Source organism: Massilia sp. Root351, assembly GCF_001425045.1.
Lineage (GTDB): Bacteria > Pseudomonadota > Gammaproteobacteria > Burkholderiales > Burkholderiaceae_D > Rugamonas.
Window position 1 is genome coordinate 733,596 of sequence record NZ_LMDJ01000001.1, and the last position, 56,988, is coordinate 790,583.

49 protein-coding genes and 1 other RNA gene (2 of these 50 running past the window's edge) are annotated in these 56,988 nt (G+C 66.1%); 25 read left to right on the top strand and 25 right to left on the bottom strand.

The genetic code is table 11. From position 1 onward, the window contains the following. The 4 genes from ASD15_RS03330 to ASD15_RS03345 all read left to right on the top strand — a co-directional run. Positions 1-539, top strand: the 3' portion of a protein-coding gene (locus ASD15_RS03330) for a FadR/GntR family transcriptional regulator (protein ID WP_057153295.1). It extends 205 nt beyond the left edge of the window; the window shows 539 of its 744 coding nt (coding positions 206-744); its start codon lies beyond the left edge, outside the window; its stop codon occupies positions 537-539. Positions 540-651: 112 nt separating this feature from the next. After that, on the top strand, positions 652-1,563 hold the full coding sequence (gene kdgD, locus ASD15_RS03335) for a 5-dehydro-4-deoxyglucarate dehydratase (RefSeq protein ID WP_057153296.1): 912 nt from the start codon (positions 652-654) through the stop codon (positions 1,561-1,563). A 14-nt stretch (positions 1,564-1,577) separates the two neighbouring features. Further along, positions 1,578-3,152, top strand: coding sequence for an aldehyde dehydrogenase (NADP(+)) (locus tag ASD15_RS03340; protein ID WP_057153297.1), 1,575 nt, complete (start codon positions 1,578-1,580; stop codon positions 3,150-3,152). After that, entirely contained in the window at positions 3,140-4,024 is an 885-nt protein-coding gene (locus tag ASD15_RS03345) for an SMP-30/gluconolactonase/LRE family protein (RefSeq protein ID WP_057153298.1), read from the top strand. Before ASD15_RS03340 ends, ASD15_RS03345 begins: the two co-directional genes overlap by 13 nt. Before the next feature lie 141 nt (positions 4,025-4,165). On the opposite strand, the gene ASD15_RS03350 is transcribed toward ASD15_RS03345, so the two are convergent. The 5 genes from ASD15_RS03350 to ASD15_RS03370 all read right to left on the bottom strand — a co-directional run bounded on the left by ASD15_RS03350 (position 4,166) and on the right by ASD15_RS03370 (position 12,008). Next, a complete protein-coding gene (locus ASD15_RS03350) occupies positions 4,166-6,025 on the bottom strand; it encodes a glycoside hydrolase family 28 protein (RefSeq protein ID WP_157200796.1) in 1,860 nt (619 codons plus the stop codon). Between the two features lie 10 nt (positions 6,026-6,035). Continuing rightward, positions 6,036-7,535, bottom strand: coding sequence for a pectinesterase family protein (locus ASD15_RS03355; protein WP_082551512.1), 1,500 nt, complete (start codon positions 7,533-7,535; stop codon positions 6,036-6,038). Beyond that, a complete protein-coding gene (locus tag ASD15_RS03360) occupies positions 7,532-8,407 on the bottom strand; it encodes a rhamnogalacturonan acetylesterase (RefSeq protein ID WP_057153301.1) in 876 nt (291 codons plus the stop codon). The genes ASD15_RS03355 and ASD15_RS03360 overlap by 4 nt, the downstream gene beginning before the upstream one ends. Positions 8,408-8,423: 16 nt before the next feature. Next, positions 8,424-11,114, bottom strand: a complete 2,691-nt coding sequence (locus ASD15_RS03365) for a TonB-dependent receptor (RefSeq protein WP_057153302.1) — start codon at positions 11,112-11,114, stop codon at positions 8,424-8,426. Positions 11,115-11,303: 189 nt separating this feature from the next. Continuing rightward, entirely contained in the window at positions 11,304-12,008 is a 705-nt protein-coding gene (locus ASD15_RS03370; protein WP_057153303.1) for a FadR/GntR family transcriptional regulator, read from the bottom strand. 132 nt (positions 12,009-12,140) lie between these two features. Here ASD15_RS03370 and garD point away from each other — a divergent pair, with 132 nt between their 5' ends. Then, a complete protein-coding gene (gene garD, locus ASD15_RS03375) occupies positions 12,141-13,703 on the top strand; it encodes a galactarate dehydratase (RefSeq protein WP_057153304.1) in 1,563 nt (520 codons plus the stop codon). 58 nt (positions 13,704-13,761) lie between these two features. Next, a complete protein-coding gene (locus ASD15_RS03380) occupies positions 13,762-14,568 on the top strand; it encodes an NAD(P)-dependent oxidoreductase (protein ID WP_056398725.1) in 807 nt (268 codons plus the stop codon). A gap of 15 nt (positions 14,569-14,583) precedes the next feature. On the opposite strand, the gene ASD15_RS03385 is transcribed toward ASD15_RS03380, so the two are convergent. From ASD15_RS03385 to ASD15_RS03400, 4 genes are read right to left on the bottom strand one after another with little or no spacing between them, the layout of a single operon-like run. Further along, on the bottom strand, positions 14,584-17,073 hold the full coding sequence (locus ASD15_RS03385; RefSeq protein WP_057153305.1) for a CPBP family intramembrane glutamic endopeptidase: 2,490 nt from the start codon (positions 17,071-17,073) through the stop codon (positions 14,584-14,586). Then, the gene (locus ASD15_RS03390) at positions 17,070-17,804 is read right to left on the bottom strand and encodes an ABC transporter ATP-binding protein (protein ID WP_057153306.1); all 735 of its coding nucleotides are present in this window, start codon (positions 17,802-17,804) and stop codon (positions 17,070-17,072) included. The genes ASD15_RS03385 and ASD15_RS03390 overlap by 4 nt, the downstream gene beginning before the upstream one ends. Beyond that, positions 17,801-18,478, bottom strand: coding sequence for a signal peptidase I (gene lepB / locus ASD15_RS03395; RefSeq protein WP_057153307.1), 678 nt, complete (start codon positions 18,476-18,478; stop codon positions 17,801-17,803). The genes ASD15_RS03390 and lepB overlap by 4 nt, the downstream gene beginning before the upstream one ends. 50 nt (positions 18,479-18,528) lie before the next feature. Further along, the gene (locus tag ASD15_RS03400; RefSeq protein ID WP_057153308.1) at positions 18,529-19,227 is read right to left on the bottom strand and encodes a helix-turn-helix transcriptional regulator; all 699 of its coding nucleotides are present in this window, start codon (positions 19,225-19,227) and stop codon (positions 18,529-18,531) included. Positions 19,228-19,304: 77 nt separating this feature from the next. On the opposite strand from ASD15_RS03400, the gene ASD15_RS03405 reads away from it, so the two are divergent. Together ASD15_RS03405 and ASD15_RS03410 are read left to right on the top strand one after the other, a co-directional pair. Beyond that, positions 19,305-20,528 carry a hypothetical protein gene (locus ASD15_RS03405; protein WP_057153309.1) on the top strand — a complete coding sequence of 408 codons (1,224 nt, stop codon included), beginning with the start codon at positions 19,305-19,307 and terminating at the stop codon, positions 20,526-20,528. Further along, positions 20,525-20,869: an antibiotic biosynthesis monooxygenase gene (locus tag ASD15_RS03410; RefSeq protein ID WP_057153310.1), complete on the top strand. Its 345-nt coding sequence runs from the start codon at positions 20,525-20,527 to the stop codon at positions 20,867-20,869. Before ASD15_RS03405 ends, ASD15_RS03410 begins: the two co-directional genes overlap by 4 nt. A 27-nt stretch (positions 20,870-20,896) precedes the next feature. On the opposite strand, the gene ASD15_RS03415 is transcribed toward ASD15_RS03410, so the two are convergent. From ASD15_RS03415 to ASD15_RS03450, 8 genes are all read right to left on the bottom strand, one after another. Further along, positions 20,897-22,981: a TonB-dependent siderophore receptor gene (locus ASD15_RS03415; RefSeq protein WP_057153311.1), complete on the bottom strand. Its 2,085-nt coding sequence runs from the start codon at positions 22,979-22,981 to the stop codon at positions 20,897-20,899. A gap of 92 nt (positions 22,982-23,073) precedes the next feature. Next, entirely contained in the window at positions 23,074-24,828 is a 1,755-nt protein-coding gene (gene ggt, locus ASD15_RS03420) for a gamma-glutamyltransferase (protein ID WP_057153312.1), read from the bottom strand. Positions 24,829-24,859: 31 nt separating this feature from the next. Then, a complete protein-coding gene (locus tag ASD15_RS03425) occupies positions 24,860-25,300 on the bottom strand; it encodes a hypothetical protein (protein ID WP_057153313.1) in 441 nt (146 codons plus the stop codon). 133 nt (positions 25,301-25,433) lie between these two features. Next, positions 25,434-26,333: an RNA polymerase sigma factor RpoH gene (gene rpoH / locus ASD15_RS03430; protein WP_057153314.1), complete on the bottom strand. Its 900-nt coding sequence runs from the start codon at positions 26,331-26,333 to the stop codon at positions 25,434-25,436. Between the two features lie 344 nt (positions 26,334-26,677). Then, a complete protein-coding gene (ftsX, locus tag ASD15_RS03435; protein ID WP_057153315.1) occupies positions 26,678-27,592 on the bottom strand; it encodes a permease-like cell division protein FtsX in 915 nt (304 codons plus the stop codon). Further along, on the bottom strand, positions 27,589-28,272 hold the full coding sequence (locus tag ASD15_RS03440) for a cell division ATP-binding protein FtsE (RefSeq protein WP_057153316.1): 684 nt from the start codon (positions 28,270-28,272) through the stop codon (positions 27,589-27,591). Before ASD15_RS03440 ends, ftsX begins: the two co-directional genes overlap by 4 nt. 24 nt (positions 28,273-28,296) lie before the next feature. Further along, positions 28,297-29,343 carry a signal recognition particle-docking protein FtsY gene (gene ftsY, locus ASD15_RS03445; protein WP_057153317.1) on the bottom strand — a complete coding sequence of 349 codons (1,047 nt, stop codon included), beginning with the start codon at positions 29,341-29,343 and terminating at the stop codon, positions 28,297-28,299. A gap of 146 nt (positions 29,344-29,489) precedes the next feature. Further along, positions 29,490-30,431 (bottom strand): MerR family transcriptional regulator, encoded by a 942-nt coding sequence (locus ASD15_RS03450; RefSeq protein ID WP_307188266.1) that lies wholly within the window; start codon positions 30,429-30,431, stop codon positions 29,490-29,492. Positions 30,432-31,214: 783 nt separating this feature from the next. On the opposite strand from ASD15_RS03450, the gene ASD15_RS03455 reads away from it, so the two are divergent. Together ASD15_RS03455 and ASD15_RS03460 are read left to right on the top strand one after the other, a co-directional pair. Beyond that, on the top strand, positions 31,215-32,291 hold the full coding sequence (locus ASD15_RS03455; RefSeq protein WP_057153319.1) for a porin: 1,077 nt from the start codon (positions 31,215-31,217) through the stop codon (positions 32,289-32,291). 79 nt (positions 32,292-32,370) lie between these two features. Then, positions 32,371-32,946: a hypothetical protein gene (locus ASD15_RS03460; RefSeq protein WP_057153320.1), complete on the top strand. Its 576-nt coding sequence runs from the start codon at positions 32,371-32,373 to the stop codon at positions 32,944-32,946. Here the strand turns inward: ASD15_RS03460 and ASD15_RS03465 are convergent, their stop codons facing one another. Further along, on the bottom strand, positions 32,947-34,650 hold the full coding sequence (locus ASD15_RS03465) for a thiamine pyrophosphate-binding protein (protein ID WP_057153321.1): 1,704 nt from the start codon (positions 34,648-34,650) through the stop codon (positions 32,947-32,949). A gap of 125 nt (positions 34,651-34,775) precedes the next feature. Between ASD15_RS03465 and rnpB the strand changes: the two genes are divergently transcribed. The 5 genes from rnpB (at position 34,776) to ASD15_RS03485 (ending at position 38,076) form a co-directional block, all read left to right on the top strand. Beyond that, an RNA gene (gene rnpB / locus ASD15_RS05115) (RNase P RNA component class A) lies at positions 34,776-35,117 on the top strand. A gap of 27 nt (positions 35,118-35,144) precedes the next feature. Next, a complete protein-coding gene (glpK, locus tag ASD15_RS03470; RefSeq protein ID WP_057153322.1) occupies positions 35,145-36,650 on the top strand; it encodes a glycerol kinase GlpK in 1,506 nt (501 codons plus the stop codon). A gap of 28 nt (positions 36,651-36,678) precedes the next feature. Next, on the top strand, positions 36,679-37,203 hold the full coding sequence (locus tag ASD15_RS03475; RefSeq protein ID WP_057153323.1) for a GNAT family N-acetyltransferase: 525 nt from the start codon (positions 36,679-36,681) through the stop codon (positions 37,201-37,203). Between the two features lie 117 nt (positions 37,204-37,320). Continuing rightward, positions 37,321-37,719, top strand: a complete 399-nt coding sequence (locus ASD15_RS03480) for a VOC family protein (RefSeq protein WP_057153324.1) — start codon at positions 37,321-37,323, stop codon at positions 37,717-37,719. 108 nt (positions 37,720-37,827) lie between these two features. Further along, complete coding sequence (locus ASD15_RS03485; protein ID WP_057153325.1) at positions 37,828-38,076, top strand: hypothetical protein; 249 nt, start codon at positions 37,828-37,830, stop codon at positions 38,074-38,076. Between the two features lie 235 nt (positions 38,077-38,311). Here the strand turns inward: ASD15_RS03485 and ASD15_RS03490 are convergent, their stop codons facing one another. From ASD15_RS03490 to ASD15_RS03515, 6 genes are read right to left on the bottom strand one after another with little or no spacing between them, the layout of a single operon-like run. After that, positions 38,312-38,857, bottom strand: coding sequence for an antibiotic biosynthesis monooxygenase (locus ASD15_RS03490; protein WP_057153326.1), 546 nt, complete (start codon positions 38,855-38,857; stop codon positions 38,312-38,314). Then, positions 38,854-40,311, bottom strand: a complete 1,458-nt coding sequence (locus ASD15_RS03495) for an aldehyde dehydrogenase family protein (protein ID WP_057153327.1) — start codon at positions 40,309-40,311, stop codon at positions 38,854-38,856. Before ASD15_RS03495 ends, ASD15_RS03490 begins: the two co-directional genes overlap by 4 nt. A 17-nt stretch (positions 40,312-40,328) precedes the next feature. Then, complete coding sequence (locus tag ASD15_RS03500) at positions 40,329-41,978, bottom strand: GMC family oxidoreductase (protein ID WP_229418043.1); 1,650 nt, start codon at positions 41,976-41,978, stop codon at positions 40,329-40,331. Between the two features lie 10 nt (positions 41,979-41,988). Then, the gene (locus ASD15_RS03505; protein ID WP_057153329.1) at positions 41,989-42,756 is read right to left on the bottom strand and encodes an alpha/beta fold hydrolase; all 768 of its coding nucleotides are present in this window, start codon (positions 42,754-42,756) and stop codon (positions 41,989-41,991) included. Positions 42,757-42,807: 51 nt separating this feature from the next. Then, a complete protein-coding gene (locus ASD15_RS03510; protein WP_229418044.1) occupies positions 42,808-43,776 on the bottom strand; it encodes a catalase in 969 nt (322 codons plus the stop codon). 8 nt (positions 43,777-43,784) lie between these two features. Then, the gene (locus ASD15_RS03515; protein WP_057153330.1) at positions 43,785-44,273 is read right to left on the bottom strand and encodes a nuclear transport factor 2 family protein; all 489 of its coding nucleotides are present in this window, start codon (positions 44,271-44,273) and stop codon (positions 43,785-43,787) included. 179 nt (positions 44,274-44,452) lie between these two features. Here ASD15_RS03515 and ASD15_RS03520 point away from each other — a divergent pair, with 179 nt between their 5' ends. Further along, the gene (locus tag ASD15_RS03520) at positions 44,453-45,373 is read left to right on the top strand and encodes a LysR substrate-binding domain-containing protein (RefSeq protein WP_057153331.1); all 921 of its coding nucleotides are present in this window, start codon (positions 44,453-44,455) and stop codon (positions 45,371-45,373) included. A gap of 23 nt (positions 45,374-45,396) precedes the next feature. On the opposite strand, the gene ASD15_RS03525 is transcribed toward ASD15_RS03520, so the two are convergent. Next, complete coding sequence (locus ASD15_RS03525) at positions 45,397-46,314, bottom strand: AEC family transporter (protein WP_057153332.1); 918 nt, start codon at positions 46,312-46,314, stop codon at positions 45,397-45,399. A 98-nt stretch (positions 46,315-46,412) separates the two neighbouring features. Between ASD15_RS03525 and ASD15_RS03530 the strand changes: the two genes are divergently transcribed. The 9 genes from ASD15_RS03530 to mraY all read left to right on the top strand — a co-directional run. After that, positions 46,413-47,198 carry an AraC family transcriptional regulator gene (locus ASD15_RS03530; protein WP_082551515.1) on the top strand — a complete coding sequence of 262 codons (786 nt, stop codon included), beginning with the start codon at positions 46,413-46,415 and terminating at the stop codon, positions 47,196-47,198. A gap of 191 nt (positions 47,199-47,389) precedes the next feature. Further along, a complete protein-coding gene (locus ASD15_RS03535; protein ID WP_057153333.1) occupies positions 47,390-49,651 on the top strand; it encodes a M9 family metallopeptidase in 2,262 nt (753 codons plus the stop codon). Between the two features lie 567 nt (positions 49,652-50,218). Then, entirely contained in the window at positions 50,219-50,647 is a 429-nt protein-coding gene (gene mraZ, locus ASD15_RS03540) for a division/cell wall cluster transcriptional repressor MraZ (protein WP_057153334.1), read from the top strand. 12 nt (positions 50,648-50,659) lie between these two features. Beyond that, on the top strand, positions 50,660-51,628 hold the full coding sequence (gene rsmH / locus ASD15_RS03545; RefSeq protein WP_057153335.1) for a 16S rRNA (cytosine(1402)-N(4))-methyltransferase RsmH: 969 nt from the start codon (positions 50,660-50,662) through the stop codon (positions 51,626-51,628). Beyond that, the gene (gene ftsL / locus ASD15_RS03550; protein WP_057153336.1) at positions 51,625-51,897 is read left to right on the top strand and encodes a cell division protein FtsL; all 273 of its coding nucleotides are present in this window, start codon (positions 51,625-51,627) and stop codon (positions 51,895-51,897) included. The genes rsmH and ftsL overlap by 4 nt, the downstream gene beginning before the upstream one ends. Then, entirely contained in the window at positions 51,897-53,678 is a 1,782-nt protein-coding gene (locus ASD15_RS03555) for a penicillin-binding protein 2 (protein ID WP_057153337.1), read from the top strand. The genes ftsL and ASD15_RS03555 overlap by 1 nt, the downstream gene beginning before the upstream one ends. Positions 53,679-53,687: 9 nt before the next feature. Then, positions 53,688-55,220 (top strand): UDP-N-acetylmuramoyl-L-alanyl-D-glutamate--2,6-diaminopimelate ligase, encoded by a 1,533-nt coding sequence (locus ASD15_RS03560; protein WP_057153338.1) that lies wholly within the window; start codon positions 53,688-53,690, stop codon positions 55,218-55,220. After that, positions 55,220-56,650, top strand: coding sequence for a UDP-N-acetylmuramoyl-tripeptide--D-alanyl-D-alanine ligase (murF, locus tag ASD15_RS03565; protein ID WP_057153339.1), 1,431 nt, complete (start codon positions 55,220-55,222; stop codon positions 56,648-56,650). Before ASD15_RS03560 ends, murF begins: the two co-directional genes overlap by 1 nt. Positions 56,651-56,652: 2 nt before the next feature. Continuing rightward, positions 56,653-56,988, top strand: the 5' end (the start) of a protein-coding gene (gene mraY, locus ASD15_RS03570; RefSeq protein WP_057153340.1) for a phospho-N-acetylmuramoyl-pentapeptide-transferase. The gene runs 834 nt beyond the window's last position; the window shows 336 of its 1,170 coding nt (coding positions 1-336); it begins with the start codon at positions 56,653-56,655; the stop codon falls past the right edge of the window.

Below are 56,988 nucleotides of genomic sequence, written 5' to 3' on the forward strand. Positions count from 1 at the left end.
CCGCCGGCCTGGTGCAGACCAAGCACGGTATCGGCACCTTCGTGCTGGAGCCGCAGCCGGCTGCGCTGCGCATCTCGCCGGACACCGTGCGCACCATCGGCGACGTGCTGGCCATCCTCGAGCTGCGCATCAGCCTGGAAACCGAAGCGGCCTGGCTGGCCGCCGCCCGCCGCAGCGAGGCGCAGCTGGCCGCCATGGGCGAGGCGCTGCAGCGCATCCTGGACGGCGGCTCGGTGGAGGCGGACGTGCAGTTCCACCTGCTGATCGCGCAAGCGACCAACAACCGCTATTTCGTCGACATCCTGACCGACCTGGGCACCACCATCATCCCGCGCGCGCGCGTCAATTCGGCCCAGCTGGCGCACGACGACCCGGCCCACTACCTGGAACGCGTGAACCGCGAGCACGAGAACATCTACAACGCCATTGCGCGCCAGGACCAGGAAGGAGCGCGCGCCGCCATGCGTACGCACCTGAGCAATAGCCGCGAACGCCTGCGGCGCGCCCAGCAGGAAGTCAGCCCTGTCAATGTTTCCTAAAGGATAAAGACTAAAAAGCCACACCAAAACGCTTGCCCGACTTCGATTATAGTTGTACGATGTCATACAACAAGTCGGCGCTGTGCCGCTTTTAGTCCACACTGGAGAAGACATGCAACCTAATGACCTTAAAACCATCCTCTCGTCCGGCCTGCTGTCCTTCCCGGTCACCGACTTCGACGCACAGGGCAACTTCCGCGCCGACACCTACGCCAAGCGCCTGGAATGGCTGGCACCGTACGGCGCCAGCGCGCTGTTCGCCGCCGGCGGCACCGGCGAGTTCTTCTCGCTGACCCCGAACGAATACACCGGCGTCATCAAGACCGCCGTCGACACCTGCAAAGGCAAAGTGCCTATCCTGGCCGGCGCCGGCGGCTCCACCCGCGCCGCCATTGGCTACGCGCAGGAAGCCGAGCGCCTGGGCGCGCAAGGCGTGCTGCTGCTGCCGCACTACCTGACCGAAGCGAGCCAGGACGGCCTGATGCGCCACGTGGAAGAAGTGTGCGCCTCGGTGGACTTCGGCGTAGTGGTCTACAATCGCAACGTGTGCCGCCTGAACGCCGACTCGCTGGAAAAGCTGGCCGACCGCTGCCCTAACCTGATCGGCTTCAAGGACGGCCTGGGCGACATCGAACTGATGATGCAAATCTGGCGCCGCATGGGCGACCGCTTCAGCTACCTGGGCGGCCTGCCGACCGCGGAAGTCTACGCCGCTGCCTACAAGGCGCTGGGCGTGCCGGTGTACTCGTCGGCCGTGTTCAACTTCATGCCGAAGCTGGCCATGGACTTCTACCACGCTGTCGCCAACGACGATCACGCTGCGCAGAACAAGATGCTGGACGAGTTCTTCCTGCCATACCTGGAGATCCGCAACCGCAAATCGGGCTACGCAGTCTCGATCGTCAAGGCCGGCGCCAAGATCGCAGGTTACGACGCCGGTCCGGTGCGCGCACCGCTGACCGATCTGACCGAAGAAGAATGTGCAATGCTGGAAAAACTGATGCGCGCACAGGGCGCGCAATAATCTAAGGAGTAGTTATGCAAATATCCGGTGAAATGATTATCGGCCGTAACGTGGTACGCGGCCAGGAAGGCACGGTCAAGGCGATCGACCCTTCCCGCAACGAGCAAATCGAGCCGGCCTTCGGGCTGGGTGGCGAAGCCGAGCTGCAGCAGGCTTGCGCGCTGGCCGAACAGGCGTTCGACCGTTATCGTGAAACCGGATTGGAGCAGCGCGCCCGCTTCCTGGAAACCATCGCCGACCGCATCATGGACATCGGTCCTGCGCTGATCGAACGCGCGATGCAGGAAACCGGCCTGCCGCAAGCCCGCCTGGAAGGCGAGCGCGGCCGCACCTGCAACCAGCTGCGCCTGTTCGCCAAGGTCGTGCGCGACGGCCGCTTCCTGTCCGCCACGCTGGACTCGAAGCTGCCGGAGCGCACCCCGCCGCGCTCGGACATCCGCCTGCGCAAGATTGGCCTGGGCCCGGTCGCCGTGTTCGGCGCCAGCAACTTCCCGCTGGCCTTCTCGGTGGCCGGCGGCGACACCGCCTCCGCACTGGCGGCCGGCTGCCCCGTGGTAGTCAAGGCGCACTCGGCGCACCTGGGCACCTCCGAACTGGTGGCCCGCGCCGTGCAGAAAGCGGCCATCGAATGCGACATGCCTGAAGGCGTGTTCTCGATGCTGATCGGCTCCGGCCAGAGCGTCGGCCAGAACCTGGTCGCGCACCGCGCCATCAAGGCGGTCGGCTTCACCGGTTCCCGCGCCGGCGGCACCTCGCTGATGCGCACCGCCGCGGCGCGCCACGAGCCGATTCCAGTCTATGCTGAAATGAGCAGTATCAACCCGGTGTTCCTGCTGGCAGGCGCACTGGAAAACACCAAGCTGCCGCAAGCCTTCGTCGATTCGCTCACGCTGGGCGCTGGCCAGTTCTGCACCAACCCTGGCCTGCTGATCGGCGTGGACGGTCCGTTGCTGCAAGCCTTCACCGAAGGCGTGGCCACCGCGCTGTCCGCCAAGGCGCAGCAAACCATGCTGACCCCGGGCATCCACCAGGCTTACTCGTCGGGCGTGGCCAAGCTGGCCGCGATTCCCGGCGTGAAGCTGGTCGGCCAGGGCCAGAGCGGCGCGCTGCCGTGCGGCGCGCAGGCTGCGCTGTATGAAGTGGCTGCCGAGACCTTCCTGTCGAACCCTGATCTGGAAGGCGAAATCTTCGGACCTGCCTCGCTGCTGATCCGCTGCCGCAATGAAGACGAAGTGGTGCGCGTGGCAGAACACCTGGAAGGCCAGCTGACCGCAGCCGTGCACGCCACCGCCGCCGACCTGGCCTTTGCCAAGCGCCTGCTGCCTACGCTGGAGCGCAAGGCCGGCCGCGTGCTGTTCAACGGCTTCGGCACCGGCGTGGAAGTGTCGCACGCCATGGTGCATGGCGGCCCGTTCCCGTCCACCTCGGACAGCCGCAGCACCTCCGTTGGCGCCTCCGCCATCGACCGTTTCCTGCGTCCGGTGAGCTACCAGGACGTGCCGGCCGAACTGCTGGCTGCCGAGCTGGCCGACGGCAATCCGCTGGCCATCCCGCGCGTGGAAAACGGCGACCTGGTATGGAACGCGTAAGCGATATCCAATGCAAGGTAGGTGAAAGCCCGGTCTGGGATGCGCACAGCGCGGCCTGGTACTGGGTGGACATCGTCGGCAAGCGCGTGTGGCGTCTGGACGGCGCAGGCGGCGGCAGTGGCGCGCTGCGCAGCTGGACCACCTCCGAGATGGTGGCGTGCATCGCGCCCAAGGAAAGCGGCGGGCTGATAGCGGGCATGGAAACAGGCCTGTTCAGCCTTGAGCTGGGCGAGGGCGAGCAGGCCGGAGAAACCCGGCTGGCGCGTCCCGCCACGCTGGGTGAAGGCATGCGCTGCAACGACGGCCGCACCGACCGCCAGGGGCGTTTCTGGAGCGGCACCATGTTCATGGACATGTCGGCCGCGCGCGCCATCGGCCAGTTGTACAGCTACAGCGCGGAGCAAGGCCTGTCGGCGCCGGTGGTGTCGGAGCTGGTGACGCAGAACGGCCTGGCATGGTCGCCCGACGGGCGCACCATGTACCTGTCCGACTCGCACCCGAGCAGCCGCCTGATCTGGGCGTTCGACTACGACACCGCCAGCGGCGTGCCGTCGAACCGGCGCGTGTTCGCCGATCTGAACCAGCACGTGGGCCGTCCCGACGGCGCTGCGGTGGACGCCGAAGGCGGCTACTGGACCTGTGCCAACGACGCCGGTTGCCTGCTGCGCTTCACGCCGGACGGCAAGTTCGACCGCCGGGTCGACGTCCCGTTCGCCAAGCCCTCCATGTGTGCCTTTGGTGGCGCCGACATGGAAACGCTGCTGGTCACCTCCATCCCCTCTGGCAAGCCGGAAGACGTGGAATGGGGCGGCGCGGTGGTACTGCTGCGGCCCGGAATCAAAGGCGTCGTGGAAACACGGTTCAAAGGATAAACAGAAAGCGCCGAAACATCGGCGCTTTTTTTTTCGCTTCTTGCTTCAGAGTAGCAGCCTGAGCCGCATCCCCCCCAAATCGGGGTCTGACCCCGATTTGGGGGGGATGCGGCTCAGGCTGCTTGTAGGAGAGGCGGTAGGTTAGCCGGATAATTCCGAGTTGTGGACTTTGTCGCCGATGGTGACGTTGTTCAGCTTGAGGCCTTTGACGTTGTAGAGGAACCATGGCGCGTCGGGCGCGGCGGGGGTGCCGAAGTCGCTGTCGCTGATGGTGACGTTGGTGACCGGCACGATGGCCGGCATCGGGCCGCTGCCGTTGTAGTCGGAGGCGACCGGTCCCAATATCACCACGGCCTGGTAGCACGAGGCTTGCTTGCCGCCCTTGGTCATCACATTGCCCACCTTGACGTTCGAGATGTGGATGTTTTCCACCACCGGTGGACGGGTGCGCACCGTGTCGGCGATCGGCGCGTAGTCGCAGTCGAAGGTCACCACCGCGCCGGCCGCCGTGGCGACCGTGCGCGACTGGATCGGCGAACCCGGCAGCGAGGCGTAGAACGCCGGACTGGTCTGCACGCCGTTCGGGATGCTGATGTTGCGCACGTAGAAATTGCGCAGGTAGCCGCCGCGATTGAGGTTGGTCTTCAGGCGGATGGCGGTGTTGAGCGGGTTGGTCTTCCAGTGCGCGTTCTGGAACACCAGGTTTTGCGCGTAGACGTTCTGGATCCCGCCCGCCATTTCGCTGCCCAGCGTGACGGCGCCGTGCCCGCTGTGCATGATGCAGTCCTGGATCACGATGTTCTGCGATGGGCCGAATTGCGTGTCCTGGTTCTTGCCGGCCTTGATGGCGATGCAGTCGTCGCCGGCGTCGAAGGTGCAGCCTTCGATCAGCACGTGGTCGCACGCTTCCGGGTCGAAGCCGTCGCTGTTCGGGCCGTGGCTCACCGCGTGCACTTTGCGGATGACGATGTTGCGGCAGTGGACCGGGTGGTGCTGCCAGAACGGCGTGTGCTGCACCTGGTAGCCCTGCAGCAGCACGTTGGTGCAGCTGACGATGTGCACCATGGATGGACGCAGGTAGTGGCCCATGCCGAACACGCGCTTGGCCAGCGGCACACCCGCTTCGGACAGCGCCGGCAGGTACTGCTCGTCGGCGCGCCATTTTCCGCCCTCGCCCTGGATATGCAGGCGTTCTTCCTCGCTCAGCTTGGGCGCCACTTCGGCCAGCGAGGCAGGGTTGGCGGGGTTTTCGATATTGCCAGCCAGTTTGCCGGGGCCGAAGTTGGGCACCGAGTTTTCCGCCACCGAGTTCTTGGTGCGGGTCTTGCCTTTCCAGGTCCACCAGCAGTCGCCGTTGCTGTTGAAGGGCACGCCTCCTTGGCCGTCGATGATGCTGGTCCAGTCTTCGCCGGTGAGGGCGATGTTGTCCTGGCCGTAGGCGTAGATCGGCGAGGAGAAGTTCAGGCAGTCGTTGCTCTGCCAGCGCGAGATTACCAGCTTGCCGTTCTTGCCGCAGTCGAAGTCGCCGTACTTGGCGTAGTCGGACGGCTGGTTGCTGAAGTAGATGTGGGCGCCGGCTTTCAGGTGCACATTCACGTTCGACAGCAGTACGATGGGACCGGCACAGTACCAGCTGCCGGCCGGGATGACCACGCGGCCGCCGCCGGCCTTGTGGCAGGCGGCGATGGCGGCGGCGAAGGCGGCGTAGCAGTCTTTCGAACCGGGCGCCGGGGTGTTCATGTCGTCCTGTTCTTCGAACGATTTCCATGCCTTGACTTTGACCAGCTTGCAGGTGGCGGCGCCGTATCTGGTGACATCGAAGTCCTGCTTGCGGAACACCGGCGGCTTGGACAGGCGCTTGACGATGTCCGCCGCGCGTTCCCATGGGTCCACCGCGGTGGCGGCGCCGGCCAGTGCCGGTGCGCCGCCTGCCAGCGCGAGGCTGGTGGCGGAGGCGGCCTTCATGATGCTGCGGCGTTGCTGGTTGATGGTCTGGTTCATGCTATCTCCCTTACTCATAAATGTTGTTGTATTCCGCCAGGTAGCTGTCCGCAGGGACAGGCTGCCGGGTGTAGCCGAGCTCTTTCACAGGGTCGATGCCGGCCGCTCTCAGATTGGTCCAGTAGTCGTCCGAGTTGAACTGCGCGGGGCGGTAGGACAGGGTGCCGTTGCGGTTCCAATCGGACCACGGGGTGGTGCGGTTGATGTGCGCGCCGATGCGCGAATTGAGCACGGCCATCTTGCCGACGGTTTCCAGCACGGTGGGCGTGATGGTGCCGGCCGGTGACCGGAACTGGCTGGCCGCGCCCAGCACGCAGGCGTAGCCGGGCAGCGGCACCTTGCCGTAGGGCGTGCAGCGCGAATTGTGGAACCATTGGCGCGCGAGGTAGAACTTGCCGGCCAGCGCGAACGGCGAGCCGTCGTGCGTGAAGCGGCACTGGTCGAACACCAGGCCGTAGCGGGTCTTGTGGTTGGTGTTGGGTGCGCCGACGTAGGAGGTGCTGCGGTCGCCCAGCGATTTGATCTCGCTTTGCAGGAAGAAGGCGGTGCTGTCGCCGAAGATGAAGTCGACGTCGCCTTCGATGTAGGACTTGTTGAAGAAGCTGCGCACCGTCACGCGGGTGTCGGCGGCGCGCAGGAACAGCGTGTCCTGGAAGCCGATCAGGCGGATGTTCTCGAACTGTACCTTGTCGGCGCCTTCCACTTGCAGCGCCACGGCCTGGTGGTGCACCACGTTTTGCTGCGGATTGATATCGGTCTTTCCGCAGGGGCGCTCGCCGCATTCTTCGCGGGCGTTGCCGGTATCCTTGTTGTAGCCGTTTTCGATGGTGAGGTTGCGGGCCTGGAAGCCGTCGCTCTTGACCCACATGGTCATGGAGCCGAAGGTGCCGATGTTGCCGTTGCCTGCTGCCGCGCGTTCTTTCACCAGGGCGTGCATGGCTTGCACGGCCGGATCTGCGGCGGCGAATTGCGCGCCGAACTGGGCGGTGTAGCTGGCGCCGGTGGTTGCGGCGTCCAGCCTGGCGGTGATCTTCGTGGCGGCAGCGCTGGAGCCTTCGCCATACAGCGTGAGCGGCGTGGCGCTGGCCGGAACGTAGACCAGCTCCTGGTACACGCCGGGTCTGACCAGGATGTAGACGCGCTCGCGCTGGCCGGAAGCCGCGGCGCGGCTGACGGCGGCCTGCACGGTGTTGAAAGTCTTGACGCCGTCGGGCTTGGCGGCGGCGTCGACGACGTAGGTGGGTACAAATGAGGCGCCCTTGGCCAGCGGGTCGGCCAGCGGATCCCAGGGATCGGCGCGCTCGCTGCCGGCTGGGCCGGCGTATTTCAGCACCTCGCTGTAGCTGTAGTGCGCCGCCCGGGCGGCGCTCAGTTGCGGGCGGGCGGTGCCGGTGCTGGCCGTGGCGCGCGCGGCGGTGCTGCTGTCGGCGGCGGGGGCCTGGGCCTGGGCCGCCGGGGCGCCAGCCAGCGTGGCGGCCAGCGTGGCGGCCAGCATCGCCCGGCGCATCATTGCTGGCCCTCGGCGCGGAATTCGCGGGCGACTGCCGGGATGACGGCTTTCATCTCGTCCTCCACCATGCGCGCGAAGTAAGCTGCGCCCTTGGCGCCCAGGTGAGTGCGGTCGAAGGCGCTCTTGGGCGCACCTTGCGGCTCGGCGGCGGCAGCGGTGGTGGCGGCGGCCGCACCGGCGGCAGGCGCGGCGCCTGGCAGGATGGCCGGGGCCATGTAGTTGGCCGGACGCGGCACAACAGCCAGCGTGTCGGCTTCATCCTGGCCCATGGCTTGCACTGCGGCGTAGCTGCGGGCATTCAGGTCCAGCAGCGGCACGTTCTCCTGGGCCGCCACCTTGCGGATCACGTCCACCCACGGCTGCAGGGTGTTTTCCAATACCCCTTCCTTGAAGGTGCGCCGCGTCAAAGGGGTTACCAGCACCGGCACGCCGCCCAGCGCCTGCACTTCCTGCGCGTAACGGGCCATGTTGGCGGGGAATTCGGTGGCCAGGTCGGTCGAACGTCCGGGTTTGCCGGGCTGGTCGTTGTGGCCGAACTGGATCAGCACATAGGTGGCGCGATAGGCGGCCGAGCCGCGCAGCAGGCCTTGCACTTCATCCCAGCGGCCTTCGGCGCGGAAGCTGCCGGAACTGCGGCCGCCCCTGGCCAGGTTGATGCAGGTGTCGCTGCGGTTGATGCGCGCGCACAGTGCGTCGCCATAGCCGCTGCTGTTGGCCATGGTGGAGTCGCCCACCAGGATGAAACGCACGGGCTTGTTCTCGGCCGCCATCGCAACTGGCGCCGCCGCCCCAAGGGCGGCAGCGCTCAGCGCCAGGGCCGCTGCGGCCCTGGCGAAGTGGCGACGGGAACCAGTGTAGTGAATACCGGTCATCGTCTGTCTCCTGAAATTAGAAGTTGTAGGTGCCACGCAGGTTGAACGAACGGCCGATCGGGCTGGCCGCGCTGCTCAGGTAACCGTTGGAATAACCGCTGTGGTTCGTCACCGGTGGATTGGTGTCGAGCAGGTTGGTGATGCCGGCGGTGATCTGGATGTTCTTGAACCCTTTGTACGACGTGGTCAAGTTCCACACTTTATAGGATTCGATGTCGCGCCAGTACTGCTGCGCCACCAGATTCTGGTCTTCATAGCTGGAGTTGTAGTTCTGCGTCAGCTGTGCCGACCAGTCGCCCTTGCTCCAGCCCAGTTTAAGCGTGTGCTTCCAGCGGTAGGTGATGATGGGGAAGCTGCTGGTGGTGCCGTTGCTGGCCAGGCCGAAACGGCCCACGTTCGACACGAACGGGCTGTCTTTTTCCAGCTGGTTGTCGAACTGGGTCAGGTAGGTGCCGTCCAGCTGCACCTTGAAGTTGCCGTAGTCGTTGCGCGGGAAGTCGTACGTCGCCGACACGTCGATACCGGCCGCTTTCTGGCCGCCCAGGTTCATCGTCACGTTCTTGATGTAGTTGATGGTGCGGTCGGGATTGCGCACGATCAGCGCGTCGTACTTGACTGGATCGAGGAAGTAGACCTGCTCCGGCAGGTTGGCCAGCATGTCCTTCATGCGGATGTTCCAGTAGTCGAACGACAGCGTCAGCGACTTGACCGGTTCCACCACGAAGCCCAGCGTGTAACCGCGCGATTTTTCAGGCTGCAGGTCGGCGTTCGAGCCCACTTGCTTGGGCAGCGCCACGTTGCACACTTCGGACGCCACGAAGCCCGCCAGCGCGGTGCCGGTGCCGGCCACGCCTGGTTTGCCGCCCGGGCACAGCAGCGGGTCGTCCCACTTGGCGGAGGTCTTGCCGGTGGCGCCGGGCAGGCGGTAGCCGTAGGCGTCGAACAGGGTCGGCGCGCGGAAGCCGGTGTTGGCCGAGCCGCGGAACATCAGCTGTTTCGACGGCTCGTAGCGGAAGCTGGCTTTCGGGTTGAAGGTGTTGCCGAAGTCGCTGAAGTAGTCGTCGCGCACGGCCAGGTTGACGTTCAGTTTCTTGGTCAGCGGCACGTCCAGTTCGGCGAATGCCGCGTACACGTTGCGCGCGCCCTCGCCGTGGGAGGCGGTCGAGTTCAGGTAGGTCACCGAGTTCTGGATGGCCAGCTTGTCGTCGCGCGTGGTGTCGCGGTGGATGTCGGCGCCGATGGCCAGCGCCATCGAGCCGCCCGGCAGTTCCATCAGGGTGCGGCTGGCGTTCACGTCCACGCCGGTGAAGGTGGAACGCGAGTCGCGGTTCTTCTGGCCGTCCACCGAGATCGATTTCAGGTACGTCAGGCCGGCCTGGTCCTGCAGGCCGAACGGATTCAGGGCGCCGGATTTCAGGCCGTCCAGCAGGCCCTGGCCGGTGAAGAAGCCGTTGTCGTAGTAGTTCTCGCGGTCGCTCCAGCCGATCACCAGGCCGCTGCGCACATCCCACTCGCCGAAGCGGTTCTCGTCCGCCACGGCGATGCGCTGGTTGACCTGCTTGTCCTTTTGCACCGCCACGCCGTAGTCGGCCACGGCCCAGGTCACCGTCAGCGGCTCGCCTTTCAGTCCGGCCACCGCAGGCACGCCGCCGGCGCCGCCCGGATACCATTTGCTCGTGGAAGGCAGGATGGCGTTGACGCCGTTGACCGCCACCGCGTTGGTGGGGTTGCGCGCCGAGCGGATGAATTCCTGGCCGCGCATGTAGTCGATGCTCAGCGTGTGGTCTTCGTTGAAGCGCCTGGTGCCGCGCGCGTAGAAGGTGATCTGCTCGTTCTCGTGCAGCGCGGTGCCGTATTCCTGGTTGTTCAGGATGCAGGTGTTCTTGCCGCCGATGATGGAGTAGGGCGCCACGCAGCCGGACGCGAAGTACGGGTTTTGCGCGGTCTTGTTGGTGGCGGTGGTGAAGTTGGCGGGCATGGCGTTGCCGCCGCTGCCCAGGGTCGGCGCGCGGCCGATGCTGGTCAGCAGTTCGGCCGAGCTCAGGTCGGCGCGGTCGCGCTGCGCCAGGCGGCTGCGGCGGTGCGCGTCCACGGTGGCGTAGACGTTCCAGCCGTCCTTGGCCAGGCTGCCTTTGCCGACGGTGAGCGTGAGGCGCTGCTCGTCGCCGCCGCCGTCTTTCTCGGGCTGGATGTATTGCGCGGTGACCGAGGCGCCCTCGAAGTCGCGCTTGGTGATGAAGTTGACCACGCCGCCGATGGCGTCCGAGCCGTAGATGGAGGAGGCGCCGTCGCGCAGCACTTCCACGCGCGACAGGGCGCTCATGGGGATCACGTCCAGGTTGGCGTAGCCGTCGGAGATGGCTTCGTTGGCCAGGCGGCGGCCGTTCAGCAGCACCAGGGTGCGGTTTACGCCCAGGCCGCGCAGGTTGATATTGGTGCCCGAGCCGGCGTTCGACGGCGCCAGCGATGCCGATTGCGGCAATGCCATCATCACGTCGGCCAGGGTGGTCATGCCGCGTTCCGCGAATTCTTCAGCCTTGATGGTCGATACCGGCAACGCCGCTTCCGTGGCCAGGCGCTTGATGCTGGAACCGGTGACTTCCACGCGTTGCATTTCCTGCGCGGTGGCGCTGTTCATCAGCGTCAGCACGGCCAGGGCGATGGACGAGAGCAGCAGGCGCGGCTGCGCTTTGTCGATTGTGTTCATGAAGCTTTGTCTCCTGATAATTCAAATGAAGGTATGCGGTGGAGCACCTCGCGTACTCCGTGCCGCTGCGAGGAGGGCTGCGCGGCGAGGCGCAACCGAGCTCGCAGGCGGTTGATAACTGTATTTGTGGGGGCGCCACCCTCTGCGGGGCGTCTGTGCGGGCCATGCGTGCGTGCTGACTTTCCGGACCTACCCCCTCGAGAAGGTGCGGGTCACGCGCTCGAGGTGCGAGCGCATGGCTTTCCTGGCGCCGGCGGCATCGCCGGCGGCGATCGCTTCCAGGATGCGGCGGTGGTCTTTCAGCGTTTCCTGCCGCAGTTCTTCGGTCTGGAAATGCTCTTTCAGCTTGTGCCACAGGCGGCCGCGCTGGTTCCACAGGTAGTCCAGGCCGCCCACCAGGGCGCTGTTGCCGGTGGCGCGCGCAATGGCCAGGTGGAAGGCGCGGTCGGCCAGTTCGTTGCTGGCCTTGTTGGCGTGGCTGGCTTCCATCTGTTCCACCGCCTTCAGGATCGCGTCGACGTCGGCCGGGGTGGCCACGCGCGCGGCGATGGCGGCAATTTCGGCCTCGATCATGCGGCGCGCGGCCAGCACTTCGAACGGTCCCGGGCCGCCTTCCGGCAGCGTCACCTCAGCCTCGGGCGGCTCGCTCACGTACACGCCGGAACCGCCGCGCACTTCGATCACGCCGCCCAGGTCGAGCGCGATCAGCGCTTCGCGCAGCGAGGCCCGGCTGACATTGAGTTTGGTGGCCAGGTCGCGCTCGGACGGCAGGCGCTGGCCGGCGGCGATGCCCTCGCTGGCGATCAGTTGCTGGATGCGGTCCGCCACAACCCGGTACAGGCGCGGCTCGTGGCTGGCAGCTTCCGGCGTCAAGGCGGTTTTTTTCTGGATCAAGGTGTGTCCCGCTGTGTTCGTTTGGTCAGACCATTCTAAGGTGGTCTGACCAAATAATCAATCTGGACTAGCCAAATTTTTTTTTCTCTGCCATACTGAATTGGACAGCAGGTAACCAACAAGGACGTAGAAATGACGACAGAGCCGAGCGCGAACAGCCCGCGCTACATCCTCATGCATGAGAACGACAATGTAGCGATTGTCGTCAACGACGGCGGCTTGCCGGCAGGCGCGGTGTTCCCGGACGGGCTGACGCTGCGCGAGGCCGTGCCGCAGGGGCACAAAGTGGCGCTGCGCGCCTTCGCCAAGGGCGACCCGATTATCCGGTACAACGTAACTATCGGTTTTGCTGCCCTGGATATCGAAGCGGGCAGCTGGATCGCTGAAGCGCAGGTCGAAATGCCGGCCGCGCGCGAGCTGACCGGCTTGCCGATCGCCACCGTGAAGCCGCCGCCGCAGGAGCCGCTGGAGGGCTTTACCTTCCAGGGCTACCGCAATCCGGACGGCAGCGTGGGCACGCGCAACATCCTGGCCATCACCACCACTGTGCAGTGCGTGGCGGGCGTGGTGGAGCACGCGGTGCGCCGCATCAAGGCCGAGCTGCTGCCGAAATACCCGAACGTGGACGACGTGGTGGGCCTGGAGCATACCTATGGCTGCGGCGTGGCGATCGACGCCCCCAACGCCAACGTGCCGATCCGCACGCTGCGCAATATCAGCCTGAATCCGAACTTCGGCGGTCAGGCCATGGTGGTCAGCCTGGGCTGCGAGAAGCTGCAGCCGGCGCGCCTGTTCCCGAAAGGCTCGATCCCGATCCAGAACGCCGGCGGCGCCGAACCGGCGCAGGTGTGCCTGCAGGACCAGGGCCACGTCGGCTTCCAGTCGATGATAGCCTCCATCATGAACACCGCGGACGCGCAGCTGCAGGTGCTGGACAAGCGCCGCCGCGAAACCGTGCCGGCGTCGGAACTGGTGGTCGGCGTGCAGTGCGGCGGCAGCGATGCCTTCTCCGGCGTGACTGCGAATCCGGCGGTCGGATTCGCCACCGACCTGCTGGTACGCGCCGGCGCCACCGTGATGTTCTCGGAAGTGACCGAAGTGCGCGACGGTATCGACCAGCTGACTTCGCGCGCCGTCAACGAGGAAGTGGCGGCGGCGATGATCCGCGAGATGGACTGGTACGACCAGTACCTGAAGCGGGGCGGCGTCGACCGTAGCGCAAATACCACACCGGGCAACAAGAAGGGCGGCTTGTCCAACATCGTTGAAAAAGCCATGGGCTCCATCGTCAAGAGCGGCAGCGCGCCGATCTCCGGCGTGCTGGCGCCGGGCGAGAAGCTCAAGCAGAAAGGCCTGATCTACGCGGCCACGCCGGCCAGCGATTTCATCTGCGGCACGCTGCAACTGGCCGCCGGCATGAACCTGCACATTTTCACCACCGGCCGCGGCACGCCGTACGGCCTGGCCGAGGTCCCGGTGATCAAGGTCGCCACCCGCAACGAGCTGGCCGCGCGCTGGCACGACCTGATGGACGTGAACGCCGGCCGCATCGCCAGCGGCGACGCCTCCATTGCGGACGTGGGCTGGGAAATGTTCCACCTGATGCTGGAAGTGGCCAGCGGCCGCAAGACCTGGGCCGAGCAGTGGAAGCTGCATAACGCTTTAGTGCTGTTCAATCCTGCACCGGTGACCTGATTTTGCTAGTATCATAGTAATCATACGACATCGTACAACTGCAAGGAACGGACTTTACATGAGCAAACCATTCAAACGCATCCTGCTGACCGGCGCCGCCGGCGGCCTGGGCAAAATCCTGCGCGACCGCATCAAGCCATGGGCCGACGTGGTGCGCCTGAGCGACATCGGCGACATGGGCGAAGCGCGCGAGGGCGAGGAAATCGTCCGCTGCGACCTGTCCGACAAGCCGTCCGTGCTGACGCTGCTGGAAGGCGTGGACGCGGTGCTGCATTTCGGCGGCATCTCCACCGAGAGCAATTTCGAAGCCATCATGGCGGCCAACATCCAGGGCACCTACAACCTGTATGAAGCGGCGCACAAGGCCGGCACCCGCCGCATCATCTTCGCCAGCTCCAACCACACCATCGGCTACCACAAGGTGACCGAGGTGCTGGACGCCGACAGCCCGACCCGCCCGGACAGCATGTACGGCATCAGCAAGGTGTTCGGCGAGCAGCTGGCGCGCTACTACTTTGACCGCACCGGCATTGAAACCGTGTGCCTGCGCATCGGTTCTTCCTTCCCCGAGCCGAAGAACCCGCGCATGATGCGCACCTGGCTGAGCTACGACGACCTGGTGGAAGCGCTGCGCTGCTCGCTGATGGCGCCGCGCGTCGGCCACGCCATCCTGTACGGCCAGTCGAACAATGAAGCCGTATGGTGGGACAACAGCAAGGCGGCCTTTATCGGTTTCAAGCCAAAGGACAGCTCGGAGCAGTTCAAGCACCTGTTCCCGGACACCGGCGTGTATCCGGACAAGGACGATGTGGCCACCACCTACCAGGGCGGCGGCTTCCTCAACGACGGTCCGCAGTACATCTGACGCAGCAGCTCTGACCTACAGCGCCGCCTGCACGCCCAGCACCATGGCGTTGTAGGCGGCGTGCACCAGCATCGGCGCCAGCAGCGACTTGCTGCGTTCGTACGCCCACGCGGTACACAATCCCAGCACGAATACCGGCACCATCGCCAGCGGCGGGTGCACGATGGCGAACAGCGCCGCGCTGCCCAGGGCAGCCGGCAGCGCGCCGGCCATGCGGCGCAGGCCACCGAAGATCAATCCCCTGAAGATGAATTCCTCGAACAGCGGCGCGGCCAGCACGGTCAGCGGCAGCAGCAGGCGCAGGGTGGCGCTGGACGGCGCGTGCCGTGGCCACCAGGGCGTGTCGCGCAGCAGCCACAGGTAAGCGGCGCCAAAGGCGCAGGCGGCTGCGGCCCCTGCCAGGCTGGCGGTGGCCGCATGGCCGGCGGCGCTTGCCATGCCCTGGTGGTGGCGTGCGTTCAGCACTGCCGGGACGCCGGTGGTCTGGTGGCGCCAGTACAGGTAGCGCATCAGCAGGTACACGATGGCGCCGGCGCAGGCGAAGGCGAGTACGCCGCTTTGCAGGCCGCCGCCGCTGCCACCAAGGCTGCCACCAAGGCTGCCGCCGCGCAGCACCAACCCGATCACCAGCTGCAGCACGAAGAACAGCGTGGCGGCGATCAGGCCGTCCGACAGGGCCACCCGCGCGGGCGGCGCAGCGGCCGGGTCGAGCAGGTAGGGCAGTTCGTCGCGCGCTTTCTGCCACAAGGCCAGCGCGAGCGAGGCGGTCAGGATCATGATGGCGACCGTCTGCAGCCAGGTGCTGGCGTACAGGCCGAAGATGTAGAGGCTGGACAGCATCATGTACAGGTAGGCGTAGGTGGGCCGCACGCGCGCCTGGGTTTCCTGGGCATGCGGGTCGCTGGCGAATACGCCCAGCGAGACGGCGATCAGCGCATACACCGGGATACCGGCCATGACGACCGCCACCCACCACAGCAGCCGCCAGTTGAAGTCCGGCGTGAAATACAGGCCGGTGGCGAAGATCAGCAGCGGATACAGCGCGGCCAGCGCGGTCCACAGCTGGGCTTTTTCCTTGAGCATGCTGTCGATCCGGCGCGGGAAGGTGTACAGCATCCACAGCGCGTTGCCCTCGTTGTTGATGGCCTGGAAAGCGGACAGCAGCAGCACGTAGCTGCCGATACCGAAGGCGATCACTGCCATCAGCTGCTGGTTCTGGCCGAGCAGGGTGATGCTCGACAGCTGGCCGCTGACCAGCAGCTGGCTGACAATGATGACCACCGGGATCAGCAGGCTTTGGGCCAGGAAGTTGCGGTCGCGGCCCAGCAGCATCAGTTCGCGCCGCTGCAGGATGGTGCCGATGCGCCAGCGGGAAGCGGGGGAGGGCGCTGGTGCATTGGCATCGGCACCGGCTGTGGCGGCATCTGTGCCGGCGCTTCGCGCGGCGCTCGGTGCATCGGCGGCGGCCGCGCGGGCTTGCGCGCGGCGGCTGGCTGTGGCGCCGGCAGTCGCGGCTTCGCGCGCGCCGCTGGCGACCACGCCGTGGCGCAGCTGGCGGCGCAGCAGCGCCATGCCCGCCATCAGCAGCAACGCCGTCTGCGCCAGCAGCAGCGCTGCGGCCTGCCCGGCGCCGGCGGCGCTGGGCGCGGTCAGCGCCTGGACCGCAAGGCCGGGCGGCGTCCACAATGACCACGCCGGGAAGCTGCGCGCCCAGTCCACCGTGAAGGAATTGTTGGACCACATGGAATACGAAATCCCCACGTACATCAGCGGCATGCTGAGGATGGAGGCCAGCGCCTGCAGGTTGCGCAGCTGCGAGGCCGGCAGCGACAGGCGCAGGCCCGTGTCGGCCAGCGTGCGCATCATCGCCGCCAGCATCAGCAGCGGCAGCGCCATGGCTGCACCCAGCAGCGGCGATGCCCAGCCGTAATTGCCGTACCAGGCCAGCACCACGCACAGCGGCCCGAGCGCCAGCACGCCGACGGGGTTGGCGATACTGCGCTCCAGCACCCTGGCCCACAGCAGCGTGCCGCGCCGGATGGGCAGCGTTACCAGCCATTCCAGGTCCCAGTCCTGCTGCGCCAGTTCTCGGCTGCCCAGCGGCATGAGGAAACCCACGAGCCACATCAGCAGCACCATCAGCGTCATGGCGGCGGCCAGCGCGGGGCTGAAGTGCGCGGCGTGTAGACCGTCGGCTGCGGCCTCGACCATGCTCTCCACCGAGTGCGCCCTGGCCATGGCGGCGCAGGTGGCGGGCGTGTCGATCTTGCAGTGCAGGTTCAGCACCGAGCTGCGGGCGATGTGGGTAAAGCTGAACAGCATGCCCATCCCTACCAGCAAGGCCAGCAGCCAGCGGCTGCTGCGCTTGCCCTGCGATGCGCTGCGGCTCTTGCTGTTGGCGGCTTTGCCGAAGCGTAGCGCGCCAGTCATGTTGATCAGCCGCAGCAGGCGCAGCCGGGCCAGCAGCCAGATGGCGCTGGCGGAGGAGCGCACCGGCGCGGTCATGCGGGCTCGCCGGCTTCGTCGGTAATCTTGAGGAAGACTTCTTCCAGCGAGCTGTCGGCCGAAGCGGCGCCGCGCAGCTCGTCGAGCGTGCCGCTGGCCACCAGCGCGCCGCGATGGATGATGCCGACGCGGCTGCACATGCGCTCGGCCATATCCAGCAAATGGGTGGAGACGAAGATGGTAGTGCCTTGCGCGGCGGCCGCCAGCAGGCGCTCCTGCACATCGCGCGCGGCGCGCGGATCGAGGCCGTTGATCGGCTCGTCCAGCACCAGCACTTTCGGGTTGTGCACCAGCGCGCAGGCCAGGCCGAGCTTCTTCTTCATGCCCAGCGAATAGTTCACCGCGAATTCCTCGGTGGCGTCCTCCAGCCCCAGTTCGCGCAGCAGGCGGTGCGCGCGGCCGGCCGCTTCTGAGCGGGAGTAGCCGTGCATCTCGGCCACGAATTGCAGGATCTCGCGGCCGCGCAGGTAATCGTAGAAAATCGGCGTGTCGGGCAGGTAGCCGACATGGCGCTTGACCTCCGCCGCATCGGCATGGCAATCAAGGCCGTTCACCAGCACCCGGCCGGCGCTGGGCACCAGTATGCCCATCAGCATGCGGATGGTGGTGGTCTTGCCCGCGCCGTTGGGGCCCAGGAAGCCGAACACCTCGCCGCGCGCCACTGTCAGCGACAGCGGCTTGACGGCTTCAAAGCCGCCGTAGGACTTCGACAGTTCCTGGAACGCGATCATTGGCCGCCCAGCGCCATGCCGAAGCGTTCGGTGCGCGGCATCCAGTTGCCGACGATGTCGGCCGATACCAGCACGCGTTCGGCGCGGCCGATCAGCATTTCGCGCGGCACCAGGCCAATGTAGCGCGAGTCCTTGCTGTTGTTGCGGTTATCGCCCAGCATCAGGTAGCTGTCGGCAGGGATGGTCATGGGGCCGAAGTCGCGCATGCTGCTGGTCACTTGCGGCAGCAGCTGGATGCGGCGTTCGCTGGCGCCGGATTTCTCGGTCAGCTGCAGCGCCTGCAGCTTGCCGACATGCTCGATCGCCTCCACGGCTTCGGCCGGCATGCTGTAGCCTGCGGCCTGGCCGTTGATGATGAGCTGGTCCTTCTTCATGGCGATGGTGTCGCCGGGCAGGCCGATGACGCGCTTGATCAGGCGGGTCTTGTCCAGCGGCGAGGAGAAGGTGACAATGTCGCCGCGCCGCGGCTCGCCCAGGTGTGCCACTACCACGTCCGTCAGCGGCACCTTCAGGTCGAACGCGAGGCGGTTGACGAACACCACGTCGCCTTCCAGCAGGTTGGGGTGCATGGATCCGGAGGGGATGGGGTTCCAGTCCGCGACGGCGGTGCGGAACAGGCCAAACAGCATCAGGAAGGCGATGAAGCCCTTGTTCGCGCGCAGCCAGCTTTTCATCTTTGTTCTCCGGAGTGGTTAAGTTGACATCACATCATCCGACGGGAATCTTAAACCTCGCTTAGACCAAAGGCGGCCAGCATCTGCCGCTGTCCCTTGGGCGGCACGGCCAGCGCGCGGCTGTCCAGGTCTTGCGCTACCCAGCCCTTCTTGAGCGCCAGCTGCAGCAGTGCCGCGCCCAGCGCGCCGCCCACGTGGGGCTTGCGTTCGCTCCAGTCCAGGCACGGGCAGGCGAAGCGGCGGCGCAGCTTGCGCAGCGCGGCGGTGTCGATGCCGAGGGCGCGCACGCCTTGCTCGCCGGCCGGCGTGAGCTGGTACTCGTTGCCGACGTTGCCATCGCCGGCTTCGGTGAGCCAGCCTTGCGCTGTCATGTGGTCGTGCAGGCGTACCGCCACCGTGCCGGCCATGTGATCGTAGCAGGTGCGGGCGTTGCGCAGGCGGTCCGGCGTGTTGGGCTTGAAGGCGGGGCGCGGCAGGCCGGCCACCACCAGCAGCGCTTCCAGTGCGGCGGCAACGTTGGCGTCCGCCAACTGGTAGTAGCGGTGCTTGCCTTGCGCGAGCAGTTGCACCAGCTGTTCCTCCTTCAGGCGCGCCAGGTGGGCGCTGGCGGTGGATGGGCTGACTTCGGCCACCACCGACAGCTCGGTGCTGGTGCGGGCGTGGCCGTCCAGCAGGCAGCACAGCATGCGCGCGCGCGCCGGCTCGGCGATGGCGCCGGCGATACGGGCGAGGTGGTTGTCTGCATTCATGGTTCGGTCCTGGGCGAAGTGTGGTGGCGTCTTTTTCAGGATACTGCACTGCATCGACATTTGCAAAAGGGGGAAACATGGACGCTATCGCAGCGGTAACGCACGCCGATCCGTATCCGTATTACGCTGAGCTGGCCGCGCGGCAGGGGCTGTTTTTCGACGCGCGTTTGAAGCTGTGGATCGCTGCCGGCGCGGCCGACGTCGGCGCGGTGCTGGCGCACGCGGCGTTGCGCGCGCGGCCGGTGGCCGAGCCGGTGCCGGCGGCCATCGCGGGAGGCGGTGCGGGGCAGGTGTTCGGTGCGCTGGTGCGCATGAACGATGGCGAGCGCCATGCGGCGCCGAAGGTGGTCTTGCAGCGCGCGCTGGCGGGGCTGGACTTGGCTGCTGTCGGCACCCGTGCGGGCGAGTTGGCGCGTGGGCTGGTCGATGCGGAGCGCATTGCCGCAGCCGTGGGGGCGGACCTGGGTGCGCTTGCAATAGCAGGCGCAGGCGCAGCAGCCGTTGCTGGCGCTGGTGCGCGGCAAGCGCTTGGACCGGCGGCGCTGTCGGCGTGGATGTTTGCGGCGCCGGTGCAGACCGTCGCCAGCCTGCTTGGCTTCCGGGACGCCCAGCTGCCGCAGGTGGCGGCGTGGATGGGCCAGTTCGTGGCTTGCCTGTCGCCGCTCAGCAGCGCGGAGCAGATCGCTGCAGCGCACGGCGCGGCGCTGGCGCTGCTGGGCAGCTTCAAGGCCATGTTGCAGTCGTCGGCGCCGCCGGAAGGCTGCCTGCTCGCGGCAGTGCTGAGCGAAGCCGATGCGGCGGGATGGAACAATGCCAACGCCATCCTGGCGAACCTGGTGGGCCTGCTGTCGCAAACCTGCGAGGCGACGGCTGGGCTGATCGGCAACAGCATCGTGGCGCTGATGCGCGAACCGGCCAAGGCCGCGCTGCCTGCCGCTGCGCTGGTGGCCCGCGTGATGCGCGACGACCCGCCAATCCAGAACACGCGCCGCTTTGCCGCGCAGCACGTCAGCATAGGCGGCGCGCGCATCGAAGCGGGGCAAGCGATACTGGTGCTGCTGGCCGCAGCGTCGCGGCAAAGTATGCAGCAGAACATGCAGCAAGGACGGCAGGACGGCCATGCCTTTGGCTACGGCCAGGGCGCGCACGCTTGTCCCGGCCAGGTGCTGTCGCAAACCATTGCCGCCGCCGCGCTGGAGGCGCTGCTGCAAGCAGGCCCGTTGGCGCCCATGGCATGGCGTTACCGGCCTTCGGTGAACGCCCGCATTCCCGAATTCATTGAAGCAGAGGAGACCGCATGATCGCCGTGATATTCGAAGTCTGGCCCAGGGCCGAACACAAGCAGGAATACCTTGACATCGCCGCCAGCCTGCGCCCGCTGCTGGAGCAGGTGGACGGCTTCATCTCAATCGAGCGCTTCCAGAGCTTGAGTGAGCCGGGCAAGCTGCTGTCGCTGTCGTTCTTCCGTGACCAGGCGGCGATAGCGCAATGGCGCCAGCTGGAAGCGCACCGCGCCGCGCAGTCGGCGGGACGCGCAGGCATCTTTGAAGACTACCGCCTGCGCATCGCCGCCGTGGCGCGCGACTACGGCATGAACGAACGCGCGCAGGCGCCTGCGGACAGCCGCAGCCGCCACGCCTGAAGCCGCGCCGGCGCGCGCGGCGCGCACTTAATACTTCCAGGTCAGCGTGGCGCTCGCGTTGCGCGGCGCCGCGTAGTAGCCCTGGCTCCAGTACAGGCTGGTCAGGTACTTCTTGTCCGCCACGTTGGCAACGTTCAGGCGCAGGCTGAGCTGGTTGCTCAATTCGTACTGCGCCATCAGCCCCAGCACGGCATAGCCGCCCTGGCGGATCACGATGGCGTCCGCCTCGTCGCGGTGGGTGCCGTCCTGCCAGCTGGCGGTGGCGCCCACTTTCAACGCCGGCAGCGCCGGCACCTGGTACGTGGCGGACATGCGCAGGGTGCGGCGCGGCAGGTAGGTTTTGGCCGCCTTGCCGGCCGCATCCTCGATCGACATCACCGTGAAGCCGGCGGTCGCCTGCAGGCCGCGCGCCAGTTCGCCGGACAGGTCGAATTCCACGCCCTGCGATTCGGCGTCCACCCCACGGTGGTAAGCCTTCGGACCGACGTAGCCGGCCTGCTCGGCGGTATTCTGCTGCCTGGTCTTGAAGACCGAAGCGGCGGCGCTCAGGCGTTTGTCGAACCATTCGCTCTTCAAACCCAGTTCCGCCGTCTTGCCGCGCATCGGGTCCAGGGTCTGGCCGTCGATATCGGTCTCGCTTTGTGGATTGAAAATCTCCGTGTAGCTGCCGTAGGCCGACAGATTGGGCGTCAGGTCCACCACCAGGCCCGCGTAGGGCGTGCTCTTGCTGGCCGATTTGAAGCGGCTAAGGCCGTAGGCGGTGCCCGCGCTGTCGGCCTTGGTGCGGCTGATGCCGCCCACCAGCTTCACATTGTCGGCCAGGTTGAAGCGCGCCGCCATGAACACGCCCTTGCGCTTGTCCTGGTACGAGCTGCCGTCGATGGCGGCGTCCCACGACGGTTCGGGATAGGCGCCGTGCCAGTCCGGCAGCGCGGGCAATGCCGTGCCGATGCCTTGGCCGTAGTGCGAGATGTCGTCGATGCTGGACTTGGACCAGTTGCCGCCGACACTCAGCTCGTGCTGGCGGCCGCCGAGACTGAACTGGCCGCCGGCGCTGGCGTTGAGCAGGGTCTGCTTGTTGTCCGAATCGTACAGCGAGGGATAGGCGTACAGGCCGAGGCCGGTGCCGCGCTCGGGCAGGCCGTACACGTAGAACAGTTTGCCGCGCTGGATGGCGGTGTTGCGCGACAGCGTGGCCTGCGCGTGCCAGCCGTTGCCGAACTGGTGCACCAGTTCGGCGAAGCTGCGCTTGTCGCCGGTCTTGTTGCGCGCCCAGCTGGTGGAAGTGCTGGTGCCGCTGCCGAAGTCTACCGGGGTGCCGTCGCTGTAGGTCAGCGGCAGCGCGCCCCACAGGCCGCCGCGTGTTTTCTGGCGCTGGTCCGTGTGGCCGGCAGTGAGCGTGGTGCCGGACGCGAGGCGCGCTTCCACGATCGCGTACAGCACATTGCGGTCCTTGCTGTAGCGGTCCAGGTAGGAGTCGCCCTCGTCGTGCACGGCGATCACGCGCGCGGTCACGGTGCCGGCCGCGTTGAGCGCACCGGACAGGTCGCCCTGCACGCGGCGCTGATTCCACGAGCCGATGGTGGCCGAGGCCGACGCCTGCGTGCTGGCGGTGGGGCGCTTGCGGATGAAGTTGACCGTGGCGGACGGGTTGCCGGTGCCGGACATCAGGCCGTTGGCGCCGCGCACGATGTCGATGCGCTCGTACAGCGCGGTGTCGATGTCGCCGCCCACGTTGCCGAACACGAAGGGGACGCCGACGCCGTCGTACTGGAAATTGGTGATGTCGAAGCCGCGCGCGGTGTAGTAGGTGCGGTCGGTTTCGATCTTCTCCACCGTGACGCCGGGGGTGTTTTGCAGCACGTCGCTGATGGTGTTGAGCTGGAAGTCGTCCATGCGCGCGCGCGTGACTACCGACACCGATTGCGGGGTGTCGCGCAGCGACAGCTCAAGGCCGGTGGAGGACGCGCTCTTGCGGGCGGCATAGCTGTCACTGCTGTCGCTGTCGCCCTTGATGACGACGGTCGGCATGATGGCCTCGTCGGCGGCCTGGGCGTGCAGGCAGGTGAGGGCGGCGGCGATGGCGAGGCAGTGCAGGCGTGGAACGGACATGGCTTCTTTCTATAAATGCAAATGATAATGATTCGCAATTATATCAAGAAAAGGGGAAGCGGACTTCCCAAGTTGTCTGCCCCCTGGCTGGCCTAGTGCCCCTTTTTCTGCACCAGCGCGCTGCCCACGCCGTGGCGCTTGCCCTCGCTGGCGGCGGTCACGGTGCCGTCGGCATTGAACAGCAGCGCGTTGGCCGCGCCGATTTCGTGCGCGGCGGCGCTCCATTGCTGGCCGTATTTTTCCAGCGACCGGGCGGCGTCGCTGCCGCCGAAGCCCGGCTCGATGTCGGTCATGGCGTTGTTGCGCTGGGACAGGCGCGGCGCGTCCAGCGCCTGGTCCATGCCCATGCCCAGGTCGATGTGGTTGACGATGGTTTGCAGCACCGTGGTGATGATGGTGGAGCCGCCCGGGCTGCCGATCGAGAACGCCGGCTTGCCGTTGCGGAACGCCAGCGTGGGCGACATGCTGCTGCGCGGGCGCTTGCCTGCTTCCGGCACGTTGGGATGCGGGCCGCTGAAGTCGAAGTCCGTCATCTCGTTATTGAGCAGGAAGCCGTAGCCCGGCACGGTGATGCCGCTACCGCCCCAGGATTCGATGGTGAAGGTGTAGGAGACGATGTTGCCCTCCTTGTCCGACACGGTCAGGTGCGTGGTGTGCGCGCCCTCGGCCAGCAGCTTGGCGTTGGCCGGGCGCAGCGGCACGCTCTGGTCGTTCTGGAACGGGTAGGGATCGCCCGCGTCGGCGTGCGCCGCGGCCCGCTGGGGATTGATCAGTTCGCGCCGCCGCGCGGCGTAGTCTTTGCTCAGCAGGCCCTGCACCGGCGCCTCCAGGTACTCGGGGTCGGCCAGGTAGGCGTTGCGGTCGGCGAAGGCGAGGCGGCTGGCTTCCAGGTACAAGTGCTCCACCTTGTCGCGCGGCATGGACCTCAGGTCGTAGCCTTCCAGGATATTGAGCGCCTCGGCCACCGCCACGCCACCGCTGCTGGGCAGTGGCATGCCGTAGATGTCGTAGCCGCGATAGGTCGAGCGCAGCGGCTGGCGGATCCGGGCTTCATAGTTGGCCAGGTCGGCCATGGTCATGGCGCCGGCCCGGACCTTGCCGCCAGGCTGGTTGACGGTGTCGACGATGGCGCGTGCGATCTTGCCTTCATAAAACACCTTGATGCCGCCCGCCGCCAGTTCGCGGTAGGCCCTGGCCAGGTCCGGGTTGCGCAGCAGGCTGCCCGCCGGCAGCGCCTTGCCGTCCTTCAAGTAGAGCTTGGCCGTGGCGGGGAACAGCTGGAACTTGCTCTGGTTGGACGCCACCAGGCTGGAGAAATTGGCGTTTACCCGGAAGCCGTCCGCCGCCACCTTGATGGCCGGCTGCAGCACCTTCTTCAGCGGCATGGAGCCGTAGCGCTCCAGCGCCTCGTGCCAGCCGCGCACCGTGCCCGGCACGCCGACCGACATGCCGCTGGCCAGGGTCTGTTCGAAGTCGAGCGGCTTGCCGTCCTGCTGGAATATGGTGGGCTGGAAATTGGCCGGCGCCGTTTCGCGGTGGTCGATGGTGATGACGCGCTTGTCCCTGGCCAGGTAAATCATCATGAAGCCGCCGCCGCCGATGCCGCAGCTGAACGGATCGGTCACGCCCAGCGTGGCCGCCGCCGCAACCGCCGCGTCGACCGCGTTGCCGCCCTGGTTGAGGATGGCCAGGGCCGACTGGCTGGCCTGTTCGCTGATGGTGGCGACGGCGCCGCCGGTGCCGGTGGCGACCGGGCCCTTGGCCCAGACGGGCGGGGCCATGGCGGCGCTGATGATGATGGTGGAAACAAGCAGGGAAGGGAGGGCGCGGCGGGCTGGTGAAGTCATGGGCACTCTTATCGGTAGCAAGGCTTGGGGGCTAGGAAATATCCACCCGCAAGCTTACCCGATAAGTTGGCGCAGGAGCATGGACTGCGGGCGGGTCCGGCGGTTCCAGGCCGGTCAGCGTAAAGCGCAGGCCTTGCTGGGTTGCGGTATTGCTACCGCCCGGCATCTTCTCGGCCAGTACGAAGTTGCTGGCGTTACCATTGTTGGTCAGCACAAAGCTGTAGCTGATATACCCCTCCCACACGCACACGGCGCCGGTCTTGCAGCGGCTGTCGTTGACGCGTTCCAGTTTCAGCGTGGCGGTGGGCGTCAGCGCCACGCTCTGGCCCGCCGTCAAGGTATAGGTGGCGCTTTTGCGCTTGGGCGCCGGCGGTGTCTCGCTCCCGCCGCCGTTCTGCGCCACCACGCTGCACGCGGCAACGATGCCGAAGCCGGCGAAGCAGGTAAGAAGGCTGATGATTCTGAGCTGCATATTCGTTCTCCTGTCTGGATCAAAATATTAGCTAAAACACATCAATTGCGGCGCACGCTTGCCCGAATGAAAGACAAAGGGTCAGGGTTAATGATTAATTAACCCTGACCCCATTTGTCGGTAAAGCAATTGCTTACACGTAGGCGGCGAGCGCGCCTTTCATTTTTTTCAACGCGGCCGACTCGATCTGGCGGATGCGCTCAGCCGAGACGCCGAACTCGTCGGCCAGCGTGTGCAGCGTGGCGCCGGAGCCGTCGTCGTTGGCCAGCCAGCGCGCTTCGACGATGCGGCGCGAACGCGGGTCGAGCTTGCCCAGCGCCGTTTCCAGGCCTTCGGAATGCAGGCGCGTCACTTGCTCGGCTTCCAGCACGCGGGTCGGCTCGCTTTGCTCGGAGGACAGGTAGGCGATGGGCGCGAACTTGTCGTCTTCGTCGTCGGTCGGCGATTCCAGCGCGATGTCGCGGCCGCTCAGGCGCGTTTCCATCTCGATCACTTCTTCGCGCTTGACGTCCAGCAGCTTGGCCAGCTGGTCGATCTGCGTGGGCGACATGGCGTCCAGGCCGGTCTTGTGGCTGCGCAGGTTGAAGAACAGCTTGCGCTGGGCCTTGGTGGTGGCCACTTTGACCAGGCGCCAGTTCTTCAGGATGTACTCGTGGATTTCCGCCTTGATCCAGTGCATCGCGTAGGACACCAGGCGCACGCCCTGGTCGGCGTCGAAACGCTTGACGGCTTTCATCAGGCCGATATTGCCTTCCTGGATCAGGTCGGCGTGCGGCAGGCCGTAGCCCAGATAGCCGCGCGCGATCGACACCACCAGGCGCAGGTGCGACAGCACCAGCTCCTGCGCGGCGCCCAGGTCGTTGTTTTCCTTGAGGCTGCGGCCGAGGCGCTTCTCGTCTTCAGGCGTGAGCATAGGCAGGCGGTTCACCGCCGAAATGTAGGCGTCCAGGTTGCCCAGGTTGCCAGTGAATCCCAGTCCCAGTGCCATGGCATTCTTATTGGCTGGTACCAATGCGGCAGGTGCGGTCATCATAGTCATTTTTGTTTCCTCGCTCGTCGAACACGGAATGTTTCGGATTCTTGCATCTTGCTGGATACGTCTTAAACTCAGCTTAATCTTGCTCTAATGCATGAGTTAAGGTATCAGTTGGACCTATATTAGCACTCTCAATCGGTGAGTGCCAATCGCCAGTTGCAATGCCCCTGATAGTGGTAATGCTATGGAGCGATTCTATTCGATGGTTTTTGACAAAGGCGCGGCAAACCGCCTTGTGTTTGCGAAACGTCAATACGGACAGGATAGCGGGGGGAGGCGGCGCGGACTGTGCGTGAACGCACTTTGGGCGGGTGAGCGCAGCGCGCGTAACCCGCCGCAGCTCAGTTCAGGCGGGCCAGGTGGCGCTGCACCGACAGCACCGCGCCGGTCAGGCCGAGTATGGCGGACACGGCCAGCAGGGCGGCCATCGGCAGCGGCTCGAGCGCGGCCAGCTGGAATTCGGACGCGTACAGGCGGGCGAACTCGGCAATAGCCTTGTTCAACGGCTGCAGCGCCAGCGCCACCGCGCCCAGCGCCACGCCGCCGGCGCACAGGCCCAGCAGCGCGCCGGTGTAGTAGAACGGACGGTGGATGAAGGTGTCGGTGGCGCCGATCAGCTTGGACACCAGGATTTCCTCGCGCTGCGTCAGCACCTGCAGGCGGATGGTGTTGAACACCACCGCCACCACCACGGTGCCCAGCGTGGCCGCCAGCAGCAGCAGGGCCAGCTTGAGGACGCCGATCAGCGCGGCCAGGCGCTTGACCCAGGCCGAGTCGATCTGCACCGTGTCCACGCCGGGCAGGGCGCGCATCTGTTCGGCCAGCAGGTCCACGTCCAGCCCGGCCGCCGCGCTGCGGAAGGCGTCCAGCTTGACGATGTAGCTGTCCGGCAGCGGATTTTCGCCCAGGGTGGCGATCACGTCCGACAGGCCGCTCTTGCCTTTCAGGTTGTCCAGCGCCTTTTCGCGCGGCACGAAGATGATCTTGGCGTCCTTCATCAGTTCGCGCAGCGGCGTGGCCAGCGCGGCCGATTGCTCGCGCGCCACGTCCTGCTTCATGAACAGGCTGATTTCCGGATCGACCGACATCTGTTCGGACAGCGGGCGCACATTGTCCAGCAGGGTCAGCCCCATGAAGGGCAGCGCCAGGGCGATGGCCACCACCAGGATGTTGAACAGGAAACTGCCGGGCGCCTTGCGCAGGTGCACCAGCGCGGCGCCCAGCGCGAAGCCGTGTTGACGGAACCAGCTGCTCATGCTGCCACCTCCTGCGCCGTGGCGGCGTCGATGCTTTGCAGCTGGCCCTGTTTCAAATGGATTACGCGCGCCGCGCCGGCCAGCACCTGGTCGTCGTGGGTGGAAATCAGGCAGGTCACGCCCACCGAGTGGAAGGCGCGCAGCGCGTCCAGCACGCGGTCGGCGCTGGCGCGGTCCAGGTTGGCGGTCGGCTCGTCGGCCAGGATGATTTGCGGGCGGTTGACAATGGCGCGCGCGATCGAGACGCGCTGCTGTTCGCCGCCGGACAGGGCCAGCGGCGAGGCGTTGGCGCGCTCGCCCAGGCCCACCTTGTCGAGTGCGGCGCGGGCGCGCTGCTCGGCTTGGGCGCGCGGCTGGCCGGTCACCATCAGCGGCATCATCACGTTGGCGAGGATGGAGCGGTCGGTCAGCAGGCGCTGTTCCTGGAAGATCAGGCCCAGGTTGCGGCGTAGAAAGGGCACGCCGGCCGGCTTCAGCTTGCCGATGTCCTGGCCGTTGACGATCACCTTGCCCGAGCTGGGGCGCTCCATGGCGGCGATCATCTTGAGCAGGGTGGACTTGCCGGCGCCGGACGGGCCGGCCAGGAACACCAGTTCGCCCTTGTCGACGGTGAGCGAGACGTCGCGCAAGGCGGTGGCGTCGGCCGAGTATTGTTTGCTAACGTGCTGGAATTCAATCATGGGCGGGGGCCGTCCTCATATCGTTCAGCCCAGCAGGGCTTCGACAAATTCCGTGGCGTTGAAGGGCTGCAGGTCTTCGATGCGCTCGCCGATGCCGATGAAGTACACCGGCACCGGGCGCACGCGGGCGATGGCCGCGATCACGCCGCCCTTGGCCGTGCCGTCCAGCTTGGTGATGATCAGGCCGCTCAACTGCAGCGCGTCGTCGAAGGCTTTCACCTGCGCCAGCGCGTTCTGGCCGGTGTTGCCGTCGATCACCAGCAGGGTTTCATGCGGCGCGCCTTCCAGGCCCTTGCCCAGCACGCGCTTGACCTTTTTCAGCTCTTCCATCAGGTGCAACTGGGTCGGCAGGCGGCCGGCGGTGTCGATCATCACCACATCGATGCCCTTGGCCTTGGCCGACTGCACCGCGTCGTAGGACACGGCGGCCGGGTCGCCCGACTCTTGCGAGATGACGGTGACGTTGTTGCGCTGGCCCCACACCATCAGCTGCTCGCGCGCGGCGGCGCGGAAGGTGTCGCCGGCGGCCAGCAGCACCGACTGGCCGTGGCCCTGCATGTGCTTGGCCAGCTTGCCGATGGTGGTGGTCTTGCCGGCGCCGTTGACGCCGGAAATCATCATCACCAGCGGCTGGTGGCGGCCCAGTTCAAACGGTTTCTGCAGCGGCGCCAGCAGCTCTATCATCAGCGTTTTCAGCGCGGTCTTGACGGCGGCCGCGTCCAGCAGCTTGTCCTCCTTGACCTTGCGCTTGAGCGCGTCGAGCAGGAACTGGGTGGCGTCCACGCCGGCGTCGGCCATCAGCAGGGCCGCTTCCAGCTCGTCGTACAGGTCGTCATCGATCTTGGCGCCGACGAACAGCACCGACAGGTTGGCGGAAGTCTTGGACAGCCCGGCTTTCAGGCGGGCCATCCAGTTCGGCTTGTCCTGCTCGGCGCCGGGCGCAATCACGGGGGCGGGCGGGGCGGACGCGGTGGCCGGCGTGACGTCGGCATGGGCTGCGGGAGCGGCTGCCTGGGGCAGGGCGGGAGGCGTGTCGGGCTGGACAGGTTTTTTCTTGAAGAAGCTAAACATTGGTGTGCGGTAGAGGGCTTCAAGCGAAGGTCCGGCGGCGCCGGACGGGGAAATCTGCCGGTATTCTACCAGAGCGCGGGCCGCCGGCCGCTGCGGGGTTGTTCGATGATTAACCGTGAGTCAACTGCGCGTGCATCAACTGCGCATTAACCGATCGGCAAGGCCTGGGTGCGCATGCGCACGCGCCAGTCGGCAATACCGACGCCGATTTCGGCCAGCTGGAACACGCGCACGAAGGCGGGCGGACGCTTGCGCAGCGCCGAGCAGTTGCCGCCGGCCCAGATTTCCACCGTGTCCGGCAGGCGCGCGCGCAGCTCCTTCAAGCCGTCCAGCGCCTGGCGCGGGTTCATGGAGGCCGACAGCGACAACGCCACGCTGTCCACGCCCAGGCTGCGGGCGGCATCGGCGATGTCCGGCACCGGGGTCTGGATGCCGAGCGAGATGGCGTGCGCGCCTTCGGCGGCGAACAGCGCTTCGGCCATCAGCAGGCCCAGGCCATGGCGTTCCTGCGGCAGGGTGGTGAGCAGGATGCGCGGGCGCGGCGCGCCGTTGTGCCCGGCGTTTGCCTGCGGCACCGAGAAGATGGCGCTGCGCATCACCATCTGCAGCGATTCGGCGAACAGGTGCTCTTCGAAGACGGCGAAGCGGCCGGCGGCCCAGGCGTCGCCCACCATCACCGTCAGCGGCGTGACCAGGTCGATGACAAAGCTCTTCAGGCCCATCACCAGTAAAGCTTGCGACAGCTTGCGGCGCAGCGCATCCATCTGGTGCGCCTTGCACAGGTCGAGGTAAACCTGCAGTTCCGGGTGGTGTGCGCGGCTGCGCGCCTTGCTCCCGTCGGCCGCCTTCTCGGCCAGCGCTTGCAGTTCTTCCGGACTGTATTGGATGACTTTGCCGGGACGGAAGCCGAGGTCGATCAGCCTTTTTACCAGGCGCAGCTTGACCACCTGTTCGGTGGGGTAGACGCGTTCGCCGAACGGGTCGCGCAGGGGCTGCGGGAAGTCGTAGCGGCGCTCCCAGACGCGCAAGGTTTCCTTGGCCACGCCGGTGTCGCGCTCAACGTCGCTGATGGTACTGGGGACTGTCAAAGAAGGGGCCTCAGTGTTCATGTTGCATAAGCGGCCACATGTTCGGGGTGGCCGCGCTTTCAAGGCACCCGGGCTTGCACCCGGTTGCGAACTGCATTCTACAATCGTTTCGGTAGAGAAAGTGTCCCGTGCCGTGGCCGGCTTTCCGCCGAATCTCCCCTATGCCGAAGCTTGTCCACGACACAGGCTGGCCAGCCCGAACAATGAACACAATTCAGCTTGTGGCGCTTGGTTTGTCTTGGACAACAAAAGTCAACAAAGTGAAAAAAAATTCCCGAAGTGTTGTATCCGGGCGGCGGGAAATGTCACTGTCGAAGCAGACTCGATAAGTAAACCATAGGCGCTCCGGCGCCGTCGTCAAGGGGCGTGCGCAGGGGGCGCTGCCACAAAACCGGCGCGCCGCGCATTCTATTGTGGAAATTACTTATAACTAACAAGTCCAAGCAGAACTGGTCTGATTGCTGTATAAATAATGCTGTTTGGTTCAGCTTGCAGTTCACTCTACACTCGCACACTGGACGATTCATAACACTTGCTGGATTAGCAAACGGCCAGTATAGTGCCGCCTCCAGAGCCGACCGCTCTGTGACGAAGCCGGCAACAGCGAGCGGCAGCCTATATAAGTGACGCGTTTCTTATCCGAAATCGCAGTGTGGCAATCGGGGATTGCCCTCACAAATAACAAAGTGTGGCGCCAGCATGACTGGGCGCCGACAAGCACAAGAATTGAGCCGTGGTTCCAGCTTTACCCTTTTATGCAACACAAACTGAAGGAAACTCGTAATGAAAAAAACTCTGATCTCCATCGCAGTTCTGGGCGCAATGAGCACTGCTGCGTTTGCCCAATCGAACGTCACCATCTACGGTATCGTTGATGCTGGCGTGGTCTCCGAGCGTGGCGGCAAAGCAGGCAACGTAACGAAAGTAAGCAGTGGTGTTGCTAGCGCGTCCCGTCTGGGCTTCCGCGGTACGGAAGACCTGGGTGGCGGCCTGTCCGCCGTGTTCCTGCTGGAAGCCGGCTTCGCAGCCGACACCGGCGTGGGCGACACCTCCGGCCTGTTCCAGCGTCAATCGTACGTTGGCCTGGTATCGAAAGAAGCCGGCAGCCTGACCCTGGGCCGTCAGTACACCCCAATGTACCTGGCGCTGTCGCAAGTTGCCGATCCATTCCAGGCTGGCCTGGCCGGTTCGGCCAAGAACCTGTTTGGCGCTTCGGGCATGAACGTGCGTGCTTCGAACTCGGTCAACTACAAAACCCCGACCTACAGTGGCTTCAGCGGTGAATTCCAGTACGGCGTAGGCGAGCAGTCGAAAGCCGACGCTGGCCGTCAGCTGGGCGTGTCCCTGAACTACGGCAACGGCCCTCTGCAGGCTCGCCTGGCTTACAACAACCGCAACAACGACACCGCCGCTGCCGGCGTGCCGGTTGTGAACCGTGACTACGCGCACAGCACCCTGTTCGCCGCCAACTACGACTTCACCGTTGCCAAAGCGTTCTTCGCTTACAGCGATGACAAGGGTCCAACCTCGTCGCCTATCCCTAACCCAACCGCCTTCACCGCAACCGCGGTGGCAGCATCGACCGACAGCGACACCATGCTGATCGGCGCAACCGCTCCTATCGGCGGCGCTGGCACCCTGATCGCTTCGTACATCCACAAGGATGACAACGAAGCGGCCAACCGCGATGCCAGCCAGTGGGCACTGGGCTACTCGCACGCGCTGTCGAAGCGCACCAGCACCTATGTTGCTTACGCCAAGATCAAGAACAAGCGCGGCGCCAGCTACACCGTTGGCAACAACGCTGAAGTCGGTACCGGCGATAAAGCCTTCAACGTGGGCATCAAGCACACCTTCTAATTCCGTGTAAACGGCGTTAAATGCTGAGAACGGCGGCCTGCGGGCCGCCGTTTTTTATTCCGGTGCTAAAATTGCGCCCATGAAAATAGCCCATCAAATCGCATGTTTCTCCCTGCTGGCGGCCAGTGCCGCGATCGCCGCGCCCAAGGCGGTCACCAAGCCGGGCTCGAAGGCTAATGCAGGCTTGCCGCGCTACGGCATGGCAGTGTATTCGGACTTGTGCGTGCACCCCGAAAGCGGCGAGTTCGGCGGCCAGCGCATCAGCGTGCAGCGCTTTGCGGAAGTGGACACGGTGATCTATGAATTCACGGCGGGCGGCCTGAGCTGGCCGCTGGTGGCGGCCGACGTCAACATCGATCCGCAAGGCCGGCAGATGTATTTCACCGTGCACGTGGACGAGGAGGAGCGCACCATTAGCGGCAAGTTCGCAGACAAAGGCGACACCTTGGTGCTGGATGGCGGCTATTGCGGCCAGCCCGACGTGCCCGCCAAACTGCGGAAGGTCAAGGATTTCGGGCGCGCGGCGCCAGCCTGCAAGCCGTGCCCGGCGCCCAAGCCGGCCCCGCTGGAGCCGCAGGAAGACCAGCCTGCGGTGCCCAACATGCCGCATGAGGCGCCCGTCAAGCAGGCCGCCCCGCAGCCGCAGCAGGCCTGATTACGTCGCGGCTTGCGCCGCCTGCGCGTTCTTGCGGATGGTCTCCAGCGTTGCGCCCGGCGTGATCAGGTTGCCGTCGTAGCGCAACTCGATTACCGCCGGCAGGCTCTTGCCGCGCGTATGTTCCAGCGCCCGCTGCAGCGCCGGCGCGAACTGCGCCGTCTCCGTCACCACCTCGCCATGCGCGCCATAAGCCTGCGCCAGTGCCGCGAAGTCCGGATTGTGCAGCTCCGTGCCCGACACGCGGCCCGGATAGTTCTTCTCCTGGTGCATGCGGATGGTGCCGAACATATGGTTGTTGAACACGATGATGATCACGCCGGCCCGGTACTGCACCGCGGTGGCCAGTTCCTGGCCGTTCATCATGTACTCGCCGTCGCCGGCAAAGGTGATCACGGTGCGCGACGGATCGACGATCTTGGCCGCCACGCCGGCCGGCACGCTGTAGCCCATGGCGCCGCTGGTCGGGGCCAGCTGGGTGCGCATGCCGCCGTAGCGGTGGAAGCGGTGCGCCCAGGTGGCGTAGTTGCCGGCGCCGTTGGTGATGATGGTGTCGGCGGGCGTCAGCGCGTCCATGTCCTGCACCAGCTGCCACAGGTTCAGCGGCGCCTTGCCATCCTGGAAGATGGGCGGCTGCTGCTGGAACGCCAGGTAGTCGGCCCTGGCCTCGGCCACGCTGCCCTGCCATGCGGAGGGGTCCACCGGCTCCAGCTCCGCCAGCATGGCGGCCACCTGCGGCATGCCGCTGGCAATCATCAGTTCGCCCTGGTAGACGCTGCCCAGTTCTTCCGGGCTGGAATGGATGTGCACCAGGCGCTGCCGCGGCACCGGCGAGGACAGCAGCTCGTAGCCGCTGGTGGTCATCTCGCCCAGGCGCGGGCCGATGGCGATCAGCACGTCGGCATTCTTCACGCGCGCGGCCAGCTTCGGGTTGATGCCGATGCCGACGTCGCCCGCGTAGTGCGGATGGGCGTTGTCCAGCAAATCCTGGAAGCGGAAAGCGCAGGCCACCGGCAGCGCGTTGGCTTCGGCGAAGCGCTGCACGCCGGCGCAGGCCTGCGCGTCCCAGCCGCCGCCGCCCAGCAGCACCAGCGGGCGCTTGGCGCCTGCCAGCATGGCGCGCAGCTGCGCCATCTGAGGCTGCGAAGGCGCGCCCTGGGTGGGCTGGTAGCGGCCGGTGTCGGCCACGGCCGCCATGGTGGTGAGCATGTCTTCCGGCAAGGCCAGCACCACCGGGCCGGGCCGGCCGCTGGTGGCCACCTGGAAGGCGCGCGCCATGTATTCGGGAATGCGGTCGGCACGCTCGATCTGCGCCACCCACTTGGCCATCTGGCCGTACATGCGGCGGTAATCGATTTCCTGGAACGCCTCGCGGTCCATGAAGTCGCTGCCCACCTGGCCGATGAACAGTATCATCGGCGTGGAATCCTGGAACGCCGTGTGCACGCCGATGGAGGCGTTGGTCGCGCCCGGACCGCGCGTAACGAAGCAGATGCCCGGCTGCCCGGTCAGCTTGCCGTAGGCCTCGGCCATGAACGCCGCGCCGCCCTCCTGGCGGTTGATGATGAAGCGGATGCCGGAATCGTGCAGTGCGTCAAGCACGTCCAGGTAGCTTTCGCCGGGCACGCCGAAGGCGGTATCGACGCCGTGGATCTTCAGGGCGTCCACCAGTATCTGGCCACCGGTGCGGGAGGGATGCGTCATGGTCTAACCTTTGTGAGGAGAAAATGCGGGAAAGTGATGCGGCATTCTACGGCCAGCCACCGCGCCCGGCTTTTGAAATGGCGACATCAAATTTCCAAAAAGGGCGGCATGGTACAATATGCCCTGAAGCAAGCCAGACAGCCGCTGGCCGATGCAGCAATGCAAAGGCGGGAGGAAGGTCCGGACTCCATAGAGCGGGGTGACGGTTAACGGCCGTCCGCTGAAAGCCTTTCGGGGTATAAGGCGAGGAATAGGGCCACAGAGACGAGCGTATTAAGTTACGGTGAAACGCGGTAACCTCCACCTGGTGCAATTTCAAATAGGCACGCGATGATGCTGCTCGCGGAGCGTGCGGGTAGAAAGCTTGAGCGCTGGAGTAATCCAGCGCCTAGAGGAATGGCTGTCATAGCGCGGACCCGCAAGGGCGAGCGCCGTAACAAAATCCGGCCTACCGGCTTGCTTCAACTGAATTAGCTGTGCTTGGGGATACGCCGATGAAGAAATACATCCTGGCCCTCGACCAGGGAACCACCAGCTCGCGCGCCATCCTGTTCGACCACCTCGGGCAGATCCACGGCAGCGCGGCGCTGGAATATCCGCAGCATTACCCGCATCCCGGCTGGGTCGAGCACGACCCCAACGGAATCTGGAACAGCCAGATCACCGTCGCCCGCAAGGTACTGCACGACAATCACATCGATGCGCAGCAGGTGCGCGCCATCGGCATCGCCAACCAGCGTGAAACCACCGTGGTCTGGGACCGCAAGACCGGCGAGCCGATAGCGCCCGCCATCGTCTGGCAAGACCGGCGTACGGCTGACATCTGCCACGAACTGCGCGCGGCCGGCAAGGCCAGGCAGATCGCCGAATGCACCGGCCTGGAACTGGACGCCTATTTTTCCGCCACCAAGATCAAATGGTTGCTCGACCACGTGCCCGGCGCGCGCGAGCGGGCCCGCCACGGCGCACTGGCCTTTGGCACCATCGACTCCTGGCTGGCCTGGAAGCTGTGTGGCGTGCACGTCACCGACGTCAGCAACGCCTCCCGCACCATGCTGTTCAACATCCACCTGATGCGCTGGGACGCGGATCTGCTGGCGCTGTTCGACATTCCCGAGCAGATGCTGCCGCAGGTGGTGTCCTCCAGCGAAGAAATCGGCATGACGCGCGCCGCCCTGTTCGGGCGCGAGATTCCGGTGGCCGGCATCGCCGGCGACCAGCAGGCCGCCACCTTCGGCCAGGCCTGCCATCAGCCCGGCATGGTCAAGAACACTTACGGCACCGGCTGCTTCATGCTGATGCACGCCGGCCGGCACGCGGCCGTGTCGCACAACCGCCTGCTGTCCACGGTGGGCTGGCGGGTCGACGGCCGCACCGACTACCTGCTGGAAGGCAGCGTCTTCATGGGCGGCGCAACAGTGCAATGGCTGCGCGACGGGCTGGGCATCATCAAGCAGTCGGGCGACGTCGAAGCGCTGGCCGGCAGCGTGCCCGACAGCGGCGGCGTGCTGCTGGTGCCGGCTTTCACCGGCCTCGGCGCACCGCACTGGGACCCGTACGCGCGCGGCGCCCTGATGGGCATGACGCGCGGCACCACGGCGGCGCATATCGCGCGTGCGGCGGTCGAAGCCATTGCCTACCAGAGCGCCGAGCTGCTGGCGGCCATGCAGAAGGACGTGGCGGCCTCGCACCGCACCATTCCCGTCACCGAAGTGCGGGCCGACGGCGGCGCCGCCCGCAACGACCTGCTGATGCAGTTCCAGGCCGACCTGCTGGGCGTGCCGGTGCTGCGGCCCAAGGTCACTGAAACCACCGCGCTGGGCGCGGCCTACCTGGCCGGGCTGGCGGTGGGCTTCTGGGAATCGGCCGAGGAAATTGCCGCGCAGTGGCAATGCGAGCGCCGCTTCGAACCCGCCATGGGCGCCGACCAGCGCGCCGCGCTGCTGTCCCGCTGGTCGCGCGCCGTCGAGCGCGCCAAGGGCTGGGACGCGCCGCTCTGAATGGATTTGCGACTTTCCACACTACCTCATGGACAACATGTTCCGCACCTCCGTTCCTCTCCTCCAGACCGAGCGATTTACGTTGCGCGCGTATCGGCGCGAAGACTTCGGCGCGTTTGCGGACCATCTGAGGGATCCGGAAAGTTCGGCCCACCTCGGCACGTCCGATCGCCAGGCGGCCTGGCGAATCTTCAGTTCGCATACCGGCTTGTGGCTGCTGGATGGCGCTGGCTGGTGGACCGTCGAGAACAGGCACACCGGCCAGCTGGTCGGCAATGTGGGCGCTTTCTTTCGCGAGGAAAGCACCGCGATGGAGATCGGCTGGAATACATACCGGGCGTTCTGGGGCCAGGGAATCGCAATCGAAGCAGCGGCGGCAGTCCTGGACTATGTGTTCGACGTGCGGGGCGAGCCGACAGTCCGGGCCCTCATTACGCCTGCCAATCACGCATCGCGCCGTGTTGCCGAGCGTCTTGGGATGGCATACGAAATGGAAACTGAGTTGCACGGCAAGGCCATATCGAGCTATATGCGTGAGCGCGGCCCCGCATAGCCGCTGGAGGACGATTTATGCGTCGTGCGGACGCGAGCGCGTGTCGATTTCGCGCATCGCCATCCGTCGTATGGTTGTAGCTCCGATCGCTCAACCTATTTTCCCTAAGGAAACGCCATGAATAAGCAAATCATCCTCAACTTGCCGGTGAAAGACCTGAACCAGTCCAAGGCCTTCTTTTCCGCGCTAGGATTCACGTTTAACGCCCGCTACTGCGGCGACAATGCAGTGTTCATGAACATCGCCGGCGACACCATCCAGGCCATGCTGACGAGCGAGCCGTTCTTCCAGTCCTTGATCGGCAAGCCCGTCGCGCAGGCCAGAGAGGCCAATGAAGTCGTCATCTGCCTGAGCTGCGAAAGCCGGGAAGAAGTCGACACCCTCATCGCCAAGGCCGTCGCCGCCGGCGGCCGCACGCCGCACCCGCCGGAGGACCATGGCTTCATGTATGACCAGGGGTTCGAGGACATCGATGGCCACCTGTGGAACCTGGTCTGGTCCGCACCGGAGGCCTAGCCTGCGCGTGACAAAGCGCGTATTTTTCAGGCTTTGCGACCTGTAGACTATGGGAAAATTCCCGCAGCCTCACAAGGTGTCGAGAAATTGCTAACCAGGAAAGGCTGCATGAGCTATTACGTTCTCTCGACATACGCCATGTATGCTGCGACCGCCTTGTCGATCGCATGCTCGGTTATTGCAAACGCCAAAGTGCATCCGGCGGCGAAGCACCCGTTTCGTGTTCTTCTCTGGCGGGACAGGAGTGATTTTTCCGGCACAGGATGGCAATTCAGGCTAGCCTCGGTTTACTTGGGGGCGGCCGCTTTTGCTTTGGTCCCGGTGTCCAAGATGATTCAGTTCTTCCAGAGCCACTGACGCCGCTTCTACACTGCATGCTCTAACGAAGGAGCAGGACTTGCTGCTGCACAGGAAGCACCGGGCCCAGAGCGCCGTCGCCAACGCCGGCCTGGAGCAGCAGTTGAAGCGGTACGGCTTGCAGGATGTGGTGATAGCCGGCCCGTGCGGGCGGCCCACCAATTCAACGGTCCCACATAGGCCAGCGCGATCCGCTGCGCCATGGAACTGCTGCAGCGCTGCGGGCCTGGCGCCGTCAGCGCAACAGCCAGCCGGACACGGCCCGGACGTAGCGCGGCATGATCACATACACCATTAGCCACACGATCAGGCCGGCTGACAGCAGCGGGATCGCGCCCGCGGGCAATGGCCAGCCTTCGGTCAGCGTGCGCAGCAGTGCCGGTACGCCCTGGCTCAAGGGGTAGATGGCCGAGAAGGTCAGCAGGAACTGCTTGTAGGGCTTGGGCTGGCGCTCGCCGGCCAGCGCTGGCGTGAACCAGAGGCCCACGCCGGCGCGCAGGCGTTCGGTCCGCAGCAGCAAGGGGCGCAGTTCTTCGACCAGCCGCCGGCGCTGTTCCGATCCGACCCAGGCCTGCAGCTGCGCGTCGCTGTCGAAATGGACCAGCAGCGTGTAGCTGGTGTCGCGGCCTTCCGGCCGTATCACCGCCGTGCCCTGGAAGCCGGCGAAGCGCCGGCATTCCGAGGTCACCTCCGTGATCCAGGCCTCGTAGCGCCCGCGCGCCGCAGGCCGCACCGCATGCCGCACCAGCAGCGCGGCGCGGTCCGCAACGCTGTCCTTCATAGGTTGGTGAAGGTGATGTGCTTGTATTCGAGGAAGTCGTCGATCGACGCCACGCCATTCAGGCGGCCGCTGCCCGACTGCTTGTAGCCGCCTTCTTCGAATTCGTCGAACACCTGTGCCCAGTCGTTGATCCATACCGTGCCGGCCTTGATCTTGCGCGCCACGCGCAGCGAGCGCCTGGTGTCGCGGGTCCAGACGGCGGCAGCCAAGCCGTATTCGCTGTCGTTGGCCAGGGCCAGCACTTCCTCTTCCGTGTCGAACACCTGCAGCGTCATCACCGGGCCGAAGGTTTCCTCCTGCACGATGGGTAGCTTGGGATCGCATACTTCCAGCAGGGTGGGGCGGTAGAACGCGCCTGCCGCGAGCGGGCCTTCGGTTACGGGGCCGCCGCGCAGCAGCGCCTTCGCGCCGGAGGCGATGGCCTGCTCCACGGCCGCGTTCACGCGCGCCACGTTGGCCTTGTCGATCAGCGGACCCATACCGCTGTCCGGGTCGGCCGCCGGGCCCACGCGCACCGCTTCGAGCTGGGCCGCCAGCCGTTCGCGCACTTGCCCGGCCACGCTGCTGTGTACCAGCAGGCGCGAGCCGGTCATGCAGAACTGGCCGGAGAACACCGTCAGCGATTTTTCAATGACGGGCAAGGCCGCGTCCAGGTCGGCGTCGCCGAATACCAGGTGGGGCGTCTTGCCGCCCAGTTCCAGGCCGAAGCGCTTGAGCCGTTGCGCGCCCACGGCGGAAATGGCCTGGCCGGTGCGGGTGGAGCCGGTGAAGCTGATGACGGGCACCTCGGGCGATGCCACCATCAGCTTGGCGCCTTCCGCGCCGGACTCGGTGAACAGGTTGATCACGCCGCGCGGCAGCGATGGCGCCTCGGACATGATGCGCGCGACCAGTGCGTTGGTCAGCGCAGTCTGGCCCGGCATCTTGATGACGGCCGTGGCGCCAGCTGCCAGGGCCGGCGCCAGCGAGCGCACCATCAGGATCACCGGCGAGTTCCACGGCACCATGATGCCGGCCACGCCCACCGGTTCGCGCAGCAGCAGCGACACCGCGTCGGGGCGCGGCGAGCCGCTGCGGCCCATGTCGGTGCGCGCCAGTGCGGCCGCGAAGCGCAGCTTGGACGGCGCCATGTCGATTTCAAAGCCGGCGTCCCGCTTGATCTTGCCGTTTTCCAGCGACAGCAGGTCGATCAGCGCTTCGCGGTGGCGCTCGAAGGAGGCCGCCAGCTCTTCCAGCACGCGCGCGCGCAACTGGGCGTTGCCGGCCCAGCAGCCGGTGTCAAAGGCGCGCTGCGCCGCCGCGATGGCCAGTTGCGCTTCGCGCGCGCCGCCGTCGGCGTACTGGCCGATCACCGCGCCGGTGGCCGGGTCGTGAGCCTTGCGGACGGAGTCGGAGGCGAGCCATTCGCCGTCGATCCAGTGCAGCGCCGGCTGGTTTGCTAGGGCATTGTTCATAGTGGTTTCGATTCCTGTCAGAAGAAGCGCGCGGCCGCGTGTTCGGCTACCGCGATGGTGGTGATGTTGGTGGCCACGGACACCGTGTCCGGAAAGATGGAGGCGTCCACCACGCGCAGGCCCTGCAGGCCGCGCACGCGGCATTGCAGGTCCAGCACCGCGTGCGGATCGCCATCGCGGCCCATCGGCACGGTGGAGGTGGGATGGTGGTAGGTGTCCAGCGTGCCAAGCATGGAGCGCTCGATGGCGCCGTCGTCCTGCGAGGCGGCGCCCGGCACCAGTTCGCTGTGCACCATGGCCGACAGCGGCGCGCTCCGGCCCAGCTTGCGCGCCAGCTTCACGCCTTCCAGCAGGCGGGCGCGGTCACCGGCGTCGGCCAGGAAGTTCAGGTCGATGCGCGGTGCGGCCTGCGGGTCGCGCGACACCAGGCTGAATCTGCCCACCGACTGCGGCAGCGTCAGCGCCACCGCCAGCACAAAGCCCACCTTGGTCGGGCTCAGTTCGTGCGGGAACAGGTGGGTGGCGGTGATGTGCAGGTCCAGTTCGCCTTGTTTGGCCAGGCTGCTGCGGGTCCACAGCTTGGCGCCGATGGCGGGCGATTGCGGGCCAATGGCTTCGGGCCTGGCGGCGTAGGCGTTGTAGTAAAAAGGATGGTCCTTCAGGCGCTGGCCCACCGGCAGGTCTGCCACCAGCGGTATGTCCAGCGCTGCCAGGTCGCGCGCCGGGCCGACGCCGGAGCGCAGCAGGATGGCGGCGCTGCCGTAGGCGCCCGCGCTGAGGACGACTTGCTTTGCCTTGATGAGCTGGCCGCCGGCCAGGCGCACGCCGACGGCCTTGCCGCCTTCGAACAGCACACGGTCCACCAGCGCCTTGCCCTGCACGCGCAGGTTGGCGCGGGCGCGCACGCTGTTGGTCAGGTAGGCCATGCCGGTGTTGACGCGCACGCCGTTGACCACGTTCATGCGGTAAGGGCCGACGCCGTGCGGCTCGGGGCCGTCGAAGTCGGACACGGCGGCGTAGCCGGCGGCGCGGGCCGCGTCGGTGAAGGCGCGCTGCATCGGCGTGGTGTCGTCGCGGGTGAGCTGGCGTACCGGCAGCGGGCCGCCCTGGCCGTGCAGCGCGCTGGCGCCGCCGTCGCTGTCTTCCAGCCGCTTGAACGACGGCAGCAGGTCGTCATAGGACCAGCCGGGCAGGTTCCAGCTGGCAAAGTCGCTGGCGCGGGCGCGGATGGCGACGGCGCCGTTGATGGCCGAACTGCCGCCCAGTACCTTGCCGCGCAGGGCTTGCACCGGGTGGCCGATGAAGCCGGCCTCGGTCTGGTAGCCCCACTCGTGGCTGGCGTCGCCGCCCAGGCGGTCGCTGCTGCTGACCACTGCCGGGTAGTCCCAGGGCGCGTAGGCGGTTCCGGCTTCGAGCAGCAGCACGCTGCGGTCTGCGCGTTCGCTCAGGCGCGCAGCCAACACGGCGCCGGCCGAGCCGCCGCCGATCACCAGCACGTCCACCGGCTGCTCAGGCGCCGGTGGCCGCCGTTTCGCTTGGCCGGCGCTGCCGGCGGCCGGGGCCGAGGCCTTGGCGGGCGGGGCGGTTGCCGCGATGGTTGCCGCTGCCAGCGCAGCGGTGAGGACGCTTCTGCGCTCGGGCATGGCGGGAGGGCGGGAAGTAGTCATGCGAGCCCCCTTACTGACGCGCCAGGCCGGCTGCTTCCAGGATCACCTGGGCCACGGCGGCGGGTTGTGAGCGGTGCGGCACATGGCTGGTGGCCAGGCTGGTGGTTTTCGCCTTGATGCGTGCCGCGAGCGCGCGCTGCAGGTCGGGCGGAATCATGCGGTCCTGCTCGCTGACGATGTACCAGGACGGCTTACCGCTCCAGGCCGCGGAGCCGATGCGCTCACTGAAGGCCGAGGCCTGGATGGGCCCCTGGGTGGCGGCCATGACTTCGGTCACGGCGGCGGGCAGGTCCTGCGCGAAGGCCTGGCTGACGCCCTGCGGCGTGAGCGAGATGTAGCCGCTCGGGTCCAGCACGAACTCGCGCTGGCCGAGCGAGGGCGGGTAGTCCTTGCCCAGTTCGCCGGTGGTCTGTCCGGCGGCCGGCGCGAACGCGGCCACGTAGACCAGCGCGGCGACCTTGTCGTGGTTGCCCGCCTCGGTAATCACGCTGCCGCCCCAGGAGTGGCCTACCAGGACCACCTTGCCCGGCGCCGCGTCGATCGCGCGGCGCGCTTCGGCTGCGTCGCCGGCCAGGGAATGCAGGCCATTTTGCACTGCCTGCACGCGCAGGCCGCGCGCTTGCAGCAGCGGGATCAATTGGGCCCAGTCGGAGCCGTCGGCGAAGGCGCCGTGCACCAGCACCACGGAGGTGGGGGCGGGCGCGGCTTGAGCTTGCTGGGCTTGCGCGCCCAGCGAGGAAGTGGCCAGCAGGGCAGTGGCGATGGTTTTACGCAGCATGAATGTATTCTCCAGATAGATAGTTGTGTCTTGCTTGGGGGTGCAGATGGTTCAGCGCCGGCGGCAAGCGGCCAGGCGGTAGACCGCGCTGCGCAGCGGCACCATGGGGTCGCCGGACAGCGCCAGGCCATCGGCCAGGCGGCCCGGGTCGAGCGCCAGTGCGCCGGCGGCTCGCTGCTGGTCGCGTGCCAGGGTGTCGATGCGCAGTTCGCCGAGCAGGATTTCCCGGCGCGCGGCCGGGCCCGCGTGCGGCCAGGCTATCGAGCCGTCGGCGCAGTCGTCGCCGGGGGCCGCCAGCTGGAACATCAGCCGCATGACGGCCGGCCCATCGGCCAGGCGGCTGGCCAGTTCTTGCGCCAGGTAGTCGGGCGCCAGCGCCGCGGCCTGCTCCAGCGGAACGGCCGGCAACGGCGCCGCCGGGTCGATGCGGTAGCGGCCCATGGTCAATCGGCCGTCCGCCGCCAGCAGGCCGAAGGCGTTGACGCCGAAATAGGGGATCGACGCGTAGCTGGCCGGCGCGGAGGGCGCCGCTTCCAGGTAGCGCTGCGCGCCCGGATGTTGCGCCAGGAAGGCGGCCAGCGGCGCGGGATCGGGGTGCTGCTCCGCCACCGAGGCGGCGATCGCCTGCAGGAATGCCAGGAAATCGCCCGGCGCCGCCACCGGGAAGCCGTCGAAGGAATGCGCGACGATGTCGGTGACGGCGGGGGCAAGCGGGCCGGCTGCCGCATGGAACCGGATGCCCAGGCCGCGCGGCGTTGCGCTGGGAGCGGCGTCGGCTGTTTGAGGGATGCCGCTGAAATTGCTGAAGCGCAGCGTCACCGGCACCGCCCGCCCTTGCAGGTGCGCGGCGCGCGACCACTGCGCCGCGCCGGGGGCAGCGGTGAAGCTGCCATGCGCCACCACGCCCTTGGCGTGCGTCATGCGGTGGCCCGCGTGCTTGCCGAAGGTGGCCTGCAGGGCCTCCAGCAATTGGTCGGAAAATTGCGCAGGCAGGTGCGCAGGCAGCGGTTGAACGCTCACCGGCCGCCTCAGGACGCCTTGAAGGTCTGGTCCTGGCGGTCCACCCAGGGCTGGAACAGCGCGGCAGGCCAGTTCGGGTCGACGCGCGAGGTGCGTTCGATGCATTTCCAGATGCCGTCGCGCTTCTCGAACTTATCGTAGTAGGTACCTGTCGACAGGAAGCCTTCGCCGCCCTCGCGCCAGGTGACGATCCAGTTCCACTCCACGCTGGCGTTCTCGCCCCCGCCCTGGATCACGAAGGTGCCCAGCGAGTGGCGCATGCGCGCCATCGGGAACACGCTGTGGGCGTAGTCGTACAGCTGCTTCATGCCGTCCGGGCCGACGAATTCGTTCTGGCGGATGTCGATCACGGTGAATTTCGCCTCCGGCCAGTACAGGGAACCGTACAGCTCGGCCGAGGCGCGGCTGGCGTCGTTGTCGATGTAGCGCTGGTGCCGGTTCAGCTGCTCGAAGATCTCGAAACGGTCGGCGGTGCTCAGGGCGAGGGAAGAGGTCAAGGCGGTGCTCCTGTTGTTCAATGGTCAATGAGGAGCGCAGTGTAGGATGGGCAGCCGGGCCGCAGTAGCCGGTGAAAGTGGCCAGCACTTTCCCAACCGTGGGATGATCTCCGCAGCGCGCCGGCATGGTATAGTCCGCCGTTTATTGTAAATTTCGCACTTGCCGATTCCACATTCCTATGCTCGATCTCAACGCCTTGCAGTATTTTGTTCTGGTGATCGACCATGGCGGCTTCAACCCCACCTCACGCGCGCTCGGCATCCCCAAGTCGAATCTCAGCCGCCGCATCGCGCTGCTGGAAAAACGCCTGGGCGTGCGCCTGATCGTGCGCAACACGCGCAATTTCAAGCTCACCGAGGTGGGCATGCACTACTACCAGCACTGCCGCGCCATGCTGGCGGCGGCAGCGGCGGCGGAAGAGTCGGTGGCCATGGCCAGCAATGAGCCGTCCGGGCTGCTGCGCGTCACGTGCCCGACGGCGCTGCTGGAGGAGTGCGTGGGCAGAATGGTCACCGAGTTCATGGCGCAGTGCCCGAGCGTGGAAGTGCATCTGGAGGCCATCAACCGGGTGGTGGACGTGGTGGCCGAGGGCGTGGACGTTGCGCTGCGGGTGCGCGTGCCGCCGTTCCAGGATTCCGACCTGGTGACGCGCGAGCTGTCGCAGCGGGTGCAGCGCCTGGTGGCGTCGCCGGAACTGCTCAAGCACTATGGCGCGCCGGAGTCGCCGGCGGACCTGCTACGCTTCCCCAGCGCCCATCACGGCAAGCCGATGCACGACTACAGCTGGAGCCTGCACCATGCGGATGGCGCCAGCCAGACCGTGCGCCACAGCCCGCGCCTGGTGGTCAACGACCTGCGCATGCTGCGCCTGGCTGCGTTGAAGGGCGTTTGCGTGGTGCAGCTGCCCAGCGCCCAGGTGCATGGCGACCTGGCGCAGCACGAGCTGGTGGAGGTGTTGCCTGGGTGGGCGCCGAAAACCGAGGTGATCCACGCGGTGATGCCGACCCGGCGCGGCATGCTGCCGGCTACCCGTTCGCTGATTGACTTCCTGGCCGAGCGCTTTGCGCTGCTGGACGACCCGTTCCGGGGACCCGGCTAGCGGACCGCCGCCCCGCTCACCGCTTAAACGCCCATCGGGGACAGGAAGCCTTTACTGAGCGGCACCGTCACGGCCGCCAGCAGGGTTTGCAGCGTGATCAGGGCGGCCATCAGGCGCGCGTCGCCGCCCAGCTGCCTGGCCATGATGTAGGCGTTGGGCGCGCACGGCAGCGCGCAATAGAAGGTGGCGGCCAGCGCCACCGGCGCCGATACGGCAAACAGCGCGCACACCTTGGCGCCCACCAGCGGCAGCGCCACCAGCTTGAGCAGCGAGGCCCAGCCCAGCGCCACCGGCCGCAGCCCTTGCAGCGAGAACACCAGGCCGCTGCCCACGCACACCAGGCCCAGCGCCAGCGCGGCCTTGCCAAGGATGTCGAGCGTATTCATCAGCGGCAGCGGAAGGGTGACGCCGGACAGGCTCACCAGCATGCCCGCCAGCGTGGACAGGATAATGGGATTGCCGGCCAGGGTCTTGCCGATCTTGCGGTAGTCGGCTTTGCTGCCGCTCCACCAGGACAGGGCGATGATCGACAGCATGTTTACCACCGGCAGGCACAGCGCCAGCGACAGCATCACCAGCGCGGCCGTGCCGGCGTCGAAAGACAGCGAGGACACGGCCAGGCCGAAGTAGGTATTGGGCCGCATGGCCCCTTGCATCACCGACGAGCGGCTGGCGCCGGGCAGGCCGCGCGCGGCTGGCATGGCCAGCAAGGTGACACCGATGATGATGAAGGTGGGCAGCAGCGTGGCCAGCGCCAGTTCGCCGACCTGGCTGCCTTCAAAGCTGAGCCTGGCGGTACCGGCGAACAGCAGCGCAGGGAAGGCGATGTTGTAGGAAAACTTTTCCACCGAGGGGAAGAATGCTTCCGGCAGCCATTCATAATGGCGGATGGCCACCCCGAGCAGGATGACAAGAAAGACGGGCAGGATGGAGGCGAGCATGGGACATTATAAAAGCGGTGCGCGCTTGCTGCAGGGAATCAGGTAGACTCGGCCGGTACTGATAACTAGCTTGCAACCAAAGCAATCCCGGAGCGGACATGTTCAATGTGGAACTGGCAGCCATCGAAACGCTGTTCGATGCGCTGAGCGACGTGGCCTTCTTCGTCAAGGACCGCGACGGCCGCTACCTGGCCGCCAACCACACGCTGGTGCGGCGCTGCGGCCTGCGCAGCAAGCAGGAGCTGGCCGGCAAGACGGTGCTGGAAGTGCACCCGCGCTCGCTGGCCCAGGCCTATATCGCGCAGGACCGCCAGGTGATCGAGCAGGGCTGCAGCATCCGCCAGCACCTGGAGCTGCACCTGTATCCCAACCGCCGCCATGGCTGGTGCCTGACGCACAAGGTGCCGCTGCGCGACCAGGCCGGCGCCATCGTCGGCCTGGTCGGCACCTCGCACGACCTGGGCCTGGCCGACGACCACCATCCCGTGTACCGGCAGATTGCCGGCATCGCCCAGCATATCCGCGAGCATTACCGCGAGCCGCTGTGCCTGCAGCAGCTGGCGCGCGACGCCGGCTTGCCGCTGGCGCGCGTGGAGCGGCTGTTCCAGCGCGTGTTCCACTACAGCCCGCGCCAGCTGCTGCTGCAGACGCGGCTCAACGGCGCGCTGGCGCTGATCGAATCGGGCCGTGAACTCAGCATCGCCGAGATCGCCGCGGACTGCGGCTACACCGACCACAGCGCATTCAGCCGCCAGTTCAAGGCGCTCACCGGGCAAACCCCGGTGCAGTACCGCGCCCAGTGCCGCAGCCAGGGCGGCCCCGGCGGCGCTGCCCTGTCCGCATCGTCCGCGTCCGCATCCCTGCTGGCGTCGCTCGCGAATTGATAGCTGTGGCTTTTCTGCGTGGGCGGCGTGCGTCCGCTGTGCCGAACCCAAGCCCCTTGCCGCCTAAATAGAGCGAACGGCTTCGCAGGCCTGTTTTTGCTGTCATCCGGGAAATCTTGCCACGCTAGTATTTCCTGGCCGGGGCGCAGTCCCGGCGACCTTATCGACAACAAAAAACAGGAGCCAAACACATGTCATTCCCAAGAAATGCACTGCCCCAGGCAGCCTTGATCGCGCTGATGGCCTGCTGCCATGCGAACGCAGCCCCGGCCGACGCGCATCAAGGCGAGCACGCGCGCCTGCGCCAGGCGCCCATGCCGCATGCGCGCCAGAGCCTGCCACCGTCGGCCGAGCAAAGCCGCTACAACCTCCCGGTCAGCAAAAAGCCGCGCCACGACCTGATGCCGCGCCAGCTGCGCAGCAGCGCTCCCGCCGCCACGCTGGCGGCCACGCCCGAATGCAAGGACATGGCCAAGCTGGCCACCTACAGCGGCGCCGCGCTGGCCGACTACCTGGCCGGCTTGCCGGACTACGAATGCACCTATGGCCTGTTCTCGCTGAGCGCGCAGCAGGCGGCCACGATCTATTCCGCCGCCAACATGGGCGCGGTGGCCAGCCGGGTGGCCCAGGAAGCGGCCGGCTACAACGCCAGCAACATGAAGCTGGTCAACCTGGTGCTGTACCTGCGCGCCGGCTACTACCTGGCCGGTACCGGCGCCATGCCCGAACCGGCGGCCACGCTGGCCGCGTCGCTGCGGGCGCCGATCAGGCAGCTGGCCGAGGGCAGCGCACTGTACCAGCCCAACGCGGCGGCCGAAAGCACGGCGCTGGAGACCTTCAAGCTGATCACCAATATGCACGACGAGCTGTACTACCTGCCCAGCGTGAAAACCGTGGTCACGCGCTTTACCAACCGCAGCGGCTACCCGAACGCGGCCGAGGCGCTCAAGCAGAACAGCGCGGGCGGCGGCCTGACCGGCGCGCTGACGGTGCTGTTCTACGCGCACGGGCGGCCGGGCGGGGCGGACCTGCTGAAGGCCGACCTGTCCTACGCCACGGCGCTGAACACCTTCGTCACCGCCAACAAGGCCGCGCTGCTGGGCAGCAATGCCGCCTACGAGCTGACCGACGCCGCCAGCGAGGCGTTCCGCTTCATGCAGTACGCCGGGCTCAAGGCCGGCATCAAGCCCATGGTGCAGGCCACGCTGCAAACCAGCTCCATGACCGGCGCCGACAGCGGCCTGTGGCTGGCCGCCGCGTCCGCCGTGAAGTATTACGACAACCCCAGCTGCGCCGAATACGGCACCTGCAACTATGAACAGCAGCTGGCGGACAGCGTGCTCAAGTACAGCCGCGAATGCAGCCCCACCTTGCGCCTGCGCGCCCAGGACATGACCGCCGCCCAGATGACGGAAGTGTGCACCACCTTGCAGCAAGGCGAGGGCTATGTGCACGCCATGCTGCAAACCCAGCGCACGCCGGTCGGCAGCGACAACAACACGGCGCTGGAACTGGTGGTGTTCGACGACTATAGCAATTACAGCAAGTACGCCGGCATCATCTACGGCATCGGCACCGACAACGGCGGCATGTACCTGGAGGGCAATCCGGCGCAGGCCGGCAACCAGGCGCGCTTCATCGCGCACGAGGCATCCTGGCTGCGGCCCGTGTTCAAGGTCTGGAACCTGGAGCATGAGTACGTGCATTACCTGGACGGCCGTTTCAATATGTACGGCGATTTCGGCGCTTCCACCGCCGTGCCCACCGTGTGGTGGATCGAGGGCATCGCGGAATACCTGACCTTGAAGAACGATAACCAGGTCGCCATCGACATGGCGAAAACCCGCGCCTACCGCCTGAGTGAGATTTTTGGCAACACCTACAGCATGGGCGATTACAGCAACCGCGCCTACCGCTGGGGCTATATGGCCACCCGCTTCATGATGGAAAAGCACCGCCCGGAGGTGGACGGCATGCTGGCCAAGTTCCGCCTCGGCGACTACACGCGTTATCAAACCGCTATCGGCCAGATCGGTACCTCCTACGACAACGAGTTCGCCGCCTGGGTCGATACAGCCACCACCGCCGGCGAGCCGCCGATGCCCAACGACGATCCGGGCGCCAACCTGCCGGCCTGCGCCTCGTCCACCAACCTGGGCAAGAACTGCGTGCTGCGCAACCTGGCTTCCGGCTACCGTTCGTATTTCACGCTGATGCTGCCGGCCGGGGCGAAAAACCTGAAACTGGCCACCCGCAATGGCACCGGCGACGTGAATATGTATTTGGCGCTGGACCGCTGGCCGACGCCGTCCAATTATGACCAGGCTGCGGCCAAGGCCGGCAATGCGGAGGATATCGCATTGGCCAACCCGGCGGCGGTGCGCTGGTATTACATTACACTGGACGCGAAACAAGCCTTCAGCGGGGTCTCGCTGAGTGTAACGTACGAGTAAAAAGCCGCGCTTTGCGTATAATGAAAGCAGGTCTAGCCCGCCTCTCGCGGGCTTAAATTTGTCTATACAAGTTGTTGTGGTGGCAGTCAGAAGGAAACGTTCAGCACTGGTTTGATCCCAAGATTCTCCGTCCTGCCTGATCGCGCGCAAAGCGCGGCAGAGTGCCAAATCCCATAAAAAATCCCCACTCGGACCGCCCCCGTGCAGCCGCGCAAGCGCTGTGTAGAAGTGTTGTCGAATTGACACGCCGTTGTTGTCATATGGCAACCTTATAACTTATTTTCAATTTTTTCTTGACATCTTTTTCGCCTTGAGAATAGCCCGCCTGGTGCGGGGATTGATGAGGTAGCACATTCAGTTTCTAGTGTAAGTCTCTAATTTAACGCGATATTTTTACTAGAGGCTGCATCAAGGATCGACGCTAAGTCCTTAATTTCATTAATAAAATCCATGTTTTCCCAATCGGAAAGCGCTTGACCACTATCTTTCCATCCTCTAAAGTGGGCAACTGTGTGAAAAAGTGTAGTTTTGTGGGATTTCACTCCCTCTCAAATTAAAAGGTAATACGTGTTTCAAGGCGCTTCCGCGATCACTCTCGATGCGAAAGGCAGGATGTCCATCCCTGCCAAGCATCGCGACGCACTGGCTATCCAGTGCGAAGGACGCCTCACGCTTACCAAGCATCCCGATGGCTGTTTGCTGATGTACCCGCGCCATGTGTGGGAAGCCAAGCGCGACCAGATTGCCAGCTGGCCCATGTCGGCCCGCGGCTGGCAACGCATTCTGCTGGGCAACGCCTGCGATGTGGAAATGGATACGGCCGGCCGCATCCTGGTGGCGCCCGAATTGCGCGACGCCGTTGGCCTGGGCCGCGACGTGGTGCTGTCCGGCATGCTGACCCATTTCGAGATCTGGGATCCGGTCCGCCGTGCCGAGAACGAGCAAGCCACCATCGACGTCGGCATGCCCGACGCGCTTTCCGATTTTTCTTTCTAAGGCCCGCTTAACATGACTTCAGTTGCGGTGCCAGAATTCCAGCATCGTACGGTGCTGCTAGACGAGGCGGTCGACGCGCTCCAGCTGGAAGGCGAGCGCGCCAACGGCCTTTATATAGACGGTACTTTCGGGCGCGGCGGCCATAGCCGCCTGATCCTGTCGCGCCTGGGCGAGCGTGGCCGCCTGCTGGCCTTCGACAAGGATCTGCAGGCCATCGCCACCGCCGAACAGATCACCGACCCCCGTTTCCAGATCGTGCACGACAGTTTCGCCACCATGGCTTCCGCGCTGGCGGAACGTGCCATGCCCAAGGTGGACGGCGTGCTGCTGGACCTGGGCATCTCTTCGCCGCAGGTGGACGACGCCGCCCGTGGCTTCAGTTTCCGCAACGATGGTCCGCTTGACATGCGCATGGATACCACCCGTGGCATGTCGGCAGCGGAATGGCTGGCTACCGAAACCGTAGAGACACTGGAAAAGGTGATAAAAGAATATGGGGAAGAACGGTTTGCTTTTCAGATTGCAAAGGCGATTGTTGCTCGCCGGGCAGTCGAACCAATTTCAAGCACACGACAGCTTGCCGCAATCGTGGCAAATGCGGTCAAGACCCGTGAAAAGGGCAAGGACCCGGCCACCCGGACTTTTCAAGCTATCCGGATTCACATCAATAAGGAGCTTGAGGATCTCGAAGCCGGACTGACCCACGCCTACGAGTGCGTGGCGCCCGGCGGCATCCTGGCCATCATCAGCTTCCATTCGCTGGAAGACCGCATGGTCAAGCGCTTCTTCGCGTCCAAGGCCAACGTGCCGCAGCCGGACCGGCGCCTGCCGATCCGCGCGGTGGACCTGCCGCAGCCGGAACTGAAGCTGCTGGCCAAGATCAAGCCGTCCGACGCCGAAGTCGAGGCCAATCCGCGCGCCCGCTCGGCGGTGATGCGCGTGGCGCGCCGCCTTCCTTACGACGACAAGGCGGCTGCGTGAGTTTCAAGATCAACATCGTCCTGGCGGCCTTGCTGGTCGGCTGCGCGCTGTCCGTGGTGAACGCGCAGTACCAGGCGCGCCATCTGTTCATCGACCTCGAGCGCGCGCAAGCCCGCGCGCGCCAGCTCGACATCGACTGGGCGCAGCTGCAGCTGGACCAGTCCAAGCTGGGCAAGCACGCCCGTATCGAGGAAATCGCGCGCCGCGACCTGAACATGACGCAGCTGACGGCCAACCGCACGCAGTACCTGACGCAAGGAGAGCAGTGATGCGGGCCGGCGGCGGAGCAAACAGCGCACGCGTGGCACGCTCGAAGGGCATGCCATTCACGAAAAACCCGATGCTGGCGGTGAGCCTGCCGCCGTGGCGTTCGCGCGTGGTGCTGTTCGTGCTGTTCGCCGCTTTCCTGGCGCTGGGCGTGCGCGCCTTGTGGCTGCAGGGCGTGAAGACCCAGTTCCTGCAGCAGCAGGGCGAGAACCGCTACGCCTTCACCTTGGAGCTGCCGGCCACGCGCGGCAAGATCACCGACCGCAACGGCCAGGTGCTGGCGTCGTCCGTCCCCGTGAAAGCCATCTGGGCGATTCCGGACGACGTGCTGGCCGCGCCGGCCGACAAAATCCGCGCGCTGGCCGCCCTGCTCGAAATGAGCGAGGCCGACCTGCGCAAGAAGCTCGATTCCGACCGCGACCTGGTGTACCTGAAGCGCCAGGTGGAGATGGACGTGGCCGACAAGATCGCCGCGCTGAAGATCGACGGCATCGAGGCGCGCAAGGAATACAAGCGCTTCTATCCGCAGGGCGAAGTGATGACGCACGTGGTGGGCTTCACCAGCGTGGAGGACGTGGGCCAGGAATCGATGGAACTGGCGCAGCAGAAAACCCTGCAGGGCGCCACCGGCAGCCGCCGCGTGATCAAGGACCGCCTGGGCCACATCGTCGAGGACATCGGCTCCATCCACGAGCCGCACGACGGCAAGGACCTGACCCTGTCGGTCGACAGCAAGATCCAGTACATCGCCTACACCCAGCTCAAAGGCGCAGTGGAGAAGTTCAAGGCCAAGGCCGGCGGCGCCGTGGTGCTGGACGTGCACACCGGCGAAGTGCTGGCGCTGGCCAACTACCCGAGCTACGACCCGAACGACCGCCGCTCGCTCACCGGCGCGCAGCTGCGCAACCGCGTCATGACCGACACCTTCGAGCCCGGCTCCACGTTAAAGCCGATCACGGTGGCGCTGGCGCTGGACAGCGGCCGCGTCAACCCGAATTCCTATATCGACACCGGCGCCGGCCGCTACACCATCCTGGACCGCACCATCACCGACACCAAGGGCCATGGCGTCATCAACGTGTCGCAGATTATCGAAATGTCGTCCAACATCGGCACCTCCAAGATCGCTCTCAGCATGCCGCCGCAGGAGATGTGGGAGATGTTTACCAAGGTCGGTTTCGGCCAGCAGCCGAAGTGGGGCTTCCCCGGCGCGGTGGCGGGCCGCGTGCGTCCGTATAAATCGTGGCGCCCGATCGAGCAAGCCACCATGAGCTACGGTAACGGCATCTCGGTGTCGCTGATCCAGCTGGCGCGTTCGTACATGATGTTCGCCCGTAACGGCGACACCATCCCGCTGTCGTTCCAGAAGGTGACCGAGCCGCCCGTGGGCCAGCAGATCATCAAGCCGAAAACCGCCGCGCAGATGCGCGAAATGCTGGAGACGGTGGTCTCCGGCAAGGACGGCACCGCCAAGCAGGCGCAGATTCCAGGCTACCGCGCAGGCGGCAAGACCGGCACCGCCTACAAGGTGGAAAACGGCCGCTACGCCATCCCGCGCAAATACATCGGTTCCTTCGTCGGCATGGTGCCGATGTCGAATCCGCGCTTCATCATTGCCGTCATGATCGACGAACCTACCTCGGGCGGCCACTATGGCGGCCAGGTGGCAGCACCGACTTTCGCCGCGGTTGCAGCCAACGCGCTGCGTTCGCTGAACGTTCCGCCGGACTCGTCCGTCACCGAAATCGTCATCCCCGCCGACGGCGGCAATGACGTCATGTAATGAGCGACCATGACACCTAACGAAATCAGCAACTGGATCAAGCAGACCGCGCCCGGCGCGCAGCTGGCCTCCGATTCGCGCCGCGTGAAAGCGGGCGACGTGTTCTTCGCCTACCCCGGCGAGGGCAAGGACGGCCGCGCCTACATCGCCGCCGCCGTCGCACAGGGCGCGGCCGCCATCGTCTACGAAGAGCAGGGCGCCGAGGCGTATCCGTGGGACGCCGCCTGGACCTTGCCGCGCCTTGCCGTCACGGACCTGAAGCGCCGCTCCGGCCCCATCGCGCACGCTTTCTACGGCTATCCGGACGCCAGCATGTTCACCGTCGGCGTGACCGGCACCAACGGCAAGACCTCGTGCGCCGTGTGGCTGGGCCAGGCCCTGAGCCGCCTGGGCGACCTGACCGCCGTCATCGGCACGCTGGGCGTGGGCATGTCGCGCGCGCGCGGCGAAGTGGAGTTCGACCCCACCGGCTACACCACGCCGGACGCGGTGCTGCTGGCACAGAAGCTGGCCGAAACGCGCGACCAGGGCGCCACCGCGCTGGCCATCGAGGTGACCTCGATCGGCCTGGACCTGGGCCGCACCGACGGCATGCATTTCGACGTGGCGCTGTTTACCAACCTCACGCGCGACCACCTGGACCACCACGGCAGCATGGAGGCCTACGAGGCCGCCAAGACCAAGCTGTTCGACAGCCCCGGCCTGCAAGCCTCGGTGGTCAACCTGGACGACGCCATGGGGCAGCGTTTGGCGGACCGCCTGGTGGCGCGCAAGGACCGCGTGGTCGGCTACACGCTGCGCGACGCTGCCGCGCTGCCGGACCTGCCGGGCGTGGACATGCTGCGCGCCGGCCAGCTGCGCACGCGCAGCGCCGGCACCGAATTCCACCTCGATACGCCGCAAGGCAGCACCCAGGTGAAGACCCACCTGGTGGGGCAGTTCAACATCAGCAATGCGCTGGCGGTGCTGGGCGCGCTGCTGGTCAAGGGCGCCACCCTGCGCGCCGCCGTGGAAGCCGTCGAGGGCCTGACCCCGGCGCCGGGCCGCATGCAGCAGGTCGGCGGCAACGAGGCGCCGATGGTGGTGATCGATTACGCGCACACGCCGGACGCGCTGGAGAAAACGCTCGACACGCTGCGCGTGGTGGCGCAGGAGCGCGGCGGCCAGCTGTGGTGCGTGTTCGGCTGCGGCGGCGACCGCGATCCGGGCAAGCGCCCGCAGATGGGCCGCATCTCGCAGATCGCCGAGCATGTGCTGGTCACCAGCGACAACCCGCGCAGCGAAGAGCCGCACGCCATTATTGAACAGATTATCGCGGGCATGGACGCGCACCATCCCGCTTCCGTATTCCAGGCGGTGGACGACCGTGCGGCCGCCATCCTGTACGCCATCAAGCATGCCGCCAAGCCGGACGTGATCCTGCTGGCGGGAAAGGGCCATGAGCCCTACCAGGAAATCAAGGGCCGCAAGATCCCGTTCTCGGACGCCGACCACGCGCAGCTGGCGCTGTCCGCCCGCCTCACCATGATGAGGACCAATTGATGCAAGCAACACTGGCCCAGCTGCTGGCGGCTATTCCGGGTGCGATTTATGTACCCGGGGTGACCGCCGCCGCCGCCACCCCCGATGCCGTGGCCTTCGCCGGCGTCTCCACCGACAGCCGCAGCGCGCCTGCCGGTTCGCTGTTCGTCGCCCTGCGCGGCGAGAATTTCGACGCCCACGACTTCCTGCTGGACGGTCCGAACGCCGTCGCGGGCAAGGGCGTTGCCGCCGTGGTGGCGGAACGCCTGCCCGAAGGCTGGACCCTGCCGGCCCTGCTGGTGCCGGATACGCTGGCGGCGCTGGGCCGCATCGCCAACTACTGGCGCAAGCAGTACGCGCTGCCCGTCATCGGCGTTACCGGCAGCAACGGCAAGACCACGGTCAAGGAAATGATCGCCGCCATCCTGGCGGCGGCGCACGGCGAGGACGGTCGCCTGGCCACGCGCGGCAACCTGAATAACGAAATCGGCGTGCCGCTCACGCTGTTCCGCCTGTCGGCGGCGCACCAGTCGGCGGTGATCGAGCTGGGCATGAACCATCCCGGGGAAATCGGCCGCTTGAGCGCCATCGCCGAACCGACCATCGCCATGGTGAACAACGCCCAGCGCGAGCACCAGGAATTCATGCACACCGTGGAAGCGGTGGCGCGCGAAAACGGCGCCGTGCTGGCCGGGTTGCCTGCGCACGGCGTGGCCGTGTTCCCGCATGGCGACGAGTTCACGCCCATCTGGCAAGAACTGAGTGCCGGGCGCCGCACGCTGACCTTCGGCCTGACCAAGCAAGCCAACGTCTCCTGCACCTACCGCGCCGGGGACTTCGGCAACCAGATGTTCGTGACCGTGCAGGAAGGCGAAGCTGCAGCCGAGCCGCTGCAATTCTTCGTCGCCCTGCAGGCGGCGGGCGACCACAACGTACTGAACGCGCTGGCCGCCGTGGCCTGCACCTACGCCGCCGGCATCAGCGCCGAGCATATCAAGCTGGGCCTGGACAGCTTCGCGCCCGTCAGCGGCCGCCTGCAGAAAAAGGCCGCACTGAACGGCGCGGTCGTCATCGACGACAGCTACAACGCCAATCCGGACTCGGTACGCGCAGCCATCGACGTACTGGCCAAAGCCGCCGCGCCGCGCGTGCTGGTGCTGGGCGACATGGGCGAAGTGGGCGCGCAGGGCCGCGAATTCCACCAGGAGATCGCCGCCTACGCCGCCGGCAGGAACATTGAACACGTCTTCGTCACCGGAGAGCTGGCCCGCCATATGGGCAGGGTCGGAGTGACGCGGCATTTTGAAGAATTCGACGCGCTGCTGTCCGCCGTGGAGGCGGCGGCAACGCCGGATGCAACCGTATTGATCAAGGGCTCCCGTTTCATGAAAATGGAACGGGTCGTGCAGCATTTGATTGGATCGCAACAAGCTAACAAAGGAACTCACTAATCATGCTGCTCTGGCTCGCACAGATGTACCAGGACGACTTCGGTCCCCTGCGCGTATTTAACTTCATCACCGCGCGCGCGGTGTTCGCCACCATCACGGCGCTGATCATCGGCCTGTGGGCCGGCCCGTCCGTGATCCGCAAGCTGACGGCCATGAAGTACGGCCAGGCCGTGCGCACCGACGGTCCGCAGACCCACCTGAAAAAACACGGCACCCCCACCATGGGCGGCGTGCTGCTGCTGATCGCCATCGGCGTGTCCACGCTGCTGTGGTGCGACTGGTCGAACCGTTTGATCTGGCCGGTGATCGTGGTCACCATCGGCTTCGGCGCCGTGGGC

What these genes read in the sequence shown, in the direction of transcription:
- ftsX (WP_057153315.1), bottom strand. Translation starts at nt 27,592, where the DNA reads ATGAGCAGCTGGTTCCGTCAACACGGCTTCGCGCTGGGCGCCGCGCTG.
- ASD15_RS03495 (WP_057153327.1), bottom strand. Translation starts at nt 40,311, where the DNA reads ATGAACAATGCCCTAGCAAACCAGCCGGCGCTGCACTGGATCGACGGC.
- ASD15_RS03380 (WP_056398725.1), top strand. Translation starts at nt 13,762, where the DNA reads ATGAGCAAACCATTCAAACGCATCCTGCTGACCGGCGCCGCCGGCGGC.
- ASD15_RS03535 (WP_057153333.1), top strand. Translation starts at nt 47,390, where the DNA reads ATGTCATTCCCAAGAAATGCACTGCCCCAGGCAGCCTTGATCGCGCTG.
- ASD15_RS03475 (WP_057153323.1), top strand. Translation starts at nt 36,679, where the DNA reads ATGGACAACATGTTCCGCACCTCCGTTCCTCTCCTCCAGACCGAGCGA.
- rpoH (WP_057153314.1), bottom strand. Translation starts at nt 26,333, where the DNA reads ATGATGACCGCACCTGCCGCATTGGTACCAGCCAATAAGAATGCCATG.
- ASD15_RS03350 (WP_157200796.1), bottom strand. Translation starts at nt 6,025, where the DNA reads ATGAACCAGACCATCAACCAGCAACGCCGCAGCATCATGAAGGCCGCC.
- ASD15_RS03485 (WP_057153325.1), top strand. Translation starts at nt 37,828, where the DNA reads ATGAGCTATTACGTTCTCTCGACATACGCCATGTATGCTGCGACCGCC.
- ASD15_RS03520 (WP_057153331.1), top strand. Translation starts at nt 44,453, where the DNA reads ATGCTCGATCTCAACGCCTTGCAGTATTTTGTTCTGGTGATCGACCAT.
- ASD15_RS03415 (WP_057153311.1), bottom strand. Translation starts at nt 22,981, where the DNA reads ATGTCCGTTCCACGCCTGCACTGCCTCGCCATCGCCGCCGCCCTCACC.
- ASD15_RS03410 (WP_057153310.1), top strand. Translation starts at nt 20,525, where the DNA reads ATGATCGCCGTGATATTCGAAGTCTGGCCCAGGGCCGAACACAAGCAG.
- ASD15_RS03390 (WP_057153306.1), bottom strand. Translation starts at nt 17,804, where the DNA reads ATGATCGCGTTCCAGGAACTGTCGAAGTCCTACGGCGGCTTTGAAGCC.
- lepB (WP_057153307.1), bottom strand. Translation starts at nt 18,478, where the DNA reads ATGAAAAGCTGGCTGCGCGCGAACAAGGGCTTCATCGCCTTCCTGATG.
- kdgD (WP_057153296.1), top strand. Translation starts at nt 652, where the DNA reads ATGCAACCTAATGACCTTAAAACCATCCTCTCGTCCGGCCTGCTGTCC.
- ASD15_RS03340 (WP_057153297.1), top strand. Translation starts at nt 1,578, where the DNA reads ATGCAAATATCCGGTGAAATGATTATCGGCCGTAACGTGGTACGCGGC.
- ASD15_RS03405 (WP_057153309.1), top strand. Translation starts at nt 19,305, where the DNA reads ATGGACGCTATCGCAGCGGTAACGCACGCCGATCCGTATCCGTATTAC.
- ASD15_RS03525 (WP_057153332.1), bottom strand. Translation starts at nt 46,314, where the DNA reads ATGCTCGCCTCCATCCTGCCCGTCTTTCTTGTCATCCTGCTCGGGGTG.
- murF (WP_057153339.1), top strand. Translation starts at nt 55,220, where the DNA reads ATGCAAGCAACACTGGCCCAGCTGCTGGCGGCTATTCCGGGTGCGATT.
- ASD15_RS03480 (WP_057153324.1), top strand. Translation starts at nt 37,321, where the DNA reads ATGAATAAGCAAATCATCCTCAACTTGCCGGTGAAAGACCTGAACCAG.
- ASD15_RS03365 (WP_057153302.1), bottom strand. Translation starts at nt 11,114, where the DNA reads ATGAACACAATCGACAAAGCGCAGCCGCGCCTGCTGCTCTCGTCCATC.
- ASD15_RS03530 (WP_082551515.1), top strand. Translation starts at nt 46,413, where the DNA reads ATGTTCAATGTGGAACTGGCAGCCATCGAAACGCTGTTCGATGCGCTG.
- ggt (WP_057153312.1), bottom strand. Translation starts at nt 24,828, where the DNA reads ATGACTTCACCAGCCCGCCGCGCCCTCCCTTCCCTGCTTGTTTCCACC.
- rsmH (WP_057153335.1), top strand. Translation starts at nt 50,660, where the DNA reads ATGACTTCAGTTGCGGTGCCAGAATTCCAGCATCGTACGGTGCTGCTA.
- ASD15_RS03460 (WP_057153320.1), top strand. Translation starts at nt 32,371, where the DNA reads ATGAAAATAGCCCATCAAATCGCATGTTTCTCCCTGCTGGCGGCCAGT.
- ASD15_RS03355 (WP_082551512.1), bottom strand. Translation starts at nt 7,535, where the DNA reads ATGATGCGCCGGGCGATGCTGGCCGCCACGCTGGCCGCCACGCTGGCT.
- ftsY (WP_057153317.1), bottom strand. Translation starts at nt 29,343, where the DNA reads ATGTTTAGCTTCTTCAAGAAAAAACCTGTCCAGCCCGACACGCCTCCC.
- ASD15_RS03425 (WP_057153313.1), bottom strand. Translation starts at nt 25,300, where the DNA reads ATGCAGCTCAGAATCATCAGCCTTCTTACCTGCTTCGCCGGCTTCGGC.
- ASD15_RS03400 (WP_057153308.1), bottom strand. Translation starts at nt 19,227, where the DNA reads ATGAATGCAGACAACCACCTCGCCCGTATCGCCGGCGCCATCGCCGAG.
- ASD15_RS03555 (WP_057153337.1), top strand. Translation starts at nt 51,897, where the DNA reads ATGCGGGCCGGCGGCGGAGCAAACAGCGCACGCGTGGCACGCTCGAAG.
- ASD15_RS03385 (WP_057153305.1), bottom strand. Translation starts at nt 17,073, where the DNA reads ATGACCGCGCCGGTGCGCTCCTCCGCCAGCGCCATCTGGCTGCTGGCC.
- ASD15_RS03560 (WP_057153338.1), top strand. Translation starts at nt 53,688, where the DNA reads ATGACACCTAACGAAATCAGCAACTGGATCAAGCAGACCGCGCCCGGC.
- ASD15_RS03440 (WP_057153316.1), bottom strand. Translation starts at nt 28,272, where the DNA reads ATGATTGAATTCCAGCACGTTAGCAAACAATACTCGGCCGACGCCACC.
- ASD15_RS03490 (WP_057153326.1), bottom strand. Translation starts at nt 38,857, where the DNA reads ATGAAGGACAGCGTTGCGGACCGCGCCGCGCTGCTGGTGCGGCATGCG.
- glpK (WP_057153322.1), top strand. Translation starts at nt 35,145, where the DNA reads ATGAAGAAATACATCCTGGCCCTCGACCAGGGAACCACCAGCTCGCGC.
- garD (WP_057153304.1), top strand. Translation starts at nt 12,141, where the DNA reads ATGACGACAGAGCCGAGCGCGAACAGCCCGCGCTACATCCTCATGCAT.
- ASD15_RS03345 (WP_057153298.1), top strand. Translation starts at nt 3,140, where the DNA reads ATGGAACGCGTAAGCGATATCCAATGCAAGGTAGGTGAAAGCCCGGTC.
- ASD15_RS03465 (WP_057153321.1), bottom strand. Translation starts at nt 34,650, where the DNA reads ATGACGCATCCCTCCCGCACCGGTGGCCAGATACTGGTGGACGCCCTG.
- ASD15_RS03500 (WP_229418043.1), bottom strand. Translation starts at nt 41,978, where the DNA reads ATGACTACTTCCCGCCCTCCCGCCATGCCCGAGCGCAGAAGCGTCCTC.
- ASD15_RS03455 (WP_057153319.1), top strand. Translation starts at nt 31,215, where the DNA reads ATGAAAAAAACTCTGATCTCCATCGCAGTTCTGGGCGCAATGAGCACT.
- ASD15_RS03505 (WP_057153329.1), bottom strand. Translation starts at nt 42,756, where the DNA reads ATGCTGCGTAAAACCATCGCCACTGCCCTGCTGGCCACTTCCTCGCTG.
- ASD15_RS03360 (WP_057153301.1), bottom strand. Translation starts at nt 8,407, where the DNA reads ATGACCGGTATTCACTACACTGGTTCCCGTCGCCACTTCGCCAGGGCC.